Below are 57,671 nucleotides of genomic sequence, written 5' to 3'. Positions count from 1 at the left end.
TCCGCACGGAAACATCCGGAAGCTGTACATGACGCTCTTCTCCGCCTCGGTCAACGGCAGGAAGGTCGTCTCGAACGGTGTGCCGGTCGGACTGAGCAGCCGGGTCACCAGCGGCGAGTCGGCGTGCACGTCCATGTCGATGCCGCCGGTCATCAGCGGCTTGACCGTGTCGGGATGGAACCCGATCGCGTGGTAGTTCTCGTGGCCGTTCTCGACAGCGATCTTCCAGTTGCAGTTCCACTCCTCGGTCCAGCTGCTGACCTGGACCATCTCGTCGAGGTGGTAGTTGGTCATCTCCCGCTCCACCACCGACAGGTCACCGTCGAAGGCCGGCGCGTCGGCGTCGAGGTTGACGAAGACCAGACCGTGCCACTGCGCGACGGCGAAGGTGGGCAGGCGGCAGTCCGCCGGGTCGAAGTCGCTGTTGCCGCGCATGTGGGTGGCGGCGAGCAGGGTGCCGTCGAGGTTGTAGCGCCACAGGTGGTAGGAACAGGTCAGGTCCTTGGTGTTGCCGCCGCCGGGCTCGACCAACGGCATCATCCGGTGCCGGCAGACCGGCGACAGGCCGTGCAGCAGACCGTCCCGACCCCGGGTGATCGCGACCGGTTCGCCGGCGATCGTCAACGCGAGATAGTCACCCGGCACGGCGAGTTGGTCGACGTGACCGACCAGGATCCAGGAACGTTGGAAGATCCTGGTCCGCTCCCACTCGTACACCTCGGGTGAGGTGAACAACTGCGGCGGCAGGCTGATCGCGGGTGGGTCGGGCCGCAGGTACTGTCGCAGCTCCGCCACCAGTTCGGTCGCCGAAAGGTCGGGCGACGCCGTCACCCGGGCGGTCTCGGTCGGACTCACAATGCTCCCCCTCTGCCTCAGCTGTCCGCCGGAGGTATGGCACCCAGGGCGACCCAGGCGTCGTCGTCCATCCAGCCGGGAATGCCGTTCTCGCCGTTGACGCCCTTCTCGATGAACGCGATGTTCCGGCACACCCGCACGCTGACCACCTGGCTCTGCGTGATGGTGGGCGCCTCTGCGATTCGCGGCTCCTGCTCGTTGTGGTGGATGTCGTCCAGCAGCCGCTTCAGCAGGCCGACCGTGGTGTCCGGGCCGGCGACCGGTCCCGCGGTCCCCCCGCACCTGGGGATGTAGGAGGTCTGCATGTCCTCGATGACGTACAGACCGCCGGGACGGACGTACGGGAACAGCGCGTCGAACGAGGTCCGGACGTGTTCGTTCTCGTGGCTGCCGTCGTCGATGACGATGTCGAAGGGCCCGTGCTCCTCCGCGATGGCGGTCAGCGCGGCCGGATCCGACTGGTCCCCGGTGAGCGCGGTCAGCCGGCCCTGATTGAGCGCGGACTTGTCGAACAGGTCGAGCCCGTAGATCAGCCCACGGTGGAAGTACTTCTTCCACATCTTCAGCGACGCGCCGCCGAGTTGCCCGTCGAAGCCGCCGATGCCGATCTCCAGCAGCCGTACGGGCTGGTCCCGGTACCTGGCGAACTGCTCCTCGTAGTGGCCGGTGTACCAGTGGAAGCTGGCCCACTTGTCGGATCCGTACGCCACCGAGAGCTTGCCCAGGTCGTCCTGGGGCACCGTGCACCCCGAGAACAGGGTCCCGGACGCCTGGTTGGTCGACGTCAGGATCCCCGGCAGCTCCGCCAGGTCGGCGGGGCGCGTCGGCAGGAAGGTGTCGGTGAAGTCGCCGAGGCGACGCTGGCCGGTCCGCCCGTACAGCCGGCGGACCAGGTCCACCGCGCCGATGCCGATCTCCCGCCGGATCGACGTGTCGTCGCCGTCCACGACGTCGATCGGCCGGTCCCGGGCGATCCGGAAGACGATCCGGCGCTGTTCGCTGCCGTGCGTGACGTTCATCGCGATGTCGACGGGCACCGGATTCACCGGCGCGTCGCACCGGAACAGGATCTCGTCGACGAGGACGTCGACGACGGCGTCCAGGCCCGCCTCCTTCAGCAGGGTGGAGATCTCCAGGTCGGACCCGGCCCCCCGCTCGGCGAGGCGCCCGGCCAGTCGACGGTCGACGGTCATGCCGTCTCCGGGGTGGCCTGGTCGCTCTTCCGGGCCCACTTGAGCAGTTGAGCGGCCGGATCGAAACTGGCCGGCTCGGCCAGCGGGATCACCTCGAACTTCAGATGCGGGCTGACCGGATTGTCGTAGAGCACCGCGAGCAACTCCTCGTGCGAGGCGACGTCGTAGATGTTGAGGCCACCGGACGCGCCGACCCGGATCCAGCTGTGCCGGATGACCCCCTTGTCCACCAGGGCCTTCGTGTAGGCGAAGCCTTCCGGCAGCCGCTCCCGGAACTCCTTCGCCTCACCGGCGGCCGGCGCCTGGGTCGCCAGCACCGCAAAGAGCGCCATCTCTCCTCCTCGTATCTAGCCGAACACGGGAAACGTATGGTCCGGGCCAGTCGGCACGCTCGAGCCCGACTCGAGTCGACTCACCGCGACCCCGGTCGGGGCCTCCGGTGCCGTCCGGTCATCTCCTCGATGACCGGCACGACCGCGCCGGGGCTCGGCTCGGCCAGGATCTCCGCCTGGAGCCGGTGGGACTCCTCGCGGAAGGACGGTTTCGTCAGGAGCTGTTCCAGACCGTCGCGCAGCGCCGCCGCCGTCAGCTCGTGCGGCGGCAGGAAGATCCCGGCCCCGAGGTCCGCCAGTCGCCGGGCCCGGTAGACGTTGTCCCACATGCCGGCGACCACGAGCTGGGGCACGCCGCTGACGGCCGCGGTGGACCAGGTCCCGACGCCGCCGTGGTGGACCACCGCCGAACAGGTCGGCAGCAGGGCCTGCAGGGGTACGAAGTCCGTCACGCGGACGTTGTCGGGCAGTCGGGTCGACTCGGCGAGCTGCCCGGCGTCGAACGTCGCCACGATCTCCGCGTCCAGCCCGGCGACCGACTCGAAGAGCTGGTCCACCGAGACCATGTTCGGGTAGGGCAGGTCGCGGGAGGTGATACCGAGGGTCAGGCAGATCCTCGGCCGGTCGGCCGGCGTACGGAGCCACTGCGGTATCACCGACGGCCCGTTGTACGGCACGTACCGCACCGGCACCGACGGTCGCCCCAGGTCCAGTCGGACGCTCCTGGGCATCTGGTCGATGTTCCACTGCCCGGTCACGACCTCCTCGTCGAAGGCGCAGCCGAACCGGTCCAGGGTCCAGGACAGCCACTCCTCCAGCGCGTCGTCGTGCAGTTCCTCGGGCAGCAGATCCGTCTGCCGCCGGAACGTCTGCCGCGTCTGCAGGAACAGGTCCGGTCCCCAGAGCAGGCGGGCGTGGGCGGCGCCGGTCGCTCGGGCGGCCACCGCCCCGGCGAACGTGAACGGCTCCCAGACCACCAGGTCCGGCTCCCAGAACCGGGCGTAGTCGACCAGCTCGTCGACCATCGAGTCGTTGTTGGCCTGGGCGTAGAAGGTGGCCGTCAACAGTGTGTTGGCGCCCTTCAGTTCGGTGTAGCCGCCGCCGCGTTCACCGGTGAAGTCGATGTCGCGGTAGAAGCCGGTCAGCTCCGCTCCGAGTTCGCGGACCAGTTCGTGATGGGTATGGTCCGTGCCCACCGGCGCCGCGACCAGCCCGGCGCGGGTGATGATCTCGGTCAACGCCGGATGACTCGCGACGTGGACCTCGTGCCCGGCTGCCCGGAGCGCCCAGGCCAGCGGCACGGTGTTGTTGAAGTGCGCTTCGACCGCCAGGGACGTCATGAGAACGCGCATGGGACAGGAGTCCTTCCAGAGGGGACGAACGTCGCGGGAGGCAGATCTCAGGCGGTCACGGGCAACCGCGTGATCGCGTGGGTCACGGGAGCGCGCAGCCGGCGTACGACGGGCCCGCGCCGGCGGATCCGCGGGCACCGGATGGCCAGGACGCGCAACATCGCGGCCGCCGAGGTACGCGCCAGCGGCGCGACCGCGTCGAGGTACGGCGCACCGGTCAGCGAGAGGTGCGCCGCCGGGGGCGTCCTGAACGGGTCGAACCGGTCGAGGTCCGCGCCGCGTCGGGGGTCGCGGTTGGCTGCCTCGACGTTCACCACGACCTCGGTGCCGGCGTCGATCGGCTGGCCGGCGAGTTCGAGGTCGGTTCGGGCGATGCGGCTCTCCAGCCGGATCGGCGGATCGTGTCGCAGCGTCTCCTCCACCACGCGGCCGGCGAACGCCGGGTCCTCGCCCAGCGTTCGCCACGCGACAGGGTGGTCGAGCAGGGCCTGCACCGCGTTCGCGACGAGGTCGACCGCCACCTCCACGCCGACCAGGCAACTCACCGTCGTGGCGGCGATGTGGTCGTCGTCCGCGCCGGGGAGCTTGCGGAGCAGGGATTCCAGGCCGTCGACCGCGTCGATCACCGCCCGGGCGCGGGCGAGCCTCGGCGGGGCCAGTCGGGCGTCGAGAACCGGCGCGGCGGCGGTGCAGAACCGGCTGAACGCGGCCCGGTCCGCCTCCGGCACTCGGTGGAGGTCCCCGACGATCGCGATCATCACCGGACGCAGCAGGTCGGTGACGAGGTCGAACTCGTCACCGATCCGCTCGAGCCCGTCGGCACAGGCGTGCTCGACCGCGCCGCCGTCCGGACACCGTTCGGACCCGGTCCACGGCCGTTCCCGCGCCTCCTCGGGCAGCCCGAGAAGGGCGACCCGCCGACGGAGCTCGTGCCCGTCGGCGGCGTCGTCCGGTGTGCCGGGAGTGATCCGCCGATCGTGGAGGATCTCGTGACCGAGCAGGAAGTCGCCGGTCACCCAGGCGCCGTTGCGGCTGCGCTGGAGTGGCCCCAGCTCATGGAGCCTTTCGAGGAGCGCGCCGCGATTCTCGTCTTCCGCGCGTAGCAGAACCGAGTGCGGGTCGCTGCCGTGTGCGTACAACCATTGCATTCCGCGCTCGGTCATCAGGGACCGACCGAGCTCACTGTCCGTCTGTGTCAGCACCCTTCCACTGTGTGTCGCGGCGCTCGAATCACACTTGGAATGGCCTCAAACTGCCGGGGCGTCATTTTGAGCGCCACTCCACCCGTATCCGAGAAACGAATCGTACCGTGTTGGTGGCTGTCAGGTTTCAGTCAGCACCGCTCAATACGTTCGGGCGCGACCCCAACTGGAGCTGCTGAGACTGCCCGCGAGCGGACGGACCACGTGGAGGTCCTGGTCGAATTCGGTGTCGGAATTGAGAATCGCCTGGTAGGCACGCTGCACCTGCGACTCGGGTTCCAGGCCCAGTTCGTCGATGAGGTTGCGCCGTAACCGGTGGAAGACCTCGAGCGCCTGCGCACGCCGGCCACCGAGGTGCAGCGCACGCATGTATTGCGCCTGCAGGCCCTCGTGCAACGGATTCTCGGCGGTGAGCGCGGCCAGTTCGGTCAGCACCTCGCGGTACATCCCGAGCCGCAACTTGGCACCCACCAGATATTCCGTCACCATCAGTCGGGATTCCTCCAGCTCACGGCGCTTGGACTCGAGCACCCGCCCCAGTGGCACGTCGACCAGGGCCGCGCCCCGCCACAGCCGGAGCGCCTCGGTCAGGCGCATCATCCCGGTGAGATCGTCGCCGTCACCCAGCGCCGACCAGCCGGCCGAGACCAGCTTGTCGTACTCGCGCACGTCCAGCACGCTGGCATCGCTTCTGAACATGTAGCCCCCGACGCGGGTGACCAGGACTTCCTTCGTGATCTCGGCGGCGGGCCGGCCGGTCGCCGCGACGAAGGTCTTCCGCAGGTTCAGGATGTAGGTCTGCAGGGTGGTCAGCCCGCTGACCGGAGGCTCGTCCTCCCACAATTCCGAGATCAACGCGGATACCGGAACCACCTGATCCGCGTGGACCAGAAGCATCGCGAGAACATTGCGCGGTTTCCGCGCGCTGGGCGTTTTGTTGACCGAGTTGGAAAGAACGGACAGTGGACCCAGGACTCCCAGATTCATAACTGTCGCCGGACCTTCAAATCCCACAGCGTCCCCCGAGTTCAAATGTGATGGAAAGGAAGAACCATGCGTTCCGGCAAAAGTACCATGGGGCGGCGCGTGACGCGAGTACCACTCAGCGCGCAAGTCCTATCTCCGCTCCAAAATGGCCTTGACAGCCTTCTATTGATATGAGCCAGTCGCGTTTGTCAAGCGCCCTCTGTCGACGCTGCTGTGAAACCGACCACACCCCTCTCCCGGCGCCATCGACCATGCCGCAGGTCGCCCATTCGGCAGACCTCCGCCGCCTCGCCGGGCAGCCTCCGGACCGGGAGTGCACACGACGACACGCGACCAGCGGACCCGCCCCGGTGCGCCCGCCCGGGCAGCCGGAGGCGAGCTCCCCGCAAGTGGCGCAGCAAGTGGCGCGGCGACCGGGTCCGGTCGCCGCGCCTGCGCGGACAGGGATGGACAAGCCGGCGTCCGCGGCCCTCGTCACCGCAGCTCACCGCAGTACGACCGATGTCGACCATGCCGCTTCCCGGTCGGCCGCGCCATCGCCCCGCAACGGCTCGGAGCAGCCTCAGGAACTCTCGACCATGGTCAGATTGACCAGCCGCACCAGTTCGCGCGGGGTCCCGGCCGACAGCACCACGTCATCGGCCAGCACCACCCCGTAGTCAATCTTGATACGACCCGCAGTCTCCATCATCGCGATCGAGTCGTACCCGAGACTGCCGAACTCCACGTCCAGGATGTCGCCATCGAGGGCCGACTCGTCATCCTCACCCGCACATTCCCGCAAAATCGTTGTGAGATCGTCCACCGTGAATTCGTTCATTCTCTGCGCCCTTCTCGGTCAGATCGGAATGCGTCACCTCGTCACGACCATGGCGGCGTTGAAGCCGCCGTGACCTCGAGCCACCACCAGGGCCGCCGAGACCGGCCGCCGGCGCGGCTGCGTCACCAGGTCGAGCTGGTAGTCCGGCACCGGGCTGGTGACGTTGACGGTCGGGGGAATCTCCCCGTGCCGCAGGGTCAGCAGTGCGGTGGCCAGGTCCAGGGCCGCCCCACCGGCGCTGAGGCGGCCGGTCATCGTCTTGGGCACGGTCACCGACACGCCGTACGGTCCGAACACCGACAGCAGGGCCTCCGCCTCCACCCGGTCGCGTTCCGGCACCCCGGCGCCGTCGGCGAAGACCACGTCGATCCGGCTCGGTTCGAGCCCGGCGTCCTCCAGCGCGAGTTCGATCGCCCGGCGCAGCGTCGACGGCCGCTCCGACCGCGGCGGCGGGTCGAACGTCGCGGCGTACCCGGCTATCTCGCCGTACCGGGACCGTACGCCCCGAGCCCGCGCCCCCTGCTCGGTCTCCAGCACGAAGAGCGCGCCACCGTCGCCGGGTACGTAGCCCGCCGCCTGGACGTCGAAGGGAAGGAAGGCCCGGTCGGGATCCTCGGACCTGCTGATGCCGCCGCCCGAGAGCTGCGCGACCCATCCCCACGGACAGGGTGATCCGTCGACGGCGCCGGAGACCATCACCGGCGTGCCACCGCGCACCTGCCGGCGAGCCTGCGCCACCGCGTCGAGCCCGCCCGCCTGCTCGGTGACCAGCACACCGTTCGGGCCCCGCATCCCGTGCCGGATCGCGATCTGGCCGGTGTTCACCGCGTAGAACCAGGCGAAGGACTGGTAGGCGCTGACGTGTTCCGGCCCCCTGCTCCACAACTTCTCCAGCTCCCGGTGGCCGAACTCGAAGCCGCCGGCCGAACTGGCCGTCACCACCCCCATGCCGAACTCCGGCAGCGCGGCCTGGTCGACCGCCGCCTCCTCGAGCGCCCAGTCCGCCGCCACCAGGGACAGCCGGGTCATGTGGTCGGTCTGCGGCAACAGCCGCCCCGGCAGGTGCTCCCCCGGTACGAAGTCCCTGATCTCCCCGGCGAGCCGGCTGGAGTACCCGGCCGGGTCGAAGGCGGTGATCCGGCCGATCGCGGTCCGCCCGGCGAGCGTGTTCTCCCAGTGCCGGCGGGCACCCAGACCGGTTGGCGCCACCACGCCCATGCCGGTCACCACGACGGCGCTCATCGCCCCACCCGGTCGGGCCTGGCCAGCACCATCGCACTCTGGAAGCCACCGAACCCGCTGCCCACGGTCAGTGCGACGTCGACCCGGTGCTCCCGCGCCACCAGTGGCACGTAGTCCAGGTCGCACACCGGATCCGGATCATGCAGGTTCGCGGTGGGTGGCACCACCCCGTTCTCCATCGCCAACACGCACGCGGCGATCTCGAGGGAGCCGATGGCTCCCAGGGAGTGGCCGATCATGGACTTGATGGAGCTGACCGGAGTCTCGTAGGCGCGCGACCCCAGACTCAGCTTGAAGGCCGCCGTCTCGTGACGATCGTTCTGGACGGTGCCGGAACCGTGTGCGTTGATGTAGTCGATGTCGCCCGGCTCCACCGCAGCACGGGCCATGGCCACGGTGATGGCCTCGGCCATCTCCCTGCCGTCCGGCCGAAGGCCGGTCATGTGGAAGGCGTTGCTCCGCGTCGCGAAGCCGGCGACCTCCGCGTAGATGTGCGCACCGCGCCGACGGGCCCGTTCGTACTCCTCCAGCACGAACATGGCGGAGCCCTCACCCAGCACGAACCCGTTCCGGCTCCGGTCGAACGGCCGCGACGCCGTGGCCGGGTCGTCGTTTCGGGGGGTGGTCGCCCTGATCGCGTCGAAGCAGGCGACGGTGATCGGCGAGATCGGCGCGTCGGAGGCGCCGGCCACCATCACGTCCGCCAGACCGTCCGCGACCAGCTCCACCGCCTGACCGACCGAGTCCAGCCCCGAGGTGCAGCCGGTGGAGACGGTCGCCACCGGGCCCTCCGCGCCGACCTCCCAGGCGACCTCGGCGGCGATGGAGCTCGGTACGAAGTAGTCGAACAGGTGCGGCACCGCGTAGCTCTCGTCGACGTGCCAGCTCCGCCCACCGTCACTGACGACCCGGTACTCCTCCTCCAGGCCCATCGTGCAGCCGACCGCACTGCCGACGGTGACCCCGGTACGCGCCGGATCGACCGCCCGCAGGTCCAGTCCGCTGTCCTGCACGCACTCCCGGGCACTCGCCACCGCCAACTGGGTGGCCCGGTCCATCCGCCGGATCTGTTGTGGGCTGAACCCTTCGAGCTCCGGGTCGAAGTCGCACTCCGCGGCGACCTGCGAGCGGAACGGACTCGGATCGAAGAAGGAGATCCGGCCGGTGGCCGTCCGCCCCTCGGAAATCAGATCCCAGAACTGCTTGGCCCCGTTGCCGCCGGGGGCGACGAGTCCCACTCCGGTAATCACGACACGACGCTTCATCTCTGCCTGACCTCGTAACGGTTGGGCGGGCGGCCGTGGCCGCCATGATCTACCGCGCGGCTGGGTCCCCCGGTCCGACGGACCGGGGGTGGCGTCGCGGTCACTTCACCGAGTAGGCCTGGCGAGGCACGTACATGTTGGCCTCGTTGGTGCAGCGCGCCCGGATCTCCCTCGCGTGGGACTGGAAGTCCGGGTGGGAGACCGCCCTGCGCCAGGACTCGACATCCGTCCAGAGGGCGACGTTGACGTAGCGGTTCTGCTTGTCGTCGTCGATGTTGCGGGACAACGTGTACTGGATGAAGCCCGGCTGGGCGGCCATGAACTCCGAGATCTCCGCGAACACCCGCTCGAACTCCTCCGGCGGGCTGGACACGGTGAACGTGTTGACGAAGGTCACCGCTTCCGGGACGGTGACGTCGTACTTGGTGGTCGGCATCTGCTGCACCCCTCGTCGCTCTCGGTGGAACCCGTTTCACTGACGGCAACGCTGCCCGATGTCTCTTGCGGGTCGCTCGACTTTCGCTCGGCACGCCCTCAGGTGACGCTCAATCCCCCGTCGACCGCGAGGACCGTCCCCGTCGCGTAGCCGGCCGCCGGATCGGTGAGCTGCCGCACCCACCAGGCGATCTCCTCCGGCTGTCCGACCCGCCCGAGCGGAGCGAGCTTGCTGATCTGGGCGAGGAAACCCTCGTACTCCTGCGGGGTGGAACCCGAGCGGATGCCCATACCGGTCGCGATCACTCCGGCGGCGACAGCCACGACGCGCACCCCCCGCGGGGCGAACTCGACCGCCCACGTCCTGGTGAGGAAGTCGATGGCCACCTTGCCGGCGCCGTAGATCGACAGGTACGGCCAGGCCCGGCGGCCCAGGGAACCGGCGCTGCTCAGGTTCACCACCGTGCCGTTGGTCTCGGCGAGCGCGGGGAGCGCCTGCTGGGTGAGGAAGATCGGGGCGAGGAGATTCACCTCGAGCTGCTCGGTGGCGCTGCGGCGGTCGATCTGCCCGACCGGTGCCGGTACGGCGATCCCGGCGTTGTTGACCAGCACGTCGAGCCTGCCGAACTCGCGCAGCGCGGTGCTGACGATCACCTCGGCGGCGCCCGGGTCGGTGATGTCGACAGCCAGCGTGCGGATGTTCGGCCGGTCGAGCGCGGTCTCGGCGAGTGTCCGCTCCGTACGCCCCACGACCAGCACCTGGTCGCCCTGCTCGGCGAACCCTTGCGCGGTGGCCCGGCCGATGCCCGTACCACCACCGGTGACGATGACACCGCGTGCGGCGGTGTTGTACCTGGAGTCGCTCACGGCGAGGAAGCTACCCATGGGCGCTCGAGCCGGGGTCGACCCGAAGTTGGTCGTCGCGGGTGACCACCCGCTCACGGATCTTCAGCGCGCCGTCCCGGCGCACCAGCACGTCCTCGCAGACGCACATGGCGTGCAGGTGCGAGCCGCCGTCCGGTCCGGTGCGCACCACCTGCACGTACGCCCGGACGAACAGTTCGGCGTCGGGGCCCGGCCGTACCGACATCATGGTGTGGCACCGGCGGTACCGCACTCCCTCGGCCGCCTGTGCGTCGGCCGCCTTCCGCAGGCCGGCGCGGAGGTTCGCCCGCCCCCGGACCGGCTCGGCGATCTTCGGCGGGGACACCAGCGAGGCGTCCTCGGTGAAGGTCAGCGCCACCTCCTCCGCCCGCCCCTCGTCCATCGCCTGGATGTGCTCGGCGTAGAACTGCAGCACCTCCGCGTAGGTCCGTTCGAATGCCTGCTGCGCCGTCGTCAAGGACATGCTCCTCATCTCCGCAGTGGTACGCCGGGGACGGATCTCCCCGGACGGCAACGTTCCACAGTGGTTTCGAGTCCTGCTCGAGGCGGGTGTACAGCGAGGCTCCAACGGGCCTGGCTCAGCTCCCGGGACCATTCCCGGCGACGGCGCAGCCGACACACCCACCGGAGGCAGCAGTGCGCATCATCGATCTGTCCTCACCCGTGGACGCCCGGGCCCACGAGCCCGACCCCGTGGTCCACGAGGTGCTCACCCCGCGGGCGGGTGCCCTGCACATGAGTTCCGAGATGCGCGAGCACTTCGGCATCGACTTCGATCCGGACGTGCTGCCGGAGGGCGAGTTCCTCTCGCTCGACCGGATCTCCCTCACCACGCACACCGGCACCCACGTCGACGCTCCGTCGCACTACGGATCCCGGTGCACCTACGGGACCGGCACCCCGCGGCACATCGACGAGCTGCCGCTCGACTGGTTCCACGGCCCCGGTGTCGTGCTCGACGTGACCGACGCCCCGACCGGGGTGATCGGCGCCGCCCGGTTGGAGAAGGAGTTCGCCCGGATCGGGCACACCCCGTCCGCGGGGGAGATCGTGCTGCTGCACACCGGCGCCGACCAGCGGGTGGGGACCCCGGAGTACTTCACGGACTTCGCCGGCCTCGACGGTCCCGCCGTCCACCTGTTGCTGGATCTCGGGGTGAAGGTGATCGGCACCGACGCCTTCAGCCTGGACGCGCCGTTCGGCGACATCATCCGGCGGTACCAGCGGACGGGCGACCGGTCCGTGCTGTGGCCCGCGCACTTCGCCGGCCGGGACCGGGAGTACTGCCAGATCGAGCGCCTGGCCAACCTCGGCACGCTGCCCCACCCGTACGGGTTCGACGTCTCGTGCTTCCCGGTGAAGATCACCGGCGGCGGCGCGGGATGGACGAGGGCGGTGGCGTTGCTGGCCGACTGAGCGTGGTCCACCGAGGTTCCACAGGTACTCGAGCCACAACGGCGAATCTCAGGCCAGCAGGCGCTGAACGTTTCCACCCGATCCCGGAGGTACCGCACCGTGCCGACTCTGAACAAGGACACCATCCAGCACACCGCGACGGTTGCCGCACCCGCGACCCTGGTGTTCGACCTGGTCGCCGACCTGGGTAGCTGGCCGCAGTTCCACGGCCCGTCCGTGCACGCGGAACCGCTCGGCGCCGACGAGCACGGGCAGCTCTTCCGGCACTGGTGGGTGATCGACGACCACACCGTGCGGACCTGGCAGGCGAGCTGGCACTTCGATCGTGAGCAGTTGCGGATCCGCTACGAGTTCGCGCCGCACCAGCCCGGCGCGGCCGGCGCGCGGGGCGAGTGGATCCTGCACCCGTCGTCCGACTCGTCCACCGAGGTCCGGTTGGAGCAGGCCGCGGCGGGTGACGGCAGCTACGACGCGGCCGGCGCGGAGCGGGAACTGCGGGAACTGCTCAACGCCGTCCGCACGGCCGCGGAGCACGACGAGGAACGGCGGGACCTGGTCGTCGACTTCGAGGATCCGCTCTTCGTGGCCGGGTCGCTCGACGCCGCGTACGAGTACCTGTACGAGGCCGACAAGTGGCCGGAGCGCATCCCGCACGTCTCGCGGCTGGTGCTTGAGGAGCGGGTCCCGAACATCCAGTTCTTCGACATGGACACCCACACGCCGGACGGCTCGCCGCACACCACCCGGTCGGTGCGGATCTGCCTGCCCAACAACAAGATCGTCTACAAGCAGATCCACCTGCCGAAGCTGTTGGACGGCCACACCGGGCACTGGAGGTTCACGCCGACGCGGGAGGGCTTCATCCTCGGCGCCCGGCACACCGCGGTGATCAAGCCGTCCGCGCTGCCGATCCTCGGTGCGGACACCACGGTGCTGGACGCCCGCAAGTACCTGCGCCGGGTCCTCAGCGCGAACAGCATGAGCAATCTGCGGCTGGCGAAGGCGTACGCCGAGGAGCAGCACCATGCCTGAGCAGGTCGACACCAGTCCGACCCGCGGGGACGTCCTCGCCGGCACGGCCGTCTACGACCAGGAGTGGCTGTCGCAGTACGACAACGTCGTGCTCGACCGGATCTGCCGCCGGATCTGGCTCTGCGACAGCGCCGAGATGGTCCGGCTCTACGACCGGAACATCGGTGAGCGGCACCTCGACCTCGGGCCGGGCACCGGGTTCTTCCTCGACAGCTGCCGGCAACGCTCACCGCGGCCCCGGATCGCGCTGGTCGATCTCAACCCGACCGTGCTGGCCCAGTCGGCTGCCCGGTTACGGCGGTTCCAACCGGCCGTCTTCGAACGCGACGTGCTGTCGCCATTCGCGCTCGACGGCGAACAGTTCGACTCGGTGGGCATGAACTTCCTGCTGCACTGCCTGCCGGGCGGGATGCGCCACAAGGCAAGGGTGTTCGACCACGCCCGCGCACATGTCGTACCGGGCGGCCGGATCTTCGGCAGCACCGTGCCGGGAACCGGCGTCCCGCACAGCAGCGAGGCGCTGAGGCTGCTGGAGACCCTGAACGAGAAGCGGACCTTCGACAACGAGGGCGACTCGCTCCGCGGCCTGGAGGCGGAGCTGGCCAGCAGATTCACCGATTACGAAGTGACAGTACGAGGATCTGTCGCATTGTTCGAGGTGAGGCTGTAAGCCCAGCTCAGCGGCCCTGCGAACGCCCGGCGAAGAGCTATGTGAAATTTCGCCGGGACGTTGGTACGGTCGCTCGAGACCGCGGAGCACGAAGGAGCTTGCGTGAAGATCTTTGTGACCGGAGCTACGGGAACAGTCGGCCGCCACGTAGTCGACAGTCTGCTCGACCAGAAGGTGGAAGTACGCGCATTGACGCGGCGGCCGGAAACTGCCGGCCTGCCGTCCGGAGTCGACGTCGTGGCCGGCGACCTCGAAAAGCCGGACGCCCTCGCGGAGCATTTCGAGGGAATCGACCGACTGTATCTGGTGGTCGCCGGAGAAACGCAGAAAGTGGTGGACCTGGCCAAGCAGGCCGGCGTTCAGCGAATTGTGTTGCTCTCGTCCGCGAGCGCGGCGTTCGAGGGTGACCCGACCGGCGGTTTCCACCGCGCCGCGGAGTTGGTGGTCGAGAACTCCGGCGTCGGCTGGGCGCACGTCCGCCCCGGCATGTTCGCGGGGAACCTCTCGGACTGGGCCGAGGCGATCCGCACCGAGGCAGTGGTGCGGGCGCCGTACGACGCGGCACGGCAGGCGCCGGTCCACGAGGCGGACGTCGCCGAGGTGGCCGCCGCCGCGCTGGTCGCCGCCGACGAGGGGAAGATCTACACCGTGACCGGACCTGAGTCGCTCACCAAGAGCGAGCAGGTGCGGGCCCTCAGCGAGGGCGTAGGGCGGGAGATCCAGTTCGAGGAACTGACCCCGGACCAGTGGCGCGCGCACGTCAGGGACCAGATGCCGGAATTCGTCATCGACTGGCTGCTGGGCCTCTGGGCCAAGACGGTCGACAATCCGGAGCAGGTGCTGCCGACGGTCCAGGAGGTCCTCGGTCGGCCGGCCCGGACGCTGGTGCAGTGGGCGGCGGACCATCGGGACGAGTTCCGCTGATCGTCTACGGCATGACAAAGAGGTGAGAGCGGTGCAGCCGCCCTCACCTCTTTGTCGTCCGGGCCGGTGGACGCTCAGGGCGACGCCGGCGTGAACCTGGCCTCGTCCTGACGCCGTACGACGCGGGAGAGCCCTCCGGCCGCCACCAGGGATGCCAGGGTCGGCGCCGCTGCGTCCTGTGACAACAGGGCCGGGGCGTCGGTCAGCCACTCGATTCCGAATGCCGGATCGAGGGGATGGACCGTGCGCTCGGCGTCGGAGTTGTAGGCCGCAGACCTCAGACGGACGGTCACCGCCGTTTCGGTCAGCGCGCAGAAACCATGTCCCAGCCCTTGGGTAATGTACAGTCCGCAGCTTTTCCGGTCGTCCAGGATCACCGCGTCGGCGCAGCCGAAGGTGGGCGACCCCTCCCGCAGGTCGACCACCACCTCCTGCACGGCGCCGTTGATGCACATGACATATTTCGCCGCTCCGGGCGTGTCATCGGTGAAATAGATGCCGCGGACGGCCCCGCCCGTGGAGACGGAAAGACCGCCCCTGGTCAACGCCATTTCGTGGCCGAGATGCTCTTCCAGCACCTCGGACCGGCACCAGTCGAGACAGTCGTCCTGCACGTCGGTCCCGCGGCTCGGCGACATGAGCCAGGCACCCTCGATGGCAAGTCTCTCCACTTTCATGAAACAACCTCCGCTGGCATCCGGCATCGCTTCGGGAATTGGCTCCGACGCTGGCAGCCTACCGTTTTGCAAGCGGCCATGGCCCAGTGTGATTGCCGCATTTTCGTAGGGTGCCGGTCGCTCATGGATGCAATGTTGTGCCTGTTACCGAAGGCACGCACCCCGGGTGGCGCCGCCGGTCGGGCGCGTCGCGCTCTCGATGTCCCGCCGGAGCGCCGGTGCGGGCGGCACCGGTCGGGTCACCGGCGGCGACGACCCCGGGCCAGTCCGAACAGCACCAGCGCGGCCACGCCGAGCCCGACCACCCCGACCCCCACCGCGGCCGCACCGGACTCCCTGCGGCTCGCCGGCGCCGGCACCGCCCCCGTTCGGGTCCCCGGTCCGGCGGCGGAGGCCGGCGGAGCGGGCCGGGTCGCGGCGGCGGCCGGGGCGGACGGCAACGGATAGCGCAGGACCGTGGGTCGGGTGCCGGACGGCTGGTCGGCGGTCTCGGAGACGGTGAGCAGGAAGCGCCCGTCCCGGCTGTAGGTGACCGACTCGCCCTGCGGCTCGTCCGGAAGGGCAACCACGCGCGGCCGGCCGGTGGTCAACGCCGCGATCACATCCCCGCCGGGGACGTCGAACTCGAACGCGTCGGCGTAGCTGCGCAGCACCACCCGCCGCCGGTCGGGCGCGCTCGCCGCGCCGGTCACCAGCCGTCGACCGAAGAAGCCGAACGGGTTGCTGGTGCTGCTGTCGGGCAGCCGCACCGCACCGACCCGGGACAACGGCACGGTCGCCCCCGTGCGTAGCGGCGTCGCCGGGGCGTACAGTCCGGCGGCGCCGACCTGCTTGGTGACGATCAGCGGCCGGCCGTCCCCGGTGACCAGCAGCGCCTCGGCGTCGTGCGGGCCGTCCGGATAGGCCATCCGGTGCAGCGCCGGCCGCCGGATTCCCGGACGCAGCGTCCACACCGCGACCGTCTCCCGGGCCCGGTCGTTGTCGCCGATGTCGGCCACCCAGACCGTGCCGTCGGCGGTGACCGCCAGGTCCTCGGTGTCCCGGGGACGGGAGGGGAACCGCACGGTACGCACCACCGCGCAGTCCGCGTCGAGGAAGAAGATCCGGCGGTGGGACTCCTCGTCGCTGCCGTCGTTGACGGCGACGAAGCCGTCGTCCGTGGCGACCAGCCCCGAGATCTCGTCCAGCCGCTCGTCGGCCACCCGGCACACCGGCGTTCCGGGGGCCGGCGGCGCGGCCACCGCCGCACCGGGGGCGACCGTCAGGGCGACGACGACACCCGACGCGATCAGCACGGTACGCCACCGCCGGATCCCCGGGTCGAGTTCCCGCATGCCCGCCTCCTCCGCGCCGACCTGAAGAATGGCATCCCGAGACCCGGCGGTGTGGCCCCACCGGATACCCGCGACGTCGCACCTGCCGCCCGGCCGGCCCTGTGTCGCTGCCGGGCAACTCAGGGGCCGCCGGACCCGGCGGGGTACGTGAGCATCGGGACGGTGCCGTCGGACCAGGCCTTGAGGACGGGTTCGACGATGCGCCAGCCCTCCTCCGCCTCGTCGCCGCGGATGGACAGCGTGGGATCGCCGTGCAGGACACCCAGCAGGACGTGGGCGTAGGGCGGCAGTTGTTGGGCGGGGAAGCGCGCGTCGAGGTGGACGCGTTCCAGGCAGAACGGGTCGCCGCTGCCGTTGAGGTTGATGTCGAGGCTGATCGCGTCCGGGTCCAGACGCATGCGCAGCCGGTTCGCCGGTGCGGTGTCGGGAAAGGGCTGGTGCGGGACGGGCCGGAACCGCACGACGATCTCCCGACGCGCCTGACCGAGGGCTTTGCCGGTGCGCAGCCGGAACGGCACACCGGCCCAGCGCCAGTTGTCGACGTACACGGTGACCTCGGCGAAGGTCTCCGTGTCGCGACCAGGATCCACCCCGGGTTCGTCGACGTAGGCGGGCACCGACCTGCCGTCGACGCGGCCGGCGGTGTACCGGGCGCGGCGCGTCAACGCGCCCATCTGGTCCGCCGCCGGAGGGCGCACCGCGCGCAGCGCGTCGATCTTGCGGTCGCGCAGGTCCCGGTGGCCGGTGCTGGTCGGTGGTTCCATGGCGACGAGGGCGAGCAGTTGGAGCAGGTGGTTCTGGGTCATGTCCTTGAGCGCTCCGGCGCCGTCGTAGTAGCCGGCACGGCCCTTCAGCGCGACGGTCTCGTCCCAGACGATGTCGACGGACGCGATGTGCAGGGCGTTCCAGACCGGTTCGAAAACCCGGTTGGCGAAGCGCAGGCCGAGCACGTTGAGCACGGTCTGCTTGGCCAGGAAGTGGTCGACGCGGAACACGTCGTCCTCGGCGAAGCAGCCGTGGATGGTCTCGTTGAGCCGGCGGGCGTCGGCGAGATCGGCGCCGAAGGGCTTCTCCACGATCAGGCGACTGCCGGCCGGCAGGCCGCTCCCGGCCAGGGCTCGCACCGCGCCCTGGAAGATCGTGTTGGGCAGGGCGAGGTAGACCGCGGCCGGCCCGGTCAGGTCACCCAGCGCGGCGGCCAGCTGGGCCGCATCGGTGACGTCGGCGCTACGGTGACGCAGCCGATCCGTGACGCCGCGTACGTCCCGGGCACTCAGGTCGGGTGCCTTTCGGGCGAGCCGTGCCCGGGCGGCAGCGCGGAACTCCTCGTCGTCGCGCTCGTCCCGGTCGATGCCGAGGATGGTCTGCCGATCGTCGAGCAGCCCGGCGGCGTGCAGCCGGGCCACCGCGGGCAGCAGGTACCGGGCCGAGAGGTCCCCCGACGCGCCGAGGACGACCAGGTTCTGGATCATCGGGCGGCCCGTGCCGGGGGCCTGAACCGGTGACCGGGCGCCGGGGAGGTGTCGCAGCGGTGCTCCTGGCGGTCACCGCGTCCCCGGAGGGAGCGGGGACGGGTCACGGTCGGCCCGTTCACGATGTGGCTCCTCGAACTGTTCCGTGCGGGCCCGGACCCGCTGCCGACCGTCGACGGTGCGCCGACCGGGCGCCGGTGCCCGACGCCCGGATCCGCCCGCACGGCGCCGGCGCAGGCCCGTCCCGGCGCCCAGCGACGCGGACACTCCGAGGCGAAGTCAACGCCACCGCCGGTCTCGGCGCTGCCGTACCGGGGAGTCGTCCTCCGATCGGAGGACGCGGTGCGCGGTCGCCACGGCCCGCGCCATGGGTGGGGCCGCTCCCGCGCCGTGCTCGGGGCGGGGACGGCCTCTCGGCCGGGATTCGTCTCCGGGTGTTGCGGGCTCAGCCGTCCGGGGGGCCACTCACCGCGCGGTGACCGGCACCGGCGCACTGAGCCGGCCCTCGTTCCCGCTGCGGTCCAGTCCCGACACGCAGTAGGAGAGCGGGCGTCCGGTGGGCGCGGTGCGGTCGACCCAACCGGTGCCCCGCGTGGTGCCCACGAGGCGGGCCGCGTCACCGTCCACCCGGTAGACGGCGAAGCTCGCCGCACCCTCCCCGCGCCAGGTCAGCGCCACCTGACCGGCCTCACTCCGCACGTCGGTCACCGTCGGTGCGGTCGGCGGGGCGGCCGGCAGGTGCGTCATCACGGGCACCAGCGCCGGGCCGGCGTAGTGCGCACCGCGGTAACGGCTGACCGCCCCGAGCCTGTCGGCGCGGACCTGTCTGGCGCTGAAGTGCACGCTCCCGCTCACCCCGTGGCGGCGGTTGAGGGCGAGCTGGCGGTCCAGCTCGGCCGGGTCGCGCCAGGCGCCACGCTCGCCCACCCGGTAGTCGGCCTGACCGATGTAGAGCTGCACCCGGGTGCCCCGCACCGTGGCCGCCCACCACGGCAGCAGCTTGGCGTAGTCGGCCTTGCCGAACCCGATGTGCCAGTAGAGCTGCGGCACGACGTAGTCCAGCCACTGCTGTCGTACCCAGAGCCGGGTGTCGGCGTAGATGTCGTCGTAGCTCTGCAGGCCCGCGGTCGCCGAGCCGGCCGGATCGGTACGCGCGTTGCGCCAGATGCCGAACGGGCTGATGCCGAACTTCACCCACGGCTTGAGCGCCTTGATCCGCTCACTCATCTCGCGGACCAGCGTGTTCACGTTGTCCCGGCGCCAGGCGTGCTTGTCCGTGTGCCCCCGGCCGTACCGGGCGAACGCCGCGTCGTCCGGGAAGTCCTGCCCGGCCTCCGGGTACGGGTAGAAGAAGTCGTCGAAGTGCACCCCGTCGACGTCGTAGCGGCGGACCGCCTCCAGCATGGAGTCCTCGACGAACGTGCGCGCCTCGGGGATGCCCGGGTTGAAGTAGAGGCGGCTGCCGGGCCGGTCGGCGCTGGGATAGGTCACCACCCAGTCGCGGTGCCGCCGCAGCGGGTGGGTCGGCGCGAGCCGGTCCAGCCGGGGGCCGGGTCCGCCCACCGTGGCCGGCTGCCCACCCCGGTACGGATTGAACCAGGCGTGGAACTCCAGGTTGCGGGCGTGCGCCTCGGCGATCATGAACTCCATCGGGTCCCAGCCCGGGTCCCGGCCGTCGCGGTGTCCGGTCAGCCACTCCGACCACGGCGCGTACTCCGACGGCCAGAGCGCGTCGCCGCTCGGCCTCACGTGCACGAAGACCGCGTTGTGGTGGTGCCGCACGGCCAGGTCGAGCCAGCCCCGCAACTCCGTCCGTACCGTCTCGGCCGGCAGTCCGCGCCGGCTCGGCCAGTCGATGTTGTTCACCGTGGTGATCCACATGCCGCGCAGTTCGCGGAGCGCCTGGGCCGGTTGGCCGGCGCAGGCGGGGGCGCCGCCTGCCGGACCGGCGTCGGGCGCCGCCACGGCACGGCCCGGCGTGCCGCCGTCGCCACCCACCCGCTCCCGCAGCGACCAGGCGCCGGCCGTGACCGCCACGGTGAGCGTGGCGATCACCGCGACGAGCGCCCGGGTACGACGACGGCGGACGGGCGGAGCGGGCGGGTCGGGGGTGATCATCTCCCCAGTCTGCCCAGTGCGGCCGGCCGGGTGAACCAGTTCGCCCGTTACTTAACGGCCAGCTAAGGCCACCGCCGCGCCACGCGCGTCCACCGGGCCCGCGCCACCGCCGCCGACGGGTCGACGCCGGGCAAGTCGATCGATGTGCACCCCGATGCTGCTGTGCGGCACCGCGTCCGGGCCGGCCCGTGCGGGCCGGCCCGGACGCCCACGATCAGGCCAGGTCGAACCGGTCGAGGTTCATCACCTTGTCCCACGCCGCGACGAAGTCGTGGACGAACTTCTCCCGCGCGTCGTCGCTCGCGTACACCTCGGCGAGCGCCCGCAGCTCCGAGTTCGCGCCGAAGACGAGGTCGACCCGGCTGCCGGCCCACCTGACCTCGCCCGTGGCGAGGTCACGTCCCTCGAAGGTGTTCGCGTCCCCGGCCGTGGCCGTCCACGTCGTGCCCAGGTCGAGCAGGTTGACGAAGAAGTCGTTGGTCAGCGCGCCGGGGGTGGCGGTGAGGGCGCCCAGCGGCGACTGCTGGTGGTTCGCGCCCAGCACACGCAGACCGCCGACGAGGACCGTCATCTCGGGCGCGCTCAGGGTCAGCAGGTTCGCCTTGTCGACCAACAGGAACTCGGCCGGCAGGCGGTGGCCCTTGCCGAGGAAGTTGCGGAACCCGTCCGCGGTCGGCTCCATCGCGGCGAAGGACTCCACGTCGGTCTGCTCCTGCGACGCGTCGGTCCGTCCCGGCGTGAACGGAACCTCGACGACGTGACCGGCGTTCCTCGCGGCCAGCTCGACGGCCGCGCATCCACCGAGCACGATGAGGTCGGCGAGCGAGACCTTCTTCCCGCCCGTCTGGGACGCGTTGAACGCCTCCTGGATTCCCTCCAGGGTGTGCAGCACCCGGGCCAGCTCGTCGGGGTTGTTGACCTCCCACCCGTTCTGCGGTTCGAGGCGGATGCGCGCCCCGTTGGCGCCGCCGCGCTTGTCGCTGCCGCGGAACGTCGACGCCGACGCCCAGGCGGTGGAGACCAGCTGCGGCACCGACAGCCCCGAGGCGAGGATCTGCTCCTTGAGGGTGGCGACGTCACCGGCGTCGACGAGTTCGTGCGTCACCGGCGGGACCGGGTCCTGCCAGATCAGCGTCTCGGTGGGGACCTCGGGGCCGAGGTAGCGGGAGACCGGGCCCATGTCGCGGTGGGTCAGCTTGAACCAGGCCCGGGCGAAGGCGTCCGCGAACTCGTCCGGGTGCTCCAGGAAGCGTCGCGAGATCTGCTCGTAGACCGGGTCGACCCGCAGCGAGAGGTCCGTCGTCAGCATCGTCGGGGCGTGGGTACGCGACGGGTCGTGGGCGTCGGGGACGGTGCCCGCCCCGGCGCCGTCCTTCGGCTTCCACTGGATCGCCCCGGCGGGGCTCGTGGTGCGCTCCCACTCGTAGCCGAAGAGGATCTCGAAGAAGCTGTTGTCCCACGCCACCGGGGTGTTCGTCCACGCACCCTCGAGGCCGCTGGTGATCGTGTCCGCACCCTTGCCGGTGCCGAAGGTGTTCCTCCAGCCCAGGCCCTGCTCCTCCAGCCCGGCGCCCTCGGGCTCGGGGCCGACGTACCGGTTCGGGTCGGCCGCGCCGTGGGTCTTGCCGAAGGTGTGCCCGCCGGCGATCAGCGCGACGGTCTCCTCGTCGTTCATCGCCATCCGGCCGAACGTCTCGCGGATGTCGCGGGCCGCGGCGAGCGGGTCCCCGCTGCCGTGCGGGCCCTCCGGGTTGACGTAGATGAGGCCCATCTGGACCGCGGCGAGCGGGTTCTCCAGGTCACGGTCGCCGGTGTGGCGCTCGTCGCCGAGCCACGTGCTCTCGGGGCCCCAGTAGACGTCCTCGTCGGGCTCCCAGACGTCGGCACGGCCACCGGCGAAGCCGAAGGTCTGAAAACCCATCGACTCCAGGGCGACGTTGCCGGCGAGGATCATCAGGTCGGCCCAGGAGAGCCGCTGGCCGTACTTCTTCTTGACCGGCCACAGCAGGCGGCGGGCCTTGTCCAGGTTCGCGTTGTCCGGCCAGCTGTTGAGCGGCGCGAAGCGCTGCTGCCCGGCGCCGGCGCCACCGCGGCCGTCGCTGATGCGGTAGGTGCCCGCGCTGTGCCACGCCATCCGGACGATGAAGGGACCGTAGTGTCCGTAGTCGGCCGGCCACCAGTCCTGCGAGGTCGTCAGGACCTGCGTGATGTCCTGCTTCACGGCGGCAAGGTCGAGGCTCCGGAACGCCTCGGCGTAGTCGAACCGCTCACCGAGGGGATTGGCCACCGCAGGGTTCTTGGCGAGGATCCTCAGGTTGAGTCGCTCGGGCCACCAGCCCCGGTTCCCCCCACCCTGGGTCGGGTGCGGGGCGCGCGCGGCGGTGACCGGGCAGCGGCCTTCGCTCTCCTCGGAATTCATGTCGCCGACGACGGCGTCGTGGTTCTCGTGCACAGGGTTCCTTCCGGGACGTGGGCGAGGCGGACCAGGTGTGATCAGGAACTGGCGGCGGTGGCACAGTCGGGGCAGAGGCCCCGGTAGACGACCTCGGCCTCGTCGATCGAGAAGCCGCCGTCGTCGGACGGGGTCAGGCAGGGCGCCTCGCTGACGGCGCAGTCGACGTCGGCGATCAGACCGCATGAGCGGCACACCATGTGGTGGTGGTTGTCCCCGACCCGGGACTCGTAGCGAGCCACGGAGCCGGGTGGCTCGATGCACCGCACCAGACCAGCTGCCGTCAGCGCACGCAGCACGTCGTACACGGCCTGGCGGGACACCTCGGGCAGATCCCTGCGGACGGCCCGGATGATCGAGTCCGTGTCGGCGTGCGGGTGTGCGTGCACCGCGTTCAGCACCGCCACCCGAGGACGGGTCACCCGTAACGCGGCCCCACGCAGCAACCGCTGGAAGTCGAGGGTCCTGACCACGACCGGAAGTCTGACATCCTCTTCTGGAATCAGTCAAGATTATGGCCGCGGCGCACAGCGGACGGTCACCCCGCCGGACGCCGCATCGCCGTTCACAGCTGGACGACGTGACCCACGCGCGGCGGCGTGCGACCCGCGAGGACCTCGAGCCACGCGCGCCGCAGGTCATCGGACCCGACGCCGACACGGACGTCGAGCCATCCGCCCACCACCTCGGCGAAGCGCCGCCAGGCGTCGGTGAAACGCTGGTCGAGCCCGTCGGCGCCCCAGTCCCGGCGGCGCTTGCGCATGTGGACCGGGGCGAAGAACACTTCCCCGGCGGCGTCGGCGTTCGGAGTTCGACTGGTGAGTCCGACCGCGACGTCGCGGACCAGCCGGTCGCCGAGGCGCCGCCGCAGGGCGGCCCGGGTCGAGGGCGCCCCCGACAGGTCGAGATAGGCGGTCGGCACCACGTCGAGCAGGCCGATCTCGTCGTACGAGACGACCTCGTCGTAGCAGCCGAGCGACTGCGTGAACTCCCGGTTGCCGGGCGAGGTGAGTCCCACCAGGCGCGGGCCACGGCCGTGCAGCTCGCACGCGGCGGCGTAGGCGGTCTTGCTGGACGCCGACGACAGCACCACCGACGCCGCCCGGTAGAAGTCGTTGTCGATCACCTGGTCGGCCAGCATGAAGGAGGTGAAGAACAGCGGCCTGAACAGGATCAGCAGATCCTCCTGGTCCGAGCGATAGGCCGGGTCGCCCGTGATCGACCGGTACGCCTGGTACGGCGAGGGCAACTCGACCCGGTGCCCGCTCACGTCGCGGAACCCGCGCGCGTCCACCCGGCCCGGCCGCACCACCAGGTGGCCGGCGGACGGGAGGTAGCCGTAGACCCGCTGCCCCGCCGCGACCCCGGGAACCGTCGAGGCGACCACCTCGGCGAAGCCCCACAGCGGCGGGAGCCCCCACTGCGGCCCGAGCCCACGGGGACCGGGCGGGAAGAACTGCCAGTACCGCATCGAGTCGCCGAGCACCGCGTAGGTCACGTTGTTGGCGGTGAGGCCGACGCGGTCCACGCGCAGCAGCGCCTCACCCTCGGACAGCTCGGGCGTCGCGCCCTCGACGAGCGTGGTGCGGCCGAGGTCGTCGCGCGCCACGGCGAAGGTCCAGGAAGCAGGCATGGTGTGACGCTAAGCGGCGCCGAAACCCGAGACAAGTGCACTGTGAGTGCAAAATCCCACTCACGAGTCGGTCGACTCCACGTCGGCGTCCGTTGTGTCCGTCCCGGCGCCGACGGCCCGGCCGGTCTCCGCCGACAGCCGCTCTTCCGTTCGGTCCGCGCGCCGACTACGGTCGGTCTCGCGTCGCCAGCACCCACCCGGGCCGCCGGCCGACGGCGGCTGCGCTCAGCGGGCCCGCCGGTTGGCGCGCAGCGCGCCCAGCAGCACCCCGGGTGTGGCCAGCGAGCGCGGGTGCTCCCGCATGGAGACGACCTGGTTGAACCGCCGCGCGATCGCCACGTCCGTGACGGTCGCCGTGACGATCTGCCTGCTCACCCAACTGGACAACCGGTAGCCGCGCGGGTAGGGCCCGTCGACGTGCGGCAGCGCCAGGTCGGCGGAGGTCGACATCGACCAGGCGGCGTCGACCACCACCTTCTGCAGCGCGAAGAACCGGCGCGCGGGCGTGCCCAGGTCCGCACCGGAGCGCAGGTACACCGACAGGCAGGCCGCGTGCAGGGCCGCCGCCGTCATCCCCTGCCCGTACACCGGATTGAACGACGCAACCGCGTCACCGACGCTGACCAGTCCGGCCGGCAGCCGCGTGAGCGCATGGAAGTCCCGCCGCCGGCTGTCGGCGTGGCCGTAGGTCCGGACATCGCCGAGCATCTCGTTGCCGGCGACCTCGCCGAACTCCGGCGGGAACTGCTCGCGCAGCCGGCGGACGAAGTCCTCGGCGGTGCGTCCGGGGCGGTTGTCGCCGTAACCGGCCATCATGGCCATCCACCGGTCGCCCTCCACCGCGAAGTACGCGGCGCCGGCCACGTCCGTGGCCGTCCTCGGACTGTGCAACGCCAGGACGACCGCCGGATCCGGGTTCGTCTCGGCGCGCCGGAACACGGCCGTGGCGTAGTTGAGGTGCACGGCCATCCGCCGGGTGACGGGCCGCTCCCAGCCGGCCTGCTCCAGCCACTCCGGCAGCCTGCTCGACCGTCCCATGGCGTCCACCACGAGGTCACCGCGCTCGATGCCGGACACCCCGCCGGTGTCGCACCGGACCCCGGTGGTCACGACGCCGTCGATCACCAGACCCGTGGCGCGGGCGGTGACCGTCTTGACGTTGGGCAGGGCCAGCGTCCGCTGGCGGATCAGCCCTTCCAGGAGGGGCCGGCTGCCCGCCAGGCTGTCGGCGTCGTCGGGCACGACGACCTTCAGCCGGCCGTCGAGGTAGTTGCGCTGCGCGGCGGGGGGAGCCTCGACCGCCCCCTGCGCCGCGGCCTGCGCCCGGAATCCCGGGAACAGGTACTCCAGCTGGTGCAGGCCGCCGGGCAGCAGCGCGTGCAGTTGCGTCCCCTGTGGCACACCCGGCCGGGCACCGGTGACGTGCAGGTCGTCCCGGTCGATGACGACGACGCTCTCCGCGTGGTCGGACAGCACCCGGGCGGCCAGCAACCCGGCGACACTGCCGCCGACCACGACGGCCTTGCCCAGGACCGGGGACGCCTGGTCGGGCGGCCGCACCGCGTTCAGCGCGGCGAAGACCCGAGCCGGGGAGCGGGACATCGTGCTCTCCAAGGGGTACGAGGTGTGGCGCCTACGACCGCGCGGGCAGAACGGCGGGACGGGCCGTCGGCACGACGCCCGACGATCGTTGCACAGACCTCAGTACCGGGACCACTTCTGGTTGGTGGCGCCGGTGCAGTCCCAGAGCTGGAGCTTGCCGCCGTTGTTCGGGTTCGCATCCCGCACGTCCACGCACCGGTTGGCGCTGAGGTTGACCAGGTCGCCGGCGCCGTTGAGGGTGAAGCGTTGCACCGGATTGCCGTTGCAGGTGACGAGGTTGACCTCGGTGCCGTTGGCGGTGCCGGCCCAGGCCGGGTCCATGCACTTGCCCATCGCCCGTACCGTGCCGTCGGCCTCGAAGGTCCAGGCCTGGGCGGGGGTGGTGTTGCAGTCCCAGATCTGCAGCTTGGCGCCGTCGACCGGGTTCGCGCCCGGAATGTCAATGCAGCGTCCACTCTGGGTGCCGCGGAGACGGGTGGTGCCGGGCGGCGGGTTGCCGCCGGGGACGTACCCGGAGACGCGGACGTAGTCGACGAGCATCTGCTGCGGGAACTGGGTCGAGGCGTCGGGGTAGCCGGGCCAGTTCCCGCCGACCGCCACGTTCAGGATCATGAAGAAGGGGTGGTCGAAGACCCAACGGTTGCCGCCGAGCCGGCCCGGGTCGACCCGGTGGTACTCGACGCCGTCGAGGTACCAGACGATGGAGTTCGGCTGCCAGTCGACCCGGTAGGTGTGGAAGCCGTCGGCGAGCGGGCTGCCGATGGTACGGCTGCCGGTGATCCCGCCACCGCCGGAGTAGCCGGGGCCGTGGATGGTGCCGTAGACCGTGTTCGGCTCCCGGCCGATGTTCTCCATGATGTCGATCTCCCCGGCGGCGGGCCAGCCCACGCTGCCCATGTCGTTGCCGAGCATCCAGAACGCCGGCCAGATGCCCTGCCCCCGAGGGATCTTGATGCGCGCCTCGAACCGGCCGTACGCCTGGGTGAAGGTCTGGGCGGTCAGCAGCCGCGCCGAGGTGTACTCGCACCGGCCGTAGTGGCACTGGTAGTTGGCCGGGTTCTCCCGTCGGGCCGTGATGACCAGGTTGCCCTGGCCGTCGTGCACGGCGTTGCTGGTGCTGCTGGTGTAGTACTGCCGCTCGTTGTTGCCCCAGCCGCTGCCGCCGATGTCGAACCGCCACCGGTTCTGGTTGACCGGTGTGCCCGCCGGTTCGTTGAACTCGTCCTGCCAGGTGATGCCGCCGATGTCCGCCTCGGCGGGTCGGGGCGGGGTCCACCAGACGAGCGCCACGGAGATCGCGACCGCGAGCGCGGTGACGATCATCCAGGTGCGGCGGGCGTGGGTCAGAACCATGACAACCTCCTCGGCGGGGCCGCTCTGTCCCGGTCACCGGCAGTGTCCGTCGTGGACGGGCTGATGACCGCAGATCGGGAGAGCGCTCTCAGGTGGAAGTCTGTCGATTTGCTCACCTACTGTCAACACTCCTTGCAGTTCCTGCCGTGGCCGGGCGCCCGCATCCGTCGACCCGGCGCACGATCGGCGCCCGACGACGCTTGAAACCGCGACCCGGAGGGCGGATGCTGTCTATTACATCGATTCTCAACGATCGCAGGTGGTGGCATGCGTCGTCTTCCGCTCGTCGTCCTCGCTCTCGTCCTGCTGCTCCCGGCCACCCCGGCGGCCGCGCACGGTGGCGTCACCGCCACAGCCGGTCCGCACGCCCTGAGCGCGGTGCGCACCGCCGGCACCGCGTGGGGCTTCGACCCGGCGACCGGCCGGACCACCCTCACCGTCGACGAGTCCGTCACCGAGGCCCAGTCCCGCGCGCTACGCGCGGTCGCCGAGCAGGCCGGGGCGACCCTGCGCCGGGAACCCGGCCGCCTGCGCCTGCTCATCGCCGGCGGACAGGCCATCCACGGCGCCGGCGCCCGGTGTTCCCTCGGCGCCAACGTCCGCAGCGGCAGCACCTACTACTTCATCACCGCCGGGCACTGCGCCCGCGTCGCCTCGACCTGGTACGCCAACAGCAGCCAGACCATCGTGCTCGGCAGCCGTACCGGCAGCAGCTTTCCCGGCAACGACTACGGCATCGTGCGCTACACCGGCACGGTCAGCCACCCCAGCGCCGTATACACCTACCCGGGGACGGTCACGATCAACCGCGCCGGCAACGCGTACGTCGGCCAGGCCGTCTGCCGCAGCGGCGCCACCACCGGCGTGCGGTGCGGCTCGGTGACCGGGCTGAACCAGACGGTGAACTACGCCGAGGGCAGCGTCTCCGGACTCATCCGTACCAACATCTGCGCCGAACCCGGAGACAGCGGCGGGCCGCTCTACTCCCCGACCACCGGCACCGTCCTCGGCATCCTGTCCGGCGGCAGCGGCACCTGCAGCACCGGTGGAACGACCTACTACCAGCCCGTCACGGAGGCACTGGCCGCGTACGGGGTCACCGTCCCGTAGACCGGCACGTCCGGACGTGTCCGCCTCCCGCCCACCCGTTCGGGGACACCCGGGTCGATCGCTTCCCCGTACGGTGGTCCGGACCTGCCGTGTGCGTGAACGGCCGTGGCGTGCGAAGGGTCGCCGGCAGCAACACCTGGCTGCTGATCCACGAGGCGATCGGCAGTGACGGCCGCCGCTGGTTCCGCTCCCACGCGACGGCCGGACACCGGCCCGGCGTCGGCGGGTCAGCGCGGTGGTGCGGCGACGCTGTTCCGGGCCACCAGGGTGGGCGCGATGGTCTGCCGCAGCTCACCCCCGGTGTCGCCCTCTATCTGGGCCAGGAGCATGTCGAGGCTCGCCCTGGCCACCGCGGCGAAATCCGGCCGTACGGTGGTCAACGGCGGGATGAAGTAGGCGGCCTCCGGCACGTCGTCGAAGCCCACCACGCTCATCTCGTCCGGCACCCGCCGGCCGTACTCGTGCAGCGCCCGCAGCACACCGAGCGCGAGGTGGTCGTTGGCGGTGAAGATCGCGGTGACCTCCGGCATCCGGGCCAGCATCTGCCCGCACCGGTAGCCGGACGCCGCGGACCAGTCCGCCGGCACCGGCTCCGGCAGCTCCGCCCCGGCGGCTCGCAACGCCTCCCGCCAGCCCTGGATACGACCGGCGCTGTCGAACCAGTCGGACGGTCCGGACACGTGCCAGACCGTGCGGTGGCCGGCGCCGAGCAGGTGCCGGGTGGCCTCCCGGGCACCGGCAACCTGGTCGACGGTGACCAACGGCACCGATCCACACGGATCACCGTCGACGGTCACCAGCGGGACGTCCTTCGGGAGGCGTTCCAACGCCTCGCCGGCCGACTCCACCGGTGCGATCACCACGACACCGGCGACACCATGGGCCAGGTGTCGCTCGACGACCGCCGAGACCGACCGGTGGTCGAGATCGCGGACGCTGCCCACGCTGACGGCGAAGCCCGCCTCGGCGGCGACCTGCTCCAGGGCGGCGAGCAGCGACGCCGGCCCGTAGAGGGTGGTGTTCTGCGCGACCACGCCGATCACCTGCGAGCGGCCGGTGACCAACGCCCGGGCCGCCCGGTTGGGCCGGTATCCCAGCTCGGCGATGGCGGCCTCCACGCGCAGTCGGGTCTGCTCACGGACGTAGGGATGGCCGTTGAGCACCCGCGACACCGTCTGGTGGGAGACACCGGCAAGGCGGGCCACATCCGTCATCGCAGGACCCCGTGCCGCCATCTCACTCCCCCCGCCTGCCCGCCGGTCGCCCTGGCCCGCCGAGGTGAACGGGCATCCCGATGCCCGATCGCCTGGCGACTACGACACCGGTGCGCGCTTCAGCGGGCGGAGAGCGCTGGAGCCAACACTCTACGCCAGTCCCCGACGCTGCCCGGCACCCGCCATCCCACCACCGCCCCGATCTGGTCGCAGGTCGTCCTGGCGTTCGGCGTGCCGTTCGCCCTGGGCGGGTGGGCGCGAGCGGGCCGGTCGAGGGGGCGTCAGAAAGGACGACCGTCGGGCCGTCACGACGGGGCGTACGGTCCCGCCACCGCCCGCGCGGCCCAGATGCCGGTGGCCGCTGCGGAGTCGGTCCACGGAAAGCCGAGGTAGTCGCCGGCCAGGACGACGGGGTCATCGGGTCGACTCGCGCGGCACCTGCGGTAGGAGGCCACGGCGGCGCTGTGTCCGAGGGGGCAGGTGGGCATGGCCTGGGGGTGGCGTACGACGAGGGTGCCCGAGAGGGCCGTCGGCAGGATCGAGCGCAGTGTCGGGTCGAGCTCGGCAAGGGCCGCGACAGCCGTCGCCGCTACGCGATGGTCGTCAGCAGCAGCGAGCGTGGTGGCGGATTCGTGCGTGAGCATCACCGTGAGGAGGTCGCCTGTGGCCGTCCCGGGGTGTGCGCGGCTCGCGACAGCGACGGCTGCGATGGGGGTGCGTTCCCCGGGATGGACGAGGACACCGTAGGAGGCGGCCAACTGCGTGGAGTGCAGAGGCCGGGGCAGTGGGACTCCGACGAGCAGGCCACTGCTGTAGGGCGTGGCCATGAGGTCTCGTTCCGCCGTGGTCGGGTCACTCACCATGGCCAGCGCGGCGGCACCGGGGACGGCGATGATGACGCGGTCGGCCACGACGTCTCCCGATTCGGTGGTGACGACTGCTTTCCGGCCAGCTCTGGCCACAGCGAGGACCGGCCGCCCGAGCCGGACGTCCAATCGGTCCGCCAGCGCCTCGGTGAGGCGTCCCAGGCCACCGTCGATGGTCAGGGTCGAGCCGGGCCGGGCCCCGAAGGCCGACACGGCTGCGGCGAGTGCCGCGGCGTTGTCGGAGAGGGATTGGAAGTAGAAGCCGTGGATCGTGGGCTCGAGCAGCCGTTCTGTCACGGCGGGCCCGAGAACGCGTCGTGACCACTCGCTGCCGGACCGGTCGTCCAGGTCCCTCCAGGCCGTGATGTCGCTGGTGGCGCGGCCGGATGCCAGCGAAGCCACCCGAACAAGCCCGGCGGCGGCCCGGGGTGCGGACCGCCAGGGCAGGACGCCGCCGGTCATCTGGGTGTGCGGACGGTCGCTGCGGAAGTGCCGTAGGGCGCCACCTCGCACGACGGCGGTGCCCGGAGCTACCGGGCGCAGGGCCAGCCCCATCTCTCGCGCGAGCCGGGGAACCACCGTGTAGTGCGAGCTGAGAAACTGCGCCCCGAGCTCCATCGGGACGCCGTCCACCAGTTGCGAACGCATGCGCCCTCCGACGTGGGCGCTTGCTTCCAGCACGGTGACGCTGTGGGCCCGGAGAGTCCAGGCAGCGCCGAGACCCGCGATCCCGGCTCCGACGACGATGACCCTCACGGTGTCGCCTCCGGCGGCTCGATCAGTCGCTCGAGGTCACGGGCCATCCGGGCATACTCCTCGCCCTGGACGACCGGACGCGAGTGGACCGCTCCGAGGTAGAAGGTCCCGTTGAGCCGTGTCAGGTGGGCCGCCCTGGACGGGTCCCCCGTCGCGACGAGAAAGAGCCGGCCCAGCAGCTCACCCCGGCGGCTGTCGATCTCCGCGACGACCTCCGCCACTCGCGCATTGCTCTGCGACCAGCGGCGGACGGCCGCCTCGAGCTCGAGATCCTCAGCGGCGATGATCTCGACGAGTCGGCGCAGCGCGCGCCGAGCACCGGCCGGGGTGGTGGAATCCTCGTCCGCCGCAGCCGAGACGTCGATGAAGGCCCGGGCCGCCAGGTGCGCCAGGAAGGCTTCCACGAACCCGGCCTGCCCTCCGAAGTGGTGGTAGAAGGACCCTTGGGTCACGCCGGCCGCACTGGTCAGGGCAGCCAGAGTGAGTCCCTGTTCGCCGTGCTCGACGAGTTGCCGGCTGGCGACGCGGAACCAGTCGTCCTTCGTCATCTGCGTCATGAACATAACATAGCCTATGTTATGTTTGCGCGCCACGTCGGGTGCAACGGAGGTCATGATGCGCAACGTGCAACAGAGAGTCATCGCGGCACCGGCCAACGCCGTCGGCCGGGTCATCGACGAGTTGGCGACGCCCGAGTCATCCGCCTGGCCGAGCCCGTCCTGGCCGCCCCTCGTCCTCGACAACGGACTGCAGCCGGGGTCAAGCGGCGGCCACGGACCGATCCGCTACTCGGTGACGTCCCATGAGCCGGGTCGCCACGTGGTGCTCACCTTCGCCCCGAGCTGCGGCCTCGACGGCTGGCACGAGCTGCGAGTGACCCCCGAGTCCGACGACGAGACCAGACTCGTCCACACGATCTCGGCCACGACGACCGGGCGGATGCGATGGCTGTGGCCCCTTGTTGTGCGATGGTTCCACGAGGCCCTCGTGCACGACCTGTTCGACAATGCGGAACGCCGCGTCACCGGCACCCCGGTGGCCGAGCCTGCTCGATGGTCGCCCTGGGTGCGCCTCATGCGTCGCGTCCGCGCGCGCAGGTCCGCCGACGCGAGCCTGGCAGACCCGGGACACCCGGGACCCCGCACCGACGGAACCGGCCCGTGAGCGCCGTCGCGGCCACCGGTGCGTCCGGCCGCCTCGGCAGCACACCCGCCGACACCGGCGGGCGCAGGGCGCTACGCGCTCGCCGCCGCCACGCGGGAAGCGCACCTGAAGCGAACCGTAAGCGGGCCCTGGCAGGGTTCCTGGTGTCACCGAGACACGCAGCCAGGGAGCACACGATGCGCAGGATCATCAGCTCGACCTACATCACCCTCGACGGCGTCATCGAGGACCCGGCGTGGACCATGCCGTACTTCGACGACGAGGCCGCCGCCTTCGCCGGCCAGCAGACCGACGCGGCAGACGCGCTGCTGATGGGCCGCCGCACGTACGACGGCTTCGCCGCCGCCTGGCCGAACATGGACGAGAGCGACCCGAGCACCGGTGCGGCCTACTTCAACAACGTCAAGAAGTACGTCGCCTCGACCACCCTGACCGACCCGGAGTGGAACAACACCGAGGTGTTGCAGGGCGACCTGATCGAAGAGGTCACCAAGCTCAAGGCCCAGGACGGCAGGGACATCCTGATGTACGGCTACGGGGTGGTCACCCACGCCCTGGTCGAGGCGGGGCTGGTGGACGAGGTCCGGTTCTGGATCCACCCCGTGCTCCAGGGCGGCCCCTCGGTCAGCGCGCCGCTGGCCGACGCCCGGACCACGCTCACCCTGGTGGACACGACGGTGATGAAGAGCGGCGTGATCGTCGCCTGCTACCGGCCGGCCCCGCGGTGACCAGAAACGCCTCGACCTGTGCCCGGGCCTCGTCCGGGCACAGGTCGAGCCCGGCCCGGTAGGCCGTCGCGAACCCGTCCGCGCCGAGCGCGGCGACGCAACGCACGGTGACCCGGTCGACCTCGTCGCGCTCCGCCGGTGACCTCGGCACCTGGGTACTCCGCGCGGCCGCCGCCGCGCCGAGGATCCGCGCCGCCACCTGCGGCTGCGGCACCGCCGCGGCCAGCCCGGCCAGCGCGCCGGCCGCGTCGCGGGGCGCGCCGATCGCCACCGCGACGTCGTACGCCCGCGCGTGCAGCGCGAGCGCCCGCGCCGGGTCCTCGTCCGCGATCGCGTACGCCAACTCGGCCAGCACCATCGGCAGGAACAGCGCGTCGTCGCCGCCGGAGTCGACCAGCCGTTGCAGGTGGGTGACGGCGGCGTCCCGCCGGCCCTCGCGGCGCGCGGCGATGCCGAGGCTCAGTTCGGCGAAGACCCGGGCACCGGGCGAATCCTGCTCGACGGCCAGCCGGTAGGCGCGCTCGGCCAGTTCCCGGGCCTGCCGGTGGTCCTGCCTCTGCACGGCGATCCAGGCCAGCCAGGACAGCTTGCTGCCGACCTCGGGCCAGAGCGCCAGTTCCTCGGCCCAGCGCAGGCCCTCGCGGTGCAGCGCGGCGGCACGCGCGTACTCGCCGGTCAGCTCGGCCAACCCGCCCACCCAGTCGGTGGCCTGCAACCGGCCCCACGGGTCGCCCAGCTCGGCGAAGAGCGCCGCCGCCCGCCCGCTGTCGCGCTCCAGCGCGGTGAGGTCGCTCGCGGCGTGCGCCAGTTTGGCGCGGGTGACGCACACGGCCGCCTCGACCCACGGGTCCTCGCCGGCGGACCGGGCCCGCTCCAGCAGTTCGCCCGCCCGGGCCAGTTCGCTGCGGTCGACGAGCGCGGCCGCCACGAACCAGGTCGCCCGGCCCTCGGCGTACCCCGCCAGGGCCGCCTCGGTCTCCGCCGCGGTGACGGTGCCGCCCTGCAGCAGGGTGAACCCGATCCGCCACACCGCGGCCCGGGCCCGCGCGGCGGGGTCCCCGTCGAGGGCCAGCGCGCGACGCGCCTCGGTGAGCCGGCCACGCAGGAACCAGTACCAGGTGAGGGCGTTGGCGAGGCGCAGCCCGCCGCCGTACCCGAACGCGGCCCGCAGGTTGGCGGCCTCGGCGTCCAGCCGGAGCAGCCACTCCCGCTGGCCCGGGCCGCGCAGCAGCGGGTCGGCGCGCTCGGCCAGGGCGGTGTAGTACGCCGCGTGGCGGGCGCGCACCGCGTCGGCGTCGGCGAGGCGGTCCAGGCAGAACGCGGCGACCGACTCCAGCAGGCGGTACCGCGGGGCCGGGCCGGAGTCGTCCAGTACCACCAGGGAGCGGTCGACCAGCCGGGTCAGCACGTCCACGTCGGCGTCGCAGACCTGCTCGGCCGCGTCCAGGGTGCAGCCGTCGTGGTGCACGGCGAGCCGGGCGAGCACGGCCCGCTCCTCCGGCGCCAGCAGGTCCCAGCTCCAGCCGATCACCGCGGTGAGGGTGCGCTGCCGCGCCGGCAGGTCGCGCTGCGTGGTGCCGAGCAGCCGGAACCGGTCGTCCAACCGCTGCACCACCTGCTCGACGCCGAGCGCGCGCACCCGGGTCGCGGCCAGCTCCAGCGCCAGCGGCAGGCCGTCGAGGCGGCGGCACAGCCGCGCGACGGCGGGACCGGTTCGTTCGTCGAGCCGGAAGGCGCGCTGCCGCGCGGCGACCCGGGCCGCGAAGAGTCGGGCCGCCGCCGAACGACGGACCGCGTCGAGGTCCCGCTCGTCGAGGGGCACGGGCAGCGTCGGCACCTCCCACAGCACCTCCCCGGCCAGCCCGAGCGGTTCCCGACTCGTCGCCAGCACGGTGACGCCCGTGGTCTCGCGCAGCAGGCGGGACACGAGCGCGGCGGCCGGCTCGATGACGTGCTCGCAGTTGTCCAGCAGGAGCAACGCCTGCCGGTGGCGCAGGACGGCGATCAGCCGGTCGTCGGGAGCGACACCGGCGCCCGTGGTCTCCCGTACGTCGAGGGCGGCCAGGACCACTTCGGCGACGGCGGTGTCACCGGGCCGCAGCGCGGTCAGCTCGACGAGGTGCACACCGTCCGGGAACGACTGCTCTCCGGCGACCTCGGTGGCGAGCCGGGTCTTGCCGACACCGCCGGGCCCGGTCAGCGTGACCAGCCGGCAGGCCGGCACGAGCGCGCGCAGCTCGGCGACGGCCTCGGCGCGGCCGACCAGTTCGTCGGGCCGGGCGGGCAGGCTGTTGCGGACCAGCGCCGCCTTCGGCGGGGCGCTCAGTGCGTCGTCCTGGGCCAGGATCTGCCGGTGCAGGGTGACCAGCTCCGGCCCCGGGTCGAGGCCCAGTTCGTCGGCGAGGCGGGTGCGCAGGTCGGCGTAGCTGTCCAGTGCCTCGGACTGGCGACCGGCGGCGTACAGGGCACGCAGGTGCAGCGCCCGTAGACCCTCACGCAGCGGGTGTCGGGCCACCAGTTCGGCCAGGTCGGCGGCGACCAGCGCGTGGTCGCCCCGGGCCAGCCGGGCCTCGGCGAGTTTCTCCAGCACGATCAGCCGGGCCTCGACGAGACGGTCGGCCTCGGCGCGCACCCACGGCGCGTCGGCGACGTCGGCGTACGGCTCGCCCCGCCAGAGCCGCAGCGCCTCGGTCAGGCTCGCGTCGGCGGCGGCGGCGGCGAGCTCGGTGAACCGGTCGGCGTCGACGGACTCGGTGCGCAGCAGGTACCCCGGCGGCCGCGACTCGACCAGGTCCCGCGCCCCCGGCTCGGCGTCGTTGAGCGCCTTGCGCAGCTGGGACACGCGCACCTGCAGGGCGCCGGCGGCGTTGGCGGGCGCGTCGTCGCCCCACAGGTCGTCGATCAGCCGGTCGGCGGAGACGACCTGGTTGCGGTGGGCGACCAGGTCGGCGAGCAGGGCCCGGACCTTGGCACCCGGCACGGTGACGGGCTCGCCGGTGTCGGTGACGACGGCGAGCGGCCCGAGGACACCGAAACGCATGCGGGCCACCCTACAAGCGGTAAGCGGGTGGGAAGGGGGCCGTAAGGGCCGCGGCGCAGGGTGGTTGCATGAGCTACGCACCCGTCAACGGCCTGTCCCTCTACTACGAGTCGCACGGCGACGGCGACGGCCGTCCGGTCGTGCTGATCCACGGCGCGCTCTCCGGCATCGGCACGTCGTTCGGCACGATGCTGCCGCTGCTGGCGAGGACCCGCCGGGTCGTCGCCGTCGAACTGCAGGCCCACGGCCGCACCCCGGACGCGGGCCGGCCGCTCACGGTCGACGGGCTCGCCGCGGACGTGGTCGCCCTCCTCGACCACCTGCGCGTTCCCACCGCGGACGTGTTCGGCTGGAGCATGGGCGCGATGGTTGCGCTGCGACTCGGCACCCACCACGCGCCGCGGGTCGGCCGGCTCGTGCTGGCGTCGGTGAGCTTCCACCACGCGGGCCTGCACCCGGGCCTGCTCGACGGCATCCAGGACCTGCGGCCCGAACACCTGCACGGCTCCGAGTTCCACGAGGAGTACCTGCGCACCGCGCCCGACCCGGGTGGCTGGCCGGCCCTGGTCGCCAAGGTCAAGCGCCTCGACGCCGACCTGCCGCAGTGGCCGGCCTCGGCGATCCGGGACCTGGCCGCCCCGACCATGATCGTGCTGGCGGACGGCGACATCGTCCAGCCGGAGCACGCCGTGGAGATGTTCCGGCTGCTCGGCGGCGGAGTGGCCGGCGACCTGGCCGGGTTGCCGTCGTGCCGGTTGGCGGTCCTGCCCGGCACGACCCACACGACCCTCCCGCAGCGCGCCCGGTGGCTCGTCCCGATGGTCGAGGAGTTCCTCGACGGCTGATTGCCGTGACACGCGAACGCCGACCGGCGGCGCGCCCCGGCGCACCGCAACCACCGCCGGCCGGCATGCCGGCCGACATTATCGGTCCGATGTCCGACACCTGACCACCCTTGAGGGGTCAATTCTGGGGTACGGCTCGGCGATTCGTCGGAGACAGTCAGGAATACGGGTGATAAAGAATGGCTCTTCGTTGCCGCGAACTCATTATTCGAGTTAGTTTCGCTGAGTTGCGCTCAACCGTGCGAAGGAGAGCACCCCGTGGACCTCACTCTGACCTTCGACGCCGCGTACGCGCCCCACGCCGCGGTCGTCATGTCGACCGTCGCCGAGTCGAACCCCGGCGAGGCCCTGCGGTACTGGTTGATCGCGGCCGACGACGTGAACGCCTCCACCCGGGCCGCACTCACCCGGGTCGCCGGGCCGAACGCCACCGTGGAGTACCTGCGCGTCGACACTTCCCCCGCCAACCTGCCCAAGGGCAACGATCCGGTGATGGCCTACCTGTCACCGGCGATGTACCTGCGCCTGCTGGTCCCCGCCGCGCTGCCGGCCGACGTGCGCCGGGTGCTCTACCTCGACTGCGACACGATGTGCACCAACAGCCTCAAGCCGCTGTTCGAGGTGGACATGGGCGGGGTGCCGCTCGGCGCGGTCCGCGACCCGTTCAACCGGCGGCTGCTGGACATGGGCGGCATCCCCGGTCTGGCGACCTACCGGGACCTGGATCCCTTCGGGTACTACTTCAACTCCGGGGTGCTGCTGATCGACGTCGACCGGTGGAAGGAGTGCGAGGTCACCGAGCGGTCCCTGGCGTACCTCGGCCGGCACGCGCACGAGTCGCGCTACCCGGACCAGGACGCGCTGAACTACGCCGTGTACGACAACTGGCTGCGCCTGCCCCGGCGGTGGAACGACCTGATGGCGTGGCGGCTGGAGCCGGAGTTCGGCGGCAAGCTCTCCGACTCGGCGATCCTGCACCCGGCGGGGCCGATCAAGCCCTGGCAGCCGGGCTTCCCCAAGGGCGCCCGGCGGGACCTGTACTGGCGGCACCGCCGGGGCAGCGGCGGCCTGACCCCCACCGCGCGGCGCTGACCACCGGGGCGGTGCCGAGATCGGATCGACCCGACCTCGGCACCGGCTGCACGGTGCAGCGGCCCGGTCGCACCCACCGGGAGCGCGGCCGGGTCGCTTCGTTCGTCGTCTTACCGTCGCGGCGCACCGCTACTCCGGTCGGCTGGCCCCGACCACCGACCACCGCTGCCCGGCCGGGTCCCGGAACACCGCGTCCACCGCCCCGTCGGCCGCCGCTTCGAGCTCCGCGCCGGCCGCGAGGGCCCGCTTGAGCAGCAGCTGCGGATCGTCCGGGGCGACGGTCAGCACGACCGGGCCGTCGGCCGCGACCGCCCCGGGCCCGTCGTACCACTCGCTGACCGCCAGTCGGTGCCCACCCACGGCCAGCTCGGCATGCAGGACCCGCCCGTCGAGCAGGCACTCCCGCTCGATCGGGACGGCCTCGAAGACGTCGGTGTAGAACGCGATGACCGGGGCCGCGTCCCTGACCATGAGGTGCGGGACGGGCCGCGGATTCGGGATGCCCATCGGAGTTGTTGCCTTCCGCTACTCGGCGATCCGGGTACGCCCGGTCCAGCGGAAGACCACGGGCGCGTCGTCGGTGCCCCTGGAGGAGTCCCGTTCGAAGTGCTCGTACCCGCCGTAGTGGTGCACCTTGATCTTGTCGGCCACCGGCGAGACCCGGTGGCTGCGCAGTTCGGCCGGCAGGTTCACCGGCCCGCCCTCCAGCACCGCCTCGACGATGCCGACAGCCTCCCTGCTGATCGATGGGGCCGGTACTGACCAGTCGGTCCGGTCGTCGCCATTGACGATGGAATCTGCCGTCCGGACAGTCGGCGCGGGATCGGAAGAATGTGTCATCGCACGACCTCCGTCGTTCGTCGTTCCGCCTCGCCGTGCGCCGGTCGCTCATGCGGCGCGGATTACCGAGAAAGGGCACACCGGCGTTCCCGGGGAAGGGAACGGGTGGCAGGAAAAATGCTTTCCCGCCTCCGATGACGACCACTTCTCACTATTGAAGGTAATCCACGTCACAATCGCCGAATACCCTTAACCACCCCCTAGCGGAAGGCCGCGCTCCCGCAGCCGCACCGGGGCGGGGGCGGGCTCACTCCCAGCGGAAGAAGCGGGTGGCCAGCACGCTGCCGAGCACGGCGGTGACCGCCAGGGCGAGCAGCTGCGGCAGCGCCGGGCTCTCGCCCGCCCAGGCCGCGGCGAGAGTGTCCACGGTGGCGCCGAGCGGCGAATAGTCGCCGATCCGGGCCAGCACGGTGGGCATCTGGTCGCGGGGCAGCCAGGCGCCGGCGAGGAAGAGCAGCGGGAAGAAGAGCGCCGGCCCGATCGACTGGGCCGCCCGCGCCGACGGGGCGAGCGCGGCGATGAGCAGGCCGACCGCGAACAGGCAGGCCACCCCGAGCAGGAACGCCAGCACGAACGCCGGCATGTTGGCCGGGGCCGGCTGGTCCAGCAGGAACCGAACACCGATCGCGGTGACCACCGCGCCGGCCACCCCCATCGCCAGGTTGACCACGACCTGGGCGATGAGCAGCAGGGCGGGGTGCACGGGGGTGGTGGCGAGCCGACGCAGCACCCGCCGCTCCCGGTAGATGCCCAGCGCCATGGGCAGGGTGAACAGCGCGAGCATCCCGATGGTGAGGGCCAGGGCGAGGGCCGGCAGGAAGGTCAGCTCGGTGTGCTGGCCACCGTCGTCGGCGGTCGCGCCGCGTTGAGGCAGGCCGAAGACGAGCATCAGACCCAGCGGCAGGGCGAAGACGAAGAACAGCGACACCGGCTCGCGCAGGAACAGCTTTGCCTCGACGGCGACGAGCTTGGACAGGGCGTTCACGAGGACCTCTCGTCGGTCGTCGGCGGGGTGGCGGTCCGGGTGGCCCGGCCGGTCAGCGAGACGAAGGCGTCATCCAGGGTGGGCTGCTCGACGCGGAGCGCGGCGTACCGGACCTTCCGCTCGGCCAGCGCCGACAGCACCGTCTGCAGGACCTGCTCCGGGCCGCTGACGGTCACCTCGTCACCGACCCGGCGCACGTCGGTCACCTCGGGCAGCGCGGCGAGCAGCGCGTCGTCCAGCGGGTCGAGCGGCCGGAAGTGCACCCGGTGCTCGGTGCCGACCCGGGAGAGCAGACCCGACGGGCTGTCGATGGCCACCACCCGGCCGGAATCGATGATGGCGAGCCGGTCGCAGAGCCGCTCGGCCTCCTCCATGAAGTGGGTGACCAGCACGACCGTCACCCCGCGGTCCCGGATGGACTCGACCAGGTCCCAGGTGTCCCGCCGGCCCTGCGGGTCCAGGCCGGTGGTCAGCTCGTCCAGGATCGCGATCTCCGGTCGGCCGACCAACGCCAGAGCCACCGACAGGCGCTGCTTCTGGCCCCCGGAGAGCTTGTGGAAGGCGGTGTCGCGCTGCCCGGCCAGGCCGAGGTCCGTCAGCAGCTCGTCGATGTCGGCGCGGTTACGGTAGAAGGAGCGGTACAGGTCGAGGGCCTCGCGGACCCGCAGCTTGTCCGGCAGTTGGCTCTCCTGCAACTGGGCGCCGACCCGCTGGCGCACCTCGGCGCGGTCGCGTACCGGGTCGAGACCGAGCACCCGGACGACCCCCCGGTCAGCGCGGCGCAGGCCCTGCACGCACTCGACGGTGGTGGTCTTGCCCGCCCCGTTGGGGCCGAGCACGCCGAAGATCTCGCCCTGCTCCACCGTGAAGGAGACGTCGTCGACCGCGACCTTGTCACCGTACCGCTTGTGCAGGTGCTCGACTTCGATGGCCGGCATGGGCTCTGGGTCCTCCGTCACGTGCGCGGGCCGTCGTGAGGGCGGGACCCTCCGGGTGTCGCGGCGTCGGTGTGCTGAACGGTCGGCCCGCGCACGGCCGGCCGACGCCGCCCATCATCCGGGCAACCGAGGCCGCATTCAACCCATCGGCCGATGAATCGGGGGTGTCGTTCCGGGTACCGGCGGCGCGTCAGGGGTGTCGCGCGGTGACCCTCGGTGTCCGCCGTCCGGCGGCACGCAGAGCGCCAGCAGCTCGTCGACGCGGGCCAGCGTCACGTCCGGGCCGGCGGCCCGCAGCGTCCGCGGATCGGACTCACCCCACAGCGCCGCCACCGCGACCACTCCCGCCGCGTGGGCACTGGCCAGGTCGGCGGGCGCGTCACCGACCATGAGCGCGTCGGCGGGACGGACGGCCAGCAGCTCCAGGGCCCGCAGGACGATGTCGGGGGCCGGCTTCGGCCGGCGCACCTCGTCCGACCCGACCACATGGTCCACCAACGGCAGCATGCCCACCAGGTCCAGGACGTGCCGGGCCCGGGCACCGCTGCGGCCGGTGGCGACCGCCAGCCCGACGCCCCGCCGACGCAGCTCGCCGAGCAGCTCCGGCGCCCCGGGCAGCGGCACGACCAGGTGCGCCAGCCGGTTGCTCTCCCGGACGAACGGGGCCGCCATCGCCGCGGGCAGGCCCATCATCCGCAGCACCTCGGGCAGATAGCGGCCGGGATGGCGGCAGTACTCGTCGACCGGCGCGACGCCGTCACCCACCACCTCGGCGTACGCGAGGGCGAACGCCTCACGGGCCACGGTCAGGCTGTCGATCAGCACGCCGTCCAGGTCGAACACGACCGCCCGGACGTCACCGGGGACGGGCCGCTCCGTCGCCGCGCGGGACACCGGCGCCACCTCCTCGACAGCGGAGCGACACGGCGGCGCGGACCGGTAGGGGTGGCCGGCCCGGGGTGTCCCGACTACGGTCGGGGCGTCCGGCACCCGGCGTGGCGGCGCCGACGTCGTCCACCGACACTATCGGAGTTCCGGCCGCGCCGGCCGTCCCGGCCCCACGCCACGCCGGTCCGGGGCGAACCGTGGAAAGGGGCCCGCACCGTGCGGCTGCTGAACTGGCTCTCCGAGTCCACCGACGAGCGTCCGGACGCGATCCGGATCGACGACCGGGTGGTGTCCTGGGTGGAGCTGCGCCGGCTCGCCTGCGCCGTCGCCGACGACCTGCGTGGCGTCGACCGGGTGGCGGTCGAGGCCACCGCCAGCCTGGAGACCGTGGTCGGGGTCGTCGGGGCGCTGCTGGCCGGCGCGGCGGTCGTACCGGTGCCACCGGACTCCGGGCCGGTGGAACGCGGCCACATCCTGCGGGACTCGGCGGCCGGCGCGTTGCTCGTGCCGGCGCACGGCGGCGGCCCGGACGAGTCCCCGGGGCCACCGACCGTGCCGGTCGACCTGAGCCGCCGCTCGGACACCGTCCACCCGGAGCCGGACCCGGCGGACACCGCGCTGATCCTCTACACCAGTGGCACCACCGGAGCCCCCAAGGGCGCGGTGCTGTCCCGCCGGGCCGTCGCCGCCTGCCTGGACGGACTCGCCGACGCCTGGGCGTGGACGCCGGACGACCTGCTCGTGCACGGGCTGCCCCTGTTCCACGTGCACGGCCTGGTGCTCGGTGTGCTCGGTCCGCTGCGCCTGGGCGGCCGGCTGCACCACGTCGGCCGGCCCCGTCCGCAGCGGTACGCGGCCGCGGCCGGCACACTCTACTTCGGGGTACCCACCGTCTGGTCGCGGATCGTCGCCGACCCGGACGCGGCCCGCGCGCTGCGCGGGGCGCGGCTGCTGGTCTCCGGCAGCGCGGCACTGCCCGCCGCCGTCTTCGACGACCTCGCCACGCTCACCGGTCACCACGCCGTCGAGCGGTACGGCATGACCGAAACGTTGATCACGGTGAGCGCCCGCGCCGACGGGCCGCGCCGCCCCGGCACCGTCGGCCTGCCGCTGCCCGGGGTACGCACCCGGGTGGTCGACGAGCAGGGCGGCGCCGTCGCGGCGGACGGGGTCGCGATGGGCGAGCTGCAGGTGTGCGGCCCGACCCTCTTCGACGGGTACCTCAACCGGCCCGACGCCGACGCGGCGACCCGGACCCCGGACGGCTGGTTCCGCACCGGGGACGTGGCCACCATCGGCCCGGACGGCTGGCACCGGATCGTCGGGCGGGCCGCCACCGACCTGATCAAGAGCGGCGGCTACCGGATCGGCGCCGGCGAGGTGGAGGACGCGCTGCTGGCCCACCCCGATGTCCGGGAGGCCGCCGTGGTCGGCACCCCGCACCCGGACCTGGGTCAGCAGGTGACGGCGTACGTGGTGGGCGACGGGGTGGACGAGGCGGAACTGATCGACTTCGTGGCCCGGCAGTTGTCGGCGCACAAGCGTCCCCGGCAGGTACGCCTGGTCGACGCGCTGCCCCGCAACGCCCTGGGCAAGGTGCAGAAGACCCGGCTGGCGGCGGACTGAGCCCTCCCCCGGTGTCCCGGGCAGTGGCCGGCGGTCACCGGACGTGCCGGGCCCGGCGGGTTGGCGAACCGTGACGGGGACAGCCAGGCCCGGCGGGTCGGCGAATCGGCACCGGGCGACGGGCCGGGGCCGGGGCCGGGGCCGGGCGAAGGACCGGGCGGGTCAACTGGTGGCCGAGGGGATGGCGACCGCGGTGAGGACCAGGTCCCGGTCGACAAGGAAGCGGCCCCGGAAGGTGGTCACCGGCACGCCGTCGAGCACCGGGCCGGGCACCAGCAGCCGGGCGACGAACGTCCCCGCCGGGTCCACCACGATGTCGGCCTCGGCGAAGTCCAGCCACCGGCCGGTGAGCGGGAACCACGCCTTGTACACCGACTCCTTCGCGCTGAACAGCAGGCGGTCCCAGCAGAACTCTGGACGCGCGGCGGCCAGCGCGGCCGTCCGGGCCTGTTCGGCGGGCAGGGCGATCGCGTCGAGCACGCCGTCGGGCAGGGGCGCGTGTGGTTCGGCGTCGACCCCGACGGTGGCGATCGCCGCCGCGTGGGCGACGACCGCGCCCCGGTAGCCGTCACAGTGGGTCATGCTGCCGACCACCCCGGCCGGCCAACCCGGGGCACCCCGGGTACCCGGGAGGATCGGCGTCGGGGCGATGCCCAACTGCCCCAACGCCCGGCGGGCGCAGTCCCGCACCGTGGTGAACTCGCGACGACGCTTCGGCACCGAGTTCGCGATCACCTTCTCCTCCTCGGGGAAGAGCCGCAGACCTGCGGGGTCGGTGAAGGACTCGACGACCGCCACGGCCGGGGGCAGGATCCGCTCGATCACACCGGCCGATGCTAGACACCGGGCCGCCGCTCGCCACCCGTGAGGTCGGCCGCGACGGGGCCGATAGGGGTCGGGTACGGGTGCCGTCGCTGCCCCCTCCGGCCCGCTCAACCCGCCGCGATCAGCGCCGACTTCCGGACCCGCCCCTGCGGGCCACGCGGCAGTTCGTCGACGAAGCGGACGCTGCGTGGCCGGTGCCCGGCCGAGAGGAGCCGCCCCACGTGGTCGACGAGCACCTGCGCGGTGAGCCCTTCGGCGGCCACGACGTACGCGGTGACCTGCTCGCCGAGGACGCGGTGCGGCGTGCCCACCACGGCGACGTCGCGCACCCCGGGGTGGCTGAGCAGCACCTCCTCGACCTGCCCGGCGTGCACCAGGCGCCCACGGCCGCGTACCACGTCGGCACCGGGCCGGCCCATGATCCGGTGCGATCCGTCGGCGGCGACGGTGGCCAGGTCGCCGGTGGCGTGCCACCCGTCGGCGGGCACCCGACCCGAGTCGCCGACGTAGCCGCTGAACAGCGTCGGCCCTCGGATGCTCAACTCGCCGACCGACTCGCCGTCGGCGGGCACCGGTCGGCCGTCGGAGTCGAGGATCCGGGTCTGGACGCCGGGCAGGGGTGTCCCGGAGACCCCGGGAGCGCAGCGGGCGTCGGCGTTGCCGGTCACCGCGACGAGGGTCTCCGTCGTCCCGTACCCCTGGATGGGCGAGTGCGAGGTCAGCAACCGCAGCCGCTCGGTCACGGCGGGGGCCAGCGGTGCGTCGCCGGAGACCAGGATCCGCGCCGAGGACAGGGTCCGGGCCCAGGGACGGTCGCGCGAGATCCGGTCCCACTGATCGGGGACGGCCAGGTAGATCGTGCCGACCGGACCGGCGGCGGCGTGCCGGTCGAGGTGCACGAACCGGCTGCCCACCCGCAGCGCGCCGAGCAGGCCGACCACCAGGCCGTACGCCCGGAAGAGCGGCGCGCCCTGGACGAGGACGTCGTCCCCGCTCCACCGCCAGGCGTCGGCCAGCAGGTCCAGGTCGGCGGCGATCGCGCGGCGGGAGATGCGCACCCCGCGCGACGGGCCGCCGACGCCGCCGGTGTAGAGGATGACCGCGTCCGCGCCCGGCGCCGGTTCGGGTTGCTCCGTCCAGGACCGCTGGCGGAGGTCGACCGGGACCACGGGCAGCGCGGGCGCGCCGGGAACGCCGCCGAGCAGGGCCGCCGCGCCGGACTCGCGCACGATGCGTCGCCGCTCGCCCGCGCCGGCGCCCGGGGGCACCGGCACCAGTGGCACGCCGGCCTGGACGGCTCCCACCATGCCGACCACGGCCTCCAGGCTGGGTGTCGCCTCGACCGCGACCGCGGGGGCGCCCCGGATCCGGTCCGCGACGGCGTTCACGCAGCCGAGCAGGTCCTCGCTGGAGAGGACCCTGCCGGCCACCCGGAGCGCGTCGGCCCGGTCGGCGCCGGATCCCCGCAGCGCCGGCAGCAGTGTCATCCGACCTAACCCCTGTCGAGGGCGTTGACGAGTTTCCCCAGTGGCTGGGTCGTCACGCCAGGAAAACCTTCAGGTCATGGGTGCCCACGCCCCATATCCTGTGGCTGAGCCATCGGCGCGGATGCCTTGAAATTAGGCTGCGCTAAGGGCGGGCACAACCCCTAGCCTTACCGGCCGGGTAGCGGCGAGCGATCCGCTCGACACAGGCCGGGGCAGGTGGGACCGGGTCCGGTCGCAGTGGTCGGCACGGTTCTCCGGGTGGCCCGGGCACCGACGGACCGGCTCCGGCGCAGAGCGGCGCGGCAATAGTGCGGGTCTCCATTTTTCAGTGGCAGCGGACAATGGCTCTGATTCACATGCTTTGACCTTGGTGAATCACTTCGTTCGGGTGCCGGGTAAGCGCGGGGGCACCACCGTCGCCTCAATTCACGAATCGCCCGGCACGCCATAGTAATTCTTTAACGGCAAGTTACGCTAAACGGCGACCAGACGCCCGAATCGGGCAAGCCGGGGCGATGATGCGGATCAGGATTTTCCCGCTCGCACGATCTCGACCCGAACCCGGCTCCGCGCCGATTCGACGACAGCAGCGGGGCAAACGCGAGAGATATTTCGGATGCACTCCGTCATCAACCGTCCGCGCTCCGGCGTCAGCCCGGACCTGCGCGGGAGCAGCCGGGCCGCCACCCGGACGGCGGCACTCCCGTCGAACCGGGGCGGCCGGAGCCCGAGCGCCTCGGCCCGGCATAGCCGGGCGGCGTCGACCGGCGGCGAGAGCCAGGGTGGTGGCCCGCACTGAGCAGGACGTCCGTCCAACCAGACCGCCGACGGACCGGCCCACGCCGGATCGACGGCCGCGGCGCCACCGACGCGCCGACCACGACGAGGAACGGGACGCGACCTCCGGACGGGCCGGGTCCTCGGGGCGGAGATCACCCACCGGATCCGGAGAAGCACCCTCGGCACGGCCATCGGGACGGCGTCACGTTTTCCGGCCTATTGCCGGCAAGACCGAGAAAGGGCACCAACCGGCCACTCGGCAACGCTGGCGTCACGTTCCGAAACCGTGCCACAACTGTCCATGATCGGGCGACCCGGCGGCGAGGAGAGGCTCGCGTGCGGCCAAACGGATGTTTGCCTATCCTTTACAAACCTCGACTTGCCGCCCATTTGCCGGGCTGACATACTCCCACGATGCACGGTGATCGATAGCGAGGGGTGCGTCCGGGCGGCTTGTCGAATTGCCGAATCAGCAGGTGGAAGCAGGATGTCGAAGCCACAGAGCAGGCACGTTGGTCGATGACTTCCATGCGACGTACAATCACTGGCTATATTTTTGAATGCAGGAATATGTCGAGGATCGGGCGGGCTCGGACCCCAGCGGGAGAGCAGGCGGGCCCCGGACGGACGGGCCACCGGGTGGCTGCGGTGACCGTGCGCGTCGCGGGACGCCGCCCATGACGCTGACCGAACGGAGCCCGCAGCTCGACGTCCTCACCGACCGGCTCGGCGATCTGCTGCGACCCGGCGGTCCGTCCGCGGCCACCCCGCGGGTGACGGCGGTGTCGGGACCCGTCGGTGTCGGCAAGACCAGTGTGTTGCACGCCTTCGCCCGACGGGCGGTCGAAGCCGGCGTGGGATTCCTCGGCGCGAGCGCCTCCCGTGCCGAGCGCGCCGTGCCGCTGGAGGTCGTCCGCCAGCTCGTCCGGGCGGCCACGCTGGACGACGACACCCGCGACCGGATCGGGCGGCTGATCGACCAGGGCGCCATCGCCTGGACCGAGGCGGACAAGGACGAGGAGCGGCTCGCCCCGATCATCGCCGCGCTCGGCGGCGAACTGCTCGAGCTGGCCGGGCGACAACCGCTCGTCATCGCGATCGACGACGTGCACCACGCCGACGTGCCGTCACTGCGCTGCCTGGACTACGCCGCCCGGCGCGTGGCCGGGCTTCCGGTGCTGATCGTCCTCAGCGAGTCACCCCGTACCGGGCCGTGGCACCCCACCGTCTACGCGGAGCTGTTACAGCCCGCGCGTCTGCACCGCGTCCGGCTCCCCCTACTCAGCCGGGACGGGACGTACCAGGTCCTGGCCGACCGACTCGGTGCGCCGGTGGCCCGGACCATCGCGGCGGAGGCACACCGGATCAGCGGCGGCAACCCCCTGCTGGTGCAGGCGTTGGCCGACGACCACCAGGCCGCCGGCGGACGGGCGGACCGGCCGGTCGCCGCGGAGGCCTTCCGCGAGGCCGTGCTGAGCTGTCTCTACCGCTGCGACCGTCTGGTGCTGGAGGCCGCCCGGGCCCTGGCCGTGACCGAGGAGCCGTTGCACGGTCCGCTGCTCTCCCACCTCGTCGGTATCCGCTCGGAGTGGAACCTGCGGGCGATCGACGTGTCGACCAGCGCGGGCCTGATCACCGAGGCCGGGCTCTGCCATCCGGCGGTCGGCCAGGCGGTGCTCGACGGCATGACGGCGGAGGAGCGTGCCCGGCTGCACCGGGCCGCCGCCGGCCTGCTGCACGCCGACGGCGCGCCGCCGGTCCGGGTCGCCACGCACCTGGTCCGGACCGACGCCCTCGACGAGCCCTGGATGGCCCAGACGCTGCTGGACGCCGGAGAGCAGGCGATGCTCGACGGTGAGGTGGACACCGCGCGACGGTTCCTGCGCCGCGCCAACCGCGACTGCGCGGACGAGCGCCTGCGGGCCCGGATCCGCTCCGCCCTGGCCCGCGCCGAGTGGCGCCTCGACCCCCGGGCCGCCGTCCCCCACCTGCTGGGGGTCGCCACCGCAGTGCAGGCGGGACACCTGGGCAGCCAGCAGGCCGCAGGACCGATCCAGTACCTGCTGTGGCACGGTCAGATCGACCGCGCGGTCGAACTCGTCCGACATCTCGACCGACGGGCGGACAGCGACGACCCCCGCTCCGCCGCCGAACTGCTCATCACCAGGGGGTGGATGGCCACCCTCTACCCCGGGTTGGCGGTGTGCGACCGGGGCCGGCCGCACGTCGCCGGCCGCGACCCGCTGACCCTGGCTCGGGTCAAGCGCCGGCTCCGCGGTGTCACCATGCTCGGGTCCGTGCTCGAACGGGGTGACACCAGCGCGGTCGAGGACGCCGAACGGGCCCTGGCCACCCTCGGCCTGGACGACGAGGCGAGCATGTGGACCGCCGTCTGCGCGGTCACCGCGATGATCTACGCCGACCGGCTCGACCTCGCCGGGGACTGGTGCGAACGGCTGGAGCGCGCGGCCGCCACCCGAGGGCACCCCACCCCGACGGCCATGATCGCCGCCCTGGCGGCGGCCGTCGCCGGCCGGCGAGGCGACCTGACGCGGGCGCGGGACCTTGCCGAGGGGGCACTGGACCGACTCTCACCGAAGGGGTGGGGTGTGGTCGTGGGGCTGCCGCTCGCCGTCCGGCTGGGGGCCCTGACCGGCCTGCAGGAGTGGGACGAGGCCGCGGCCTGCCTCCGGGTCCCGGTGCCGCCGGCGCTGTTCGAGACCCCGTTCGGCCTGCACTACCTGCACGCCCGTGGTACGCACGCGCTGGCCTCCGGCAGCCCGGACACCGCGCTGGCGGACTTCCAGCTCTGCGGCCAGCTGATGTCGTCCTGGCGGCTGGACCTGCCGGCCCTCGTGCCGTGGCGGACCGAGTCGGCCCGGGCGCTGCTGCTGATGGGCCGCCGACAGCAGGCCGAGCGGCTGGTCCGGGAGCAGCTGAAGCTGCTGCGCCCGATGCACGTGCGGTACCGGGCGGGCGCGTTGCGGGTGCTGGCCGCGACCGAGGACGGACCCGACCGCGTCCGGCACCTGCGCACCGCCGTCCGACTGCTACGCCAGTGCGGCGACCGGATGCAGCTGGCGCACACCCTCACCGACCTCGGCCAGGCCTACCAGCAGGCCGGTGACCTGCGGCAGGCACGCGACGCGGCCCGCGCGGCCCGCACGCTCGCCCAGGAGTGCGGGGTTCCCGTGCTGCGCCCCGCCGCCCCCGCCGCCCGGAACGGATCCGTCGACCCGAGCGGCGAGGCGGCGCTGCTGGTGACGGGGCTCAGCGAGGCCGAGTCCCGGGTGGCCACACTGGCCGCACAGGGGCACACCAACCGGGAGATCGCCGAGCGGATGTTCCTCACGGTCAGCGCCATCGAGCAACGGCTGACCCGGATCTACCGCAAGCTCGACGTCCACTCCCGCAGCGAACTGGCCGCCCGGCTCCGGCCCGGCCGCTGACGCCGGCCCACCGCCGTCCACCACCGCCGTCCATCGCCGCCCCGAGCCGGCGGTGGACGGCGGCATGTTCCTGGGCCGGCGATACTGCGAAGGCGACGGCGGTGTCCCTTGTGCGGCGGCCCCGGCCGGCGACAGCGGTGTCTCATGGACGGCCGTCCCGGCGGCCCCGCCTGCGGAGATGCCCTACCACGCCACATGGCGGAAACCCGTTGTCCACCGCGACGACACCTGCCGCCCCACGGTCGGTAACGACCCCCCTGACGGCCGTCGGCGCAACCCCTAATCTGCCACAGGGGCTGCACGTTTACCGGAGAAACGATGGGGTCCCGAGCCCGTTGTCGCACGCCACGGGCGGTGCCAGACTCCCTTCAACCGGATCGCTCGCCGTCGGGGGAAGGCGCGGTCCGATGAGGACATTCATGTCCACCCGGCTCGGTGGCCGGGCGCGTCCACCCCTACCCGAGGTCCTGACCGGGTACGCGGAGTGGACCGGCCACCGTCCGGTACTGGGGGGGCGGTGTCGGCCAGCATCGGTGCGTCTGGTGCGGCACCGCGCGGGAAAAGGGGTCGACACACGGTGCTGGTACAGCGAGAAGAACAGATGTCCCGACTGCGGCGGGCCTTCCACGCCTGCGAGGAGCAGCAACGAGGGCAGGTCGCACTCGTCACGGGAGCGGTGGGCAGCGGCAAGACGAGCCTGCTGGAGTCCTTCAGCGAGTGGACGAAGTCCGCCGGGGGACGGGTGCTCGCCGCAGCGGGCTCACGGGCGGAGCGCGGACTCCCGCTGGGGGTACTGGGGCAGTTGCTGCACAGTACGCGGTTCGACGAGGAGGCGACGGCCCCACTGCAGGGCCTGATGCGGGACGCCGCCGCCGTACCCCTACCGGAGCCGGGCGCGGACGCGGCGGACGGATCGTCCGCAGCCGACCGGGCCTGGGCGCCCCTGTTGCACGGGCTCTTCACGGCGCTGCTCGACCTGGCCGGCCCCGGACCGCTCGTGCTCTTCGTCGACGACGTGCACCACGCCGACCCGGCTTCCCTGCACTGCCTGCTCTACGTCACCCGCCGGCTGCGCCACGCCCCCATCATGGTGGTGCTCGCCGAGGCGTCGGCGCTGCGCCCGGCGCACCCGCTGTTCCGCGCCGAACTGCTCAGCCAGCCGCACTTCTCCCGGATCACGCTGCCGCCGCTGACCGTCGACGCCATCGCCCGCCTGGTCGACGGCGAGACCGGTGCCGCCCGGGAGACCGCCGAGCGCTGCTTCAGCATGACCGGTGGCAATCCGCTGCTCACCCGCGCGTTCATCGACGAGCGGAGCCCGGACGGGACGGACGACGACCCGACGCAGGAACTCGCCTTCGGCGACGCCTTCGACCAGGCGGTGCTCGGCTGTCTCTACCGCCACGAGCCCGGCGTCCGGCGGGTGGCGCAGGCGCTGGCGGTGCTGAGCCGCCCGACCCCGGCGGAACTGCTCGGTCACCTGCTCGACATGGTGCCCGAGGCGGCCGTGCCGGCGGTACGGGTGCTGCGCACCTCGGGGCTGATGAAGGGCGACCAACTGCGCCACCCGCGGATCCTGCGGTCGATCCTGGCCGACATGTCGCCCGAGGAACGGCGGGGCATGCACCAGCGGGCGGCCGAGGTGCTGCACGAACACGGCGCGGAGCCGACCACGGTCGCCGAACACCTGGTCGCCGCGGGCTGGGCGGACGCCGGCTGGACGGTGCCGGTGCTGCAGGACGCCGCCGCCCACGCGCTGGCCTCGGGACGGCCCGACGTGGCCACCAGCTGCCTGCGCCTGGTGACCCGCGCCGAGGTGGACGAGCCGCAGCGGGCCGCCACCGCCGCGATGATGGTCAACGCCCGCTGGCAGGTCAACCCGCTGACCGTCAACGGGCAGCTCACCCACCTGGTGGAGACGGCCCGTGCCGGGCGGTGGTCCACCGCGGACGCGCTGGCCGCCGTGCCGTACCTGCTCTGGCAGGGGCGGCTGGAGGAGGCCGCCGAGATGGTCGAGGGCTGCGCGGCCGACGACGACGGCCCCGCCGGCGCCCCCGGTCGGCTGCGCGCCATGCAACTGCTGCTCGCCCTCTCCCACCCCGAGCGCCTGGCGAGCCTCCGCGACGCCCCGGGCGCCGGGGGCCGGGCGGCCGCCGGCAGCCCACAGTTGCAGGCGCTGACCGCGCTCGGCGCGGCGCTGTCGCCGATCGCCGAGCACGACGCCGTGACCGCCGCCGAGCAGATGCTGCACCGGCACCACGCCGACGACGGCACGCTGCCCCTGCTGACCGCCCCGCTGCTGGCCCTGCTCTGGTCGGGCCGCGCGGACCGGGTCGCCGTCTGGGGTGACCTGCTGCTCGACCGGCCGGCCGTGCGGCACGCCCCGGTGTGGCGGGCGGTGATCCGGGCGCTGCGGGCCGAGGCGGCGCTGCGCCTGGGCGACCTCCCCGGCGCCGAGGACCACGCCCGGGCCGCGCTGGAGGACGTCCCGGCACCGGCCTGGGGGGTGGCCGTCGCCGGGCCGCTGGCCACCCTGATCGCCTGCGCGACCGAGGCCGGCCGGTTCGGTGAGGCCGACCGGTGGCTGGCCCAACCCGTGCCCCCGGGCATGTTCCGCACTCCGCTCGGCCTGCACTACCTGACCGCCCGTGCGCGGCACCACCTGGCTCTGGGCCGACCGCACGCGGCCAGTGCCGACCTGCGCCGGTGCGGCGAGCTGATGCGGGCCTGGGGCGTGGACGTCGCCGCGCTGGCGCCGTGGCGGCTGGAACTGGCCCGGGTGCAGCTGGGCATCGGCAACAAGACGCACGCCACCCAGCTGCTCCAGGAGCAGTTGCGGGTGCCGCACGGCGTGGACGACCGGACCCGGGGCCGTACGCTGCGACTGCTCGCCACCACCGCCGCCCCCGACCACCGGCGCAAGCTGCTCTCGGAAGCGGTCAACCTGCTCCAGTCGTGCGGGGACCGCCTCGAACTGGTCCGGGCCCTCGGCGACACCGGTCAGACGCTGCAACGGGCGGGCGACTCGGCACGGGCCCGGCTGCTGGTCCGCCGGGCGTACCAGCTCGCGCAGGACTGCGGGGCGTCGGTGCTGGCCCAGCGGCTGGTCCGCCGCGAGCCGGGTGGCGGCATACCGGCCGGGTACCCGACGGCGGAGACGCCGGAGCCGGAGGACGGGCTGAGCGAGGCCGAGCGCCGGGTCGCCGCGCTGGCCGCCCAGGGACACACCAACCGGCAGATCTCCAGCAAGCTCTTCATCACGGTGAGCACGGTGGAGCAGCACCTCACCCGGGTCTACCGCAAGCTGGACGTCAAGCGGCGTACCGACCTGCCGGCCCGACTCGTCGCGCACGCCGAGCCGCTGGCCGAGGAGGTCTCCGGCGCGGCGGTGTGAGCGGCCGTACCCGAAGTGCCCCCGGTGGACGACCACCGGGGGCACCGTCGTACGAGAAACCGGCCTCAGCGGGCGGCGACGGCCCGACCGGCCTCGTCGCGCAACCGCAGCACCAGGTCGGCGGCGGCGGTGACCCCGCCGGCCTGTCGCAGCCGCCGGCTCCACAGCGCCGCCCGGTCGGAGAAGGTCCGCTCGGTGAGCAACCGGCGAAGCTTGGCCACGATGTCGGCGACGTCGAGGGTGTCGTCGTGCTCGACGGCCAGCGCCACGCCCGCGTCGACGACCCGGACCGCGCCGTCGTGGCAGTCGAACCAGAACGGCATCACCAACTGCGGGACGCCGAACCAGGCCGCCTCGTGCACGGCGTTGGCGGCGGCGTGGTTGAAGAACACCCGTACGTGCGGATGGGCCAGGACCTCGACCTGCGAGGGCAGCCACGACTCGATCCGCAGGTTCGCCGGCAGGTCGGCGGCGGGCGGCAGGAACCGCTGCCGGTCGGCCGGCAGCCTCCACAGCACGTGGTGCTCCGGCCCGATCCGGGCGGCGACCTCGACCAGCGCGGCCACCTGAGCGGCCGACGGGCGCATGATGGTGCCGAATCCGATGTAGACCACCGAGTCGTGGGCGTCCAGCCAGGCGCGCAGGTCGGCGCCGTCCGGGCTGGCGGGAATCTCCCGGGGCACCATCGAACCGACCATCCGCAGCTTCGCCGGGGCGGTGGCGAACGGATACTCCAGGCCGAAGACCGTGTACGCCAGCAGCGCCTGAGCCACCTCGGCGTACCGGGAGGGGCGCAGCTCGACGTTGTCGATCCCGGCGGCCCGCCGGCGCTCGGCGGCCGCGGTGTTACGGGCCAGCCGCTCGGGCTTCATCAGGGTCTTCAACAACGCGTCCCGGTGGCGGCCGTTGGCGGCCTGCTGGCTCGGGCTCATGTGCAGCGGCAGACCGGACAGCGGCATCGGGTACGTCGGTGGCAGGTTGTCCTGCAGGAAGTTCGACGGCGGCACCGAGACGCTGATGACGAACGGGACGCCCCGGGTGGTCATCGCGTCCATGCCGAACGAGGCGAACGAGTCGACCACGGCCAGCGCCGGCCTCACCTCGTCGACGAGGTCCAGGCAGCGTCCGTAGAGCTCGTGCAGGTGCTCGTAGTCGACGGACGTGTCGACGTAGCTGGCGAAGTTGTCCACCCGCGACCCGGCCGACATCCGCCGGTGGGTCTCGTCGTCCCAGTGCTCGGGGCGTATCTCGAGGCGGGGCGGGCCGAGCGACAGGAAGCGCAGCTCCCCGTCGCCCGGCAGGCCCTCGATGTCGGCCCGGCGCTCGTCGGTGCAGGCGAACCGGACCCGCCGCGTCCCCCGGCGCTTCAGCTCGCCGGCCAGGGTCAGCAGCGGGTTGAACAGCCCGGAGCTGCCCGAGCTGACGATCAGCAGCACGCCGTCGTCGGCCGTCACCGCGCCGGTTCCTAGTCCATGGCCCGGCGCATGAAGCCGCGGATGCCGACGGTGGTGAACAGTACGAACACTCCGGCCAGGACGAGCAGGTCGAGCCAGAGCGGCACCGACTCGACCCCCGGCGGGGCGACGAGCGACCGGGTGGCCTCGCTGACGTAGGTCAGCGGGTTGATCGCGCAGATCACCTGGAACCAGGGCAACGAGTCCAGGGCCCGCAGCGGGAACTGGGTGGCGCCGGTGAACATCAACGGCGTCAGGGTCACGGTGAACATGATCTGGATGCGGTGCGGCGGGACCAGGGTGCCGAACGTCAGCCCCATCGCCGCGCCGACCAACGCACCGATCACCAGGACCCCGAGCACCTGGATCACCGTCGACAGCGGCCAGGTGACACCGAGCATGAGCATGCCGATGGGGATGAGCACGATCCCGGCGACAAGGCCCCGGATCGCCCCGAAGACGATCTTCTCGAAGGCGACCAACGGGACGGCCATCGGCGCGAGCAGGCGGTCCTCGATCTCCCGGGTGAAGGAGAAGTCCATCACCATCGGCAGCGCGGTGTTCTCCAGGCCGATCAGGAAGGCGTTGAGCGCGATCACACCGGGCAGCAGCACGTTGGCGAAGTCGTCGCTGGCGTACCCGAGGTCCTTGAGCACCTTGCCGAAGATCAGCAACATGAACAGCGGCTGGAGGAACACCTGGGCGAAGAACGCGCCCAGCTCCCGGCCGGTGACGAACAGGTCGCGCCAGAGCACCGCCCGGAAGGTGGCGAACTGGTCCAGCCACCGCACCGACGCGGGCGTGACGGCCGGCGACGGCGTGGGCGGGCTGGCGGAGGCGGTGACGCTCACCGAAGTTCCCTTCCGGTCAGGTGGATGAAGACGTCTTCGAGGCTGGGCTGGCCGATGCTGAGGTCACGGACCTCGCACCGCAGGTCGGTGAGGATCTTCAACGCCATCGGCACGGCGTTGGCCGGCGCGGAGCCGGTGTAGAGGCGGAACGACAGGGTGGCGTCCGGGTCGGGCGCGGCCTCCGGCATCGGCATCGGTGGCATGCCCGGGAACATCGGCATGCCGGCCGAACCGCCGGCGCGCAGCCGCTCCACCCGCTCGACGTCGGGGACGTTGCCGAGGGCGGCCTGCACCTCCTCGGCGGGAGCGCCGGCGGCGACCACCAGGGTCAGCGTGCTGCTGCCCGGCAGGGTCCGGGTCAGCGCGGCCGGGGTGTCCAGGGTGAGCAGCTTGCCGTGGTCGACGATGCCGACCCGGTCGCAGAGCTTCTCCGCCTCGTCCATGTCGTGGGTGGTCACCACGACGGTGACCCCGGACTGCTTCAGCTCGGCGATCCGGTCGTGCACGAAGAGCCGGGACTGCGGGTCGAGACCGCCGGAGGGCTCGTCGAGGAAGAGCACCCGGGGCGAGTGCATCAACGCCCGGGCGATCATGGTGCGCTGCGCCAGGCCACCGGAGAGGAAGTCGGTCCGGGCGTTGGCGAAGTCCTTGAGCCCCATCTGCTCCAGCAGTTCGTCGGCCCGCCGGATCCGCCGCGCCCGGGGCACCCGGTGGTACGCCGAGTGGAACAACAGGTTCTGCCGGACGGTCAACGCCCGGTCCAGGTTCACCCGCTGCGGCACCACCGCCAGCAACTGCCGGGCCACGGCCGGGGCACGGACCACGTCCGCCCCGCAGACGGTGGCCCGTCCCGAGGTGGCCCGTACCCGGGTCGTCAGCACTCCGATCGTCGTGGTCTTGCCGGCGCCGTTCGGCCCGAGCAGACCGAAGACCTCACCGGCGGCGACGGAGAAGCTCAGTCCGTCCACCGCCGGCGGCATGTTGGGCTGGTACCGCTTGACCAGCTCCTCGACCACCACTGCTTCGTCCACGTCGCCATGCTCCCGTCCTGGTCCCCTCAGGGGACAGATGTCCGTCACATCGATAGGGGGTGCTAGGGGCAGGCCAGGGGCGTGCCGCACCCCTGGTCACAAACCGCGTCCGGCCAGCCACTCGTGCACGGTCCCGGCCAGCTCGGGACCCCGCTCGCCGACCATGGTGAAGTGGTCGCCGGCCGCGTCCACCGCCTCGTGCGGGTACGGCCACCGCGACCGCCAGCCGTCGGGCTCACCCGCCCACTCCCCCAGCGGTTGGCTGGCCCGCACCAGCAGGGTCGCCGCGTCCATCGGCGCGGGCTGCCAGTCCAGGAACAGCGGCAGGTAGCCGGCCCAGGCCGTGGTCCGGTAGTCGTCCATCGGGGTGTACGCGCTGTCCCGCTCGACCATCCCGTCGAGCAGCTGCGACGTCCAGCCGCCGAGCACCTCGCTGTTCGCCGGGTAGGTGTCCATCAGCACCACCGCGGCCGGCACGCGGCCCTGGCGTTCCAGCTCCCGGGCGAGCACGTTGGCCACCATCGCTCCTCCGGAGTGCCCGGCCAGCACGAACGGGCCGTCGCCGACGGTGCGCAACACGGTGTCGGCGTGCACCCGCAGCAGCGCGGGCAGGTCGGCGGGGAGTTCCTCGCCGACGCCGAAACCGGGGTTGGGCAGCGCCCACACGTCCCGCCGGCCACGGAAGCCGGCCGCGACGCGGGCGTACTCGTGCGGGCCGGAGAGCAGCGACATGGTGCAGCAGCAGACGACCGGGGTGCCGGGGCCCTCCGCCAGCCGGAGGATGCCGGCCGGGCGGGTCAGCTGCGCCGGCTCGGTGAAGGCGGGCCGGAACTGGGCGAGCTTGACCAGCAGCTCGGCGTAGCCGGCCGCGTCCTCCCGCGCCTTCGGCTGGCGGAACAGGCCGCCGAGAATGCCGCCCGCTCCCTCCGGGGTGCCCTCGGCGGAGCCGCCGCCCGGGTCGCCGGCCGCGTCCGCGCCGAGGATCTGGCCGAGCAGGTGCCGGGCCAGCGCTGCCGGGGTGGGATGGTCGAACAGCAGGGTGGCCGACAACTCGGCG

47 protein-coding genes and 1 pseudogene (2 of these 48 cut by a window edge) are annotated in these 57,671 nt (G+C 72.2%); 12 read left to right on the top strand and 36 right to left on the bottom strand.

The genetic code is table 11. From position 1 onward, the window contains the following. The 12 genes from GA0070560_RS17355 to GA0070560_RS17300 form a co-directional block, all read right to left on the bottom strand. A protein-coding gene (locus GA0070560_RS17355) for an aromatic ring-hydroxylating oxygenase subunit alpha (protein WP_245675565.1) crosses the window boundary here: on the bottom strand, nt 1–855 show its 5' portion. Its footprint begins 315 nt before the window's first position; the window shows 855 of its 1,170 coding nt (coding positions 1–855); the start codon lies at nt 853–855; its stop codon lies beyond the left edge, outside the window. 17 nt (nt 856–872) lie between these two features. Next, nucleotides 873–2,048, bottom strand: a complete 1,176-nt coding sequence (locus tag GA0070560_RS17350; protein ID WP_091298427.1) for a class I SAM-dependent methyltransferase — start codon at nt 2,046–2,048, stop codon at nt 873–875. After that, nucleotides 2,045–2,380: a muconolactone Delta-isomerase family protein gene (locus tag GA0070560_RS17345; RefSeq protein WP_091298423.1), complete on the bottom strand. Its 336-nt coding sequence runs from the start codon at nt 2,378–2,380 to the stop codon at nt 2,045–2,047. The genes GA0070560_RS17350 and GA0070560_RS17345 overlap by 4 nt, the downstream gene beginning before the upstream one ends. An 80-nt stretch (nt 2,381–2,460) precedes the next feature. Beyond that, a complete protein-coding gene (locus GA0070560_RS17340) occupies nt 2,461–3,732 on the bottom strand; it encodes an activator-dependent family glycosyltransferase (RefSeq protein WP_091298420.1) in 1,272 nt (423 codons plus the stop codon). A gap of 47 nt (nt 3,733–3,779) precedes the next feature. Continuing rightward, complete coding sequence (locus GA0070560_RS17335; protein ID WP_281184467.1) at nt 3,780–4,934, bottom strand: cytochrome P450 family protein; 1,155 nt, start codon at nt 4,932–4,934, stop codon at nt 3,780–3,782. A 141-nt stretch (nt 4,935–5,075) separates the two neighbouring features. Further along, nucleotides 5,076–5,921, bottom strand: coding sequence for an AfsR/SARP family transcriptional regulator (locus GA0070560_RS17330; RefSeq protein ID WP_091298415.1), 846 nt, complete (start codon nt 5,919–5,921; stop codon nt 5,076–5,078). A gap of 562 nt (nt 5,922–6,483) precedes the next feature. Beyond that, nucleotides 6,484–6,741 carry an acyl carrier protein gene (locus GA0070560_RS17325; protein WP_091298412.1) on the bottom strand — a complete coding sequence of 86 codons (258 nt, stop codon included), beginning with the start codon at nt 6,739–6,741 and terminating at the stop codon, nt 6,484–6,486. A gap of 33 nt (nt 6,742–6,774) precedes the next feature. Continuing rightward, complete coding sequence (locus GA0070560_RS17320) at nt 6,775–7,983, bottom strand: ketosynthase chain-length factor (RefSeq protein WP_091298409.1); 1,209 nt, start codon at nt 7,981–7,983, stop codon at nt 6,775–6,777. Beyond that, on the bottom strand, nt 7,980–9,248 hold the full coding sequence (locus GA0070560_RS17315; protein ID WP_091298406.1) for a beta-ketoacyl-[acyl-carrier-protein] synthase family protein: 1,269 nt from the start codon (nt 9,246–9,248) through the stop codon (nt 7,980–7,982). The genes GA0070560_RS17320 and GA0070560_RS17315 overlap by 4 nt, the downstream gene beginning before the upstream one ends. 100 nt (nt 9,249–9,348) lie before the next feature. Next, nucleotides 9,349–9,684, bottom strand: coding sequence for an antibiotic biosynthesis monooxygenase family protein (locus tag GA0070560_RS17310; RefSeq protein ID WP_091298501.1), 336 nt, complete (start codon nt 9,682–9,684; stop codon nt 9,349–9,351). A gap of 98 nt (nt 9,685–9,782) precedes the next feature. Further along, nucleotides 9,783–10,550, bottom strand: a complete 768-nt coding sequence (locus GA0070560_RS17305) for an SDR family NAD(P)-dependent oxidoreductase (protein ID WP_245675564.1) — start codon at nt 10,548–10,550, stop codon at nt 9,783–9,785. 10 nt (nt 10,551–10,560) lie between these two features. Continuing rightward, nucleotides 10,561–11,040, bottom strand: a complete 480-nt coding sequence (locus tag GA0070560_RS17300) for a nuclear transport factor 2 family protein (protein ID WP_245675563.1) — start codon at nt 11,038–11,040, stop codon at nt 10,561–10,563. Nucleotides 11,041–11,204: 164 nt separating this feature from the next. Here GA0070560_RS17300 and GA0070560_RS17295 point away from each other — a divergent pair, with 164 nt between their 5' ends. The 4 genes from GA0070560_RS17295 (at nt 11,205) to GA0070560_RS17280 (ending at nt 14,610) form a co-directional block, all read left to right on the top strand. After that, a complete protein-coding gene (locus GA0070560_RS17295; protein WP_091298397.1) occupies nt 11,205–11,984 on the top strand; it encodes a cyclase family protein in 780 nt (259 codons plus the stop codon). A 99-nt stretch (nt 11,985–12,083) separates the two neighbouring features. Next, on the top strand, nt 12,084–13,016 hold the full coding sequence (locus tag GA0070560_RS17290; RefSeq protein WP_211565880.1) for an aromatase/cyclase: 933 nt from the start codon (nt 12,084–12,086) through the stop codon (nt 13,014–13,016). Next, on the top strand, nt 13,009–13,686 hold the full coding sequence (locus GA0070560_RS17285) for a class I SAM-dependent methyltransferase (protein WP_091298394.1): 678 nt from the start codon (nt 13,009–13,011) through the stop codon (nt 13,684–13,686). The genes GA0070560_RS17290 and GA0070560_RS17285 overlap by 8 nt, the downstream gene beginning before the upstream one ends. 60 nt (nt 13,687–13,746) lie before the next feature. Continuing rightward, nucleotides 13,747–14,610, top strand: a complete 864-nt coding sequence (locus GA0070560_RS17280; protein ID WP_245675562.1) for an NAD(P)H-binding protein — start codon at nt 13,747–13,749, stop codon at nt 14,608–14,610. A 74-nt stretch (nt 14,611–14,684) separates the two neighbouring features. Here the strand turns inward: GA0070560_RS17280 and GA0070560_RS17275 are convergent, their stop codons facing one another. The 9 genes from GA0070560_RS17275 to GA0070560_RS17235 all read right to left on the bottom strand — a co-directional run bounded on the left by GA0070560_RS17275 (nt 14,685) and on the right by GA0070560_RS17235 (nt 27,251). Next, nucleotides 14,685–15,287 (bottom strand): dTDP-4-dehydrorhamnose 3,5-epimerase family protein, encoded by a 603-nt coding sequence (locus GA0070560_RS17275; protein WP_091298384.1) that lies wholly within the window; start codon nt 15,285–15,287, stop codon nt 14,685–14,687. Nucleotides 15,288–15,526: 239 nt separating this feature from the next. Continuing rightward, nucleotides 15,527–16,621: an NHL repeat-containing protein gene (locus GA0070560_RS17270; RefSeq protein WP_091298381.1), complete on the bottom strand. Its 1,095-nt coding sequence runs from the start codon at nt 16,619–16,621 to the stop codon at nt 15,527–15,529. Nucleotides 16,622–16,740: 119 nt separating this feature from the next. After that, nucleotides 16,741–18,093 carry a glucose-6-phosphate dehydrogenase gene (locus tag GA0070560_RS17265; protein ID WP_091298378.1) on the bottom strand — a complete coding sequence of 451 codons (1,353 nt, stop codon included), beginning with the start codon at nt 18,091–18,093 and terminating at the stop codon, nt 16,741–16,743. 465 nt (nt 18,094–18,558) lie between these two features. Beyond that, complete coding sequence (locus GA0070560_RS17260) at nt 18,559–20,211, bottom strand: glycoside hydrolase family 10-like protein (protein WP_091298376.1); 1,653 nt, start codon at nt 20,209–20,211, stop codon at nt 18,559–18,561. Nucleotides 20,212–20,425: 214 nt separating this feature from the next. Further along, on the bottom strand, nt 20,426–22,630 hold the full coding sequence (gene katG / locus GA0070560_RS17255; RefSeq protein WP_211565889.1) for a catalase/peroxidase HPI: 2,205 nt from the start codon (nt 22,628–22,630) through the stop codon (nt 20,426–20,428). Nucleotides 22,631–22,704: 74 nt separating this feature from the next. Continuing rightward, nucleotides 22,705–23,136: a Fur family transcriptional regulator gene (locus tag GA0070560_RS17250; RefSeq protein WP_091298369.1), complete on the bottom strand. Its 432-nt coding sequence runs from the start codon at nt 23,134–23,136 to the stop codon at nt 22,705–22,707. Between the two features lie 92 nt (nt 23,137–23,228). After that, on the bottom strand, nt 23,229–24,296 hold the full coding sequence (locus tag GA0070560_RS17245) for a DUF2855 family protein (protein WP_091298367.1): 1,068 nt from the start codon (nt 24,294–24,296) through the stop codon (nt 23,229–23,231). 225 nt (nt 24,297–24,521) lie between these two features. Further along, the gene (locus GA0070560_RS17240; protein WP_170839449.1) at nt 24,522–25,898 is read right to left on the bottom strand and encodes an FAD-dependent oxidoreductase; all 1,377 of its coding nucleotides are present in this window, start codon (nt 25,896–25,898) and stop codon (nt 24,522–24,524) included. Between the two features lie 99 nt (nt 25,899–25,997). Further along, nucleotides 25,998–27,251, bottom strand: a complete 1,254-nt coding sequence (locus GA0070560_RS17235) for a glycoside hydrolase family 16 protein (protein WP_245675561.1) — start codon at nt 27,249–27,251, stop codon at nt 25,998–26,000. Nucleotides 27,252–27,518: 267 nt separating this feature from the next. Here GA0070560_RS17235 and GA0070560_RS17230 point away from each other — a divergent pair, with 267 nt between their 5' ends. Next, on the top strand, nt 27,519–28,361 hold the full coding sequence (locus GA0070560_RS17230) for a S1 family peptidase (RefSeq protein ID WP_091298364.1): 843 nt from the start codon (nt 27,519–27,521) through the stop codon (nt 28,359–28,361). Nucleotides 28,362–28,588: 227 nt separating this feature from the next. On the opposite strand, the gene GA0070560_RS17225 is transcribed toward GA0070560_RS17230, so the two are convergent. The 3 genes from GA0070560_RS17225 to GA0070560_RS17215 form a co-directional block, all read right to left on the bottom strand. Then, the gene (locus GA0070560_RS17225; RefSeq protein WP_170839448.1) at nt 28,589–29,575 is read right to left on the bottom strand and encodes a LacI family DNA-binding transcriptional regulator; all 987 of its coding nucleotides are present in this window, start codon (nt 29,573–29,575) and stop codon (nt 28,589–28,591) included. A 305-nt stretch (nt 29,576–29,880) separates the two neighbouring features. After that, complete coding sequence (locus tag GA0070560_RS17220) at nt 29,881–31,197, bottom strand: protoporphyrinogen/coproporphyrinogen oxidase (RefSeq protein ID WP_091298357.1); 1,317 nt, start codon at nt 31,195–31,197, stop codon at nt 29,881–29,883. Then, complete coding sequence (locus GA0070560_RS17215) at nt 31,194–31,754, bottom strand: TetR/AcrR family transcriptional regulator (RefSeq protein ID WP_170839447.1); 561 nt, start codon at nt 31,752–31,754, stop codon at nt 31,194–31,196. Before GA0070560_RS17215 ends, GA0070560_RS17220 begins: the two co-directional genes overlap by 4 nt. Before the next feature lie 55 nt (nt 31,755–31,809). On the opposite strand from GA0070560_RS17215, the gene GA0070560_RS17210 reads away from it, so the two are divergent. Both GA0070560_RS17210 and GA0070560_RS17205 read left to right on the top strand, forming a co-directional pair. Beyond that, a complete protein-coding gene (locus GA0070560_RS17210) occupies nt 31,810–32,361 on the top strand; it encodes an SRPBCC family protein (protein WP_211565879.1) in 552 nt (183 codons plus the stop codon). Nucleotides 32,362–32,537: 176 nt separating this feature from the next. After that, a complete protein-coding gene (locus GA0070560_RS17205; protein ID WP_091298344.1) occupies nt 32,538–33,089 on the top strand; it encodes a dihydrofolate reductase family protein in 552 nt (183 codons plus the stop codon). Here the strand turns inward: GA0070560_RS17205 and GA0070560_RS17200 are convergent. Continuing rightward, entirely contained in the window at nt 33,019–36,129 is a 3,111-nt protein-coding gene (locus GA0070560_RS17200; protein ID WP_091298340.1) for an AfsR/SARP family transcriptional regulator, read from the bottom strand. The two genes, GA0070560_RS17205 and GA0070560_RS17200, sit on opposite strands and share 71 nt — an antisense overlap. A gap of 68 nt (nt 36,130–36,197) precedes the next feature. Between GA0070560_RS17200 and GA0070560_RS17195 the strand changes: the two genes are divergently transcribed. Beyond that, entirely contained in the window at nt 36,198–36,974 is a 777-nt protein-coding gene (locus GA0070560_RS17195) for an alpha/beta fold hydrolase (protein ID WP_170839446.1), read from the top strand. 258 nt (nt 36,975–37,232) lie between these two features. Beyond that, entirely contained in the window at nt 37,233–38,066 is an 834-nt protein-coding gene (locus GA0070560_RS17190) for a glycosyltransferase family 8 protein (RefSeq protein ID WP_170839445.1), read from the top strand. A gap of 129 nt (nt 38,067–38,195) precedes the next feature. On the opposite strand, the gene GA0070560_RS17185 is transcribed toward GA0070560_RS17190, so the two are convergent. The 5 genes from GA0070560_RS17185 to GA0070560_RS17165 all read right to left on the bottom strand — a co-directional run bounded on the left by GA0070560_RS17185 (nt 38,196) and on the right by GA0070560_RS17165 (nt 41,723). Then, nucleotides 38,196–38,537: a VOC family protein gene (locus GA0070560_RS17185; protein ID WP_245675560.1), complete on the bottom strand. Its 342-nt coding sequence runs from the start codon at nt 38,535–38,537 to the stop codon at nt 38,196–38,198. Nucleotides 38,538–38,591: 54 nt separating this feature from the next. Further along, nucleotides 38,592–38,906 (bottom strand): DUF5988 family protein, encoded by a 315-nt coding sequence (locus GA0070560_RS17180; RefSeq protein ID WP_245675559.1) that lies wholly within the window; start codon nt 38,904–38,906, stop codon nt 38,592–38,594. A 247-nt stretch (nt 38,907–39,153) separates the two neighbouring features. Next, a complete protein-coding gene (locus GA0070560_RS17175) occupies nt 39,154–39,891 on the bottom strand; it encodes an ABC transporter permease (RefSeq protein ID WP_091298331.1) in 738 nt (245 codons plus the stop codon). Then, nucleotides 39,888–40,829 carry an ABC transporter ATP-binding protein gene (locus GA0070560_RS17170; RefSeq protein ID WP_091298328.1) on the bottom strand — a complete coding sequence of 314 codons (942 nt, stop codon included), beginning with the start codon at nt 40,827–40,829 and terminating at the stop codon, nt 39,888–39,890. Before GA0070560_RS17170 ends, GA0070560_RS17175 begins: the two co-directional genes overlap by 4 nt. A 138-nt stretch (nt 40,830–40,967) precedes the next feature. Continuing rightward, the gene (locus GA0070560_RS17165; RefSeq protein ID WP_091298479.1) at nt 40,968–41,723 is read right to left on the bottom strand and encodes an HAD-IA family hydrolase; all 756 of its coding nucleotides are present in this window, start codon (nt 41,721–41,723) and stop codon (nt 40,968–40,970) included. Between the two features lie 210 nt (nt 41,724–41,933). On the opposite strand from GA0070560_RS17165, the gene GA0070560_RS17160 reads away from it, so the two are divergent. Further along, a complete protein-coding gene (locus GA0070560_RS17160; RefSeq protein ID WP_091298324.1) occupies nt 41,934–43,343 on the top strand; it encodes an acyl-CoA synthetase in 1,410 nt (469 codons plus the stop codon). 162 nt (nt 43,344–43,505) lie between these two features. Here the strand turns inward: GA0070560_RS17160 and GA0070560_RS17155 are convergent, their stop codons facing one another. Next, a complete protein-coding gene (locus GA0070560_RS17155) occupies nt 43,506–44,168 on the bottom strand; it encodes a 4'-phosphopantetheinyl transferase family protein (RefSeq protein WP_091298321.1) in 663 nt (220 codons plus the stop codon). 107 nt (nt 44,169–44,275) lie between these two features. After that, nucleotides 44,276–45,655, bottom strand: a complete 1,380-nt coding sequence (locus tag GA0070560_RS17150) for an AMP-binding protein (RefSeq protein WP_091298318.1) — start codon at nt 45,653–45,655, stop codon at nt 44,276–44,278. A gap of 1,457 nt (nt 45,656–47,112) precedes the next feature. Here GA0070560_RS17150 and GA0070560_RS17145 point away from each other — a divergent pair. Together GA0070560_RS17145 and GA0070560_RS17140 are read left to right on the top strand one after the other, a co-directional pair. Beyond that, entirely contained in the window at nt 47,113–49,884 is a 2,772-nt protein-coding gene (locus GA0070560_RS17145; RefSeq protein WP_091298315.1) for an AAA family ATPase, read from the top strand. A gap of 517 nt (nt 49,885–50,401) precedes the next feature. After that, complete coding sequence (locus GA0070560_RS17140) at nt 50,402–53,278, top strand: ATP-binding protein (protein ID WP_342670427.1); 2,877 nt, start codon at nt 50,402–50,404, stop codon at nt 53,276–53,278. Nucleotides 53,279–53,343: 65 nt separating this feature from the next. Here GA0070560_RS17140 and GA0070560_RS17135 read toward each other — a convergent pair whose 3' ends face one another. From GA0070560_RS17135 to GA0070560_RS17120, 4 genes and pseudogenes are all read right to left on the bottom strand, one after another. Beyond that, nucleotides 53,344–54,732, bottom strand: coding sequence for a glycosyltransferase (locus GA0070560_RS17135; RefSeq protein ID WP_091298309.1), 1,389 nt, complete (start codon nt 54,730–54,732; stop codon nt 53,344–53,346). Nucleotides 54,733–54,743: 11 nt separating this feature from the next. Next, entirely contained in the window at nt 54,744–55,583 is an 840-nt protein-coding gene (locus GA0070560_RS17130; RefSeq protein WP_091298306.1) for an ABC transporter permease, read from the bottom strand. Further along, nucleotides 55,580–56,614 carry an ABC transporter ATP-binding protein gene (locus GA0070560_RS17125; protein WP_091298302.1) on the bottom strand — a complete coding sequence of 345 codons (1,035 nt, stop codon included), beginning with the start codon at nt 56,612–56,614 and terminating at the stop codon, nt 55,580–55,582. The genes GA0070560_RS17130 and GA0070560_RS17125 overlap by 4 nt, the downstream gene beginning before the upstream one ends. A 96-nt stretch (nt 56,615–56,710) precedes the next feature. Continuing rightward, a pseudogene (locus tag GA0070560_RS17120) lies at nt 56,711–57,671 on the bottom strand (type I polyketide synthase) (its annotated part continues 4,526 nt past the right edge of the window); the annotation flags it as partial.

Source organism: Micromonospora halophytica (assembly GCF_900090245.1).
Taxonomy (GTDB): Bacteria; Actinomycetota; Actinomycetes; order Mycobacteriales; family Micromonosporaceae; genus Micromonospora; species Micromonospora halophytica.
The sequence above is the reverse complement of the archived record's forward strand: the minus strand, read 5'-3'. Positions and strand labels throughout refer to the sequence as shown.

Excerpts from the sequence above, each read along its gene's own strand:
- GA0070560_RS17315 (WP_091298406.1), bottom strand. The coding sequence starts at position 9,248 with ATGAAGCGTCGTGTCGTGATTACCGGAGTGGGACTCGTCGCCCCCGGC.
- GA0070560_RS17225 (WP_170839448.1), bottom strand. The coding sequence starts at position 29,575 with ATGACGGATGTGGCCCGCCTTGCCGGTGTCTCCCACCAGACGGTGTCG.
- GA0070560_RS17215 (WP_170839447.1), bottom strand. The coding sequence starts at position 31,754 with ATGACGCAGATGACGAAGGACGACTGGTTCCGCGTCGCCAGCCGGCAA.
- GA0070560_RS17150 (WP_091298318.1), bottom strand. The coding sequence starts at position 45,655 with ATGACACTGCTGCCGGCGCTGCGGGGATCCGGCGCCGACCGGGCCGAC.
- katG (WP_211565889.1), bottom strand. The coding sequence starts at position 22,630 with ATGAATTCCGAGGAGAGCGAAGGCCGCTGCCCGGTCACCGCCGCGCGC.
- GA0070560_RS17285 (WP_091298394.1), top strand. The coding sequence starts at position 13,009 with ATGCCTGAGCAGGTCGACACCAGTCCGACCCGCGGGGACGTCCTCGCC.
- GA0070560_RS17265 (WP_091298378.1), bottom strand. The coding sequence starts at position 18,093 with ATGATCCAGAACCTGGTCGTCCTCGGCGCGTCGGGGGACCTCTCGGCC.
- GA0070560_RS17325 (WP_091298412.1), bottom strand. The coding sequence starts at position 6,741 with ATGAACGAATTCACGGTGGACGATCTCACAACGATTTTGCGGGAATGT.
- GA0070560_RS17145 (WP_091298315.1), top strand. The coding sequence starts at position 47,113 with ATGACGCTGACCGAACGGAGCCCGCAGCTCGACGTCCTCACCGACCGG.
- GA0070560_RS17185 (WP_245675560.1), bottom strand. The coding sequence starts at position 38,537 with ATGGTCAGGGACGCGGCCCCGGTCATCGCGTTCTACACCGACGTCTTC.
- GA0070560_RS17310 (WP_091298501.1), bottom strand. The coding sequence starts at position 9,684 with ATGCCGACCACCAAGTACGACGTCACCGTCCCGGAAGCGGTGACCTTC.
- GA0070560_RS17210 (WP_211565879.1), top strand. The coding sequence starts at position 31,810 with ATGATGCGCAACGTGCAACAGAGAGTCATCGCGGCACCGGCCAACGCC.
- GA0070560_RS17260 (WP_091298376.1), bottom strand. The coding sequence starts at position 20,211 with ATGATCACCCCCGACCCGCCCGCTCCGCCCGTCCGCCGTCGTCGTACC.
- GA0070560_RS17275 (WP_091298384.1), bottom strand. The coding sequence starts at position 15,287 with ATGAAAGTGGAGAGACTTGCCATCGAGGGTGCCTGGCTCATGTCGCCG.
- GA0070560_RS17330 (WP_091298415.1), bottom strand. The coding sequence starts at position 5,921 with ATGAATCTGGGAGTCCTGGGTCCACTGTCCGTTCTTTCCAACTCGGTC.
- GA0070560_RS17230 (WP_091298364.1), top strand. The coding sequence starts at position 27,519 with ATGCGTCGTCTTCCGCTCGTCGTCCTCGCTCTCGTCCTGCTGCTCCCG.
- GA0070560_RS17235 (WP_245675561.1), bottom strand. The coding sequence starts at position 27,251 with ATGGTTCTGACCCACGCCCGCCGCACCTGGATGATCGTCACCGCGCTC.
- GA0070560_RS17320 (WP_091298409.1), bottom strand. The coding sequence starts at position 7,983 with ATGAGCGCCGTCGTGGTGACCGGCATGGGCGTGGTGGCGCCAACCGGT.
- GA0070560_RS17200 (WP_091298340.1), bottom strand. The coding sequence starts at position 36,129 with ATGCGTTTCGGTGTCCTCGGGCCGCTCGCCGTCGTCACCGACACCGGC.
- GA0070560_RS17350 (WP_091298427.1), bottom strand. The coding sequence starts at position 2,048 with ATGACCGTCGACCGTCGACTGGCCGGGCGCCTCGCCGAGCGGGGGGCC.
- GA0070560_RS17245 (WP_091298367.1), bottom strand. The coding sequence starts at position 24,296 with ATGCCTGCTTCCTGGACCTTCGCCGTGGCGCGCGACGACCTCGGCCGC.
- GA0070560_RS17345 (WP_091298423.1), bottom strand. The coding sequence starts at position 2,380 with ATGGCGCTCTTTGCGGTGCTGGCGACCCAGGCGCCGGCCGCCGGTGAG.
- GA0070560_RS17205 (WP_091298344.1), top strand. The coding sequence starts at position 32,538 with ATGCGCAGGATCATCAGCTCGACCTACATCACCCTCGACGGCGTCATC.
- GA0070560_RS17170 (WP_091298328.1), bottom strand. The coding sequence starts at position 40,829 with ATGCCGGCCATCGAAGTCGAGCACCTGCACAAGCGGTACGGTGACAAG.
- GA0070560_RS17240 (WP_170839449.1), bottom strand. The coding sequence starts at position 25,898 with ATGTCCCGCTCCCCGGCTCGGGTCTTCGCCGCGCTGAACGCGGTGCGG.
- GA0070560_RS17300 (WP_245675563.1), bottom strand. The coding sequence starts at position 11,040 with ATGAGGAGCATGTCCTTGACGACGGCGCAGCAGGCATTCGAACGGACC.
- GA0070560_RS17195 (WP_170839446.1), top strand. The coding sequence starts at position 36,198 with ATGAGCTACGCACCCGTCAACGGCCTGTCCCTCTACTACGAGTCGCAC.
- GA0070560_RS17180 (WP_245675559.1), bottom strand. The coding sequence starts at position 38,906 with ATGACACATTCTTCCGATCCCGCGCCGACTGTCCGGACGGCAGATTCC.
- GA0070560_RS17340 (WP_091298420.1), bottom strand. The coding sequence starts at position 3,732 with ATGCGCGTTCTCATGACGTCCCTGGCGGTCGAAGCGCACTTCAACAAC.
- GA0070560_RS17270 (WP_091298381.1), bottom strand. The coding sequence starts at position 16,621 with ATGCGGGAACTCGACCCGGGGATCCGGCGGTGGCGTACCGTGCTGATC.